We start from the raw sequence: 57,671 nt of genomic DNA, 5'->3' as shown, positions 1-57,671 counted from the left end.
AAGCCAAGCGGGACCGCACGCACTATCTCTACATCGCGGTGATCATCGCGGTCGTCCTCGGTATCACCGTCGGTCTGGCCGCCCCCGACTTCGCGACCGAGCTGAAGCCGCTGGGCACCGGCTTCGTGAACCTGATCAAGATGATGATCTCGCCGATCATCTTCTGCACGATCGTGTTGGGTATCGGTTCGGTGCGCAAGGCCGCCAAGGTCGGCGCGGTCGGCGGTATCGCCCTGGTCTACTTCCTCGTGATGTCGCTGGTGGCCCTCGCCATCGGCCTGGTCGTCGGCAACATCCTGGACCCGGGCACGGGCCTCGCGGTCACCGACGCCGTCAAGGAGACCGGTCAGGCGCAGGTCGACGCGGAGGCCAAGGGCACCGTCGAGTTCCTGATGGGCATCATCCCGACCACGATCGTCTCCGCGTTCACCGCGGGCGAGGTCCTGCAGACCCTGCTGGTCGCCCTGCTCTGCGGCTTCGCCCTGCAGGCCATGGGCTCCGCCGGGCAGCCCGTCCTGCGCGGTATCGAGCACATCCAGCGGCTGGTCTTCCGCGTCCTGGCGATGATCATGTGGGTCGCTCCGATCGGTGCGTTCGGCGCCATCGCCGCGGTCACCGGCTCGGCCGGCGTGGACGCGCTCAAGAGCCTGGCCGTGCTGATGCTCGGCTTCTACGTCACCTGCTTCCTGTTCGTCTTCCTGGTGCTGGGCGCGATGCTGCGCCTCGTCGCCGGCGTCAACGCCTTCTCGCTCTTCAAGTACCTGGGCCGCGAGTTCCTGCTGATCCTGTCCACCTCCTCGTCGGAGTCGGCGCTGCCGCGCCTCATCGCGAAGATGGAGCACCTGGGCGTCAGCAAGCCGGTGGTCGGCATCACCGTCCCGACCGGCTACTCGTTCAACCTCGACGGCACCATGATCTACATGACCATGGCCTCGCTGTTCATCGCCGACTCCATGGGTACGCCGATGGCGATCGGCGAGCAGATCACGCTGCTGCTCTTCCTGCTGGTGGCCTCGAAGGGCGCGGCCGGTGTCTCCGGTGCCGGACTCGCCACGCTGGCCGGCGGTCTGCAGTCGCACAAGCCCGCCCTGGTGGACGGCATCGGCCTCATCGTCGGCATCGACCGCTTCATGAGCGAGGCCCGCGCCCTCACCAACTTCGCGGGCAACGCCGTCGCCACCGTCCTGATCGGTACCTGGACCAAGGAGATCGACAAGGGCCGGGTGGACGAGGTGCTCGCCGGGCGGGCCCCGTTCGACGAGAAGACGCTCCTGGACGACCACGTCGGTGACGGCACCCCGGAGGTCCCCGAGCAGGGCGGCGAGAAGGAGCTCGCCAGGGCCTGAGGCCCGCGCGACGCCCCCGCACACTCCGGGCGGCCGAGGTGCTCCCCCCGTTGCTCGGCCGCCCGGCCCCGAGAACCCCGCGCTCTTCGCGCGGGGTTCTTGCCGTTCTCCTTGTTCTCCTTGCCTTGACGTCCGGGTCAAGGCTTACGTTCGTTCCCATGCGAATCGGCGAGCTGGCCGCGCGGGCCGGTACCACGACGCGGACGCTGCGGTACTACGAGTCGCGGGGGCTGTTGTCCGCGCGGCGCACCGGCAACGGATACCGGACGTACGACGAGGACGACCTGAAGCTCCTGCGGCAGATCAGGACGCTCCAGGACTTCGGGTTCGACCTGGAGGAGACCCGTCCGTTCGTGGAGTGCCTGCGTGCCGGGCATCCCGAGGGTGACGCGTGCCCGGCCTCCCTCATGGTCTACCGGAGCAAGCTGGCGGAGCTGGACGCGCTGATCGAGGAGCTCACGTCGGTGCGGGCGCAGGTCGGTGCGCAGCTGGCGCGGGCCGAGGCGGCGGTTCCGGGGGGTCCGGAGCCCAAGTGCGAACTGGGAGGACACGCATGAGGAGCAGTGGGGTGGCCGAGGTGACGGACGCGGAGTTCGCCGCTCAGGTGCTGGGCAGTGAGCTGCCGGTGCTGGTGGAGTTCACCGCGGACTGGTGCCCGCCGTGCCGGCAGATGGCTCCGGTACTCAGCGCCCTCGCCGAGGAGGAGGGGGACCGGCTCCGGGTGGTGCAGCTGAACGTCGACCAGAACCCGGCGACCACCAACGCGTACAAGGTGCTGTCCATGCCGACCTTCGTGGTGTTCCGCGGAGGTGAGCCGGTGAAGTCCATGGTGGGCTCCCGGCCCAAGCGGCGGCTGCTGGAGGAGCTGTCGGACGTGCTGTAGCCGGCCGGTGGGCAACGGGTGACAGCAAGAAATCCCCCGAGCAATTGCGCTCGGGGGATTTCTTTGCGTATATTCGTTGATTCGTGACTTCAGCAGGGTGAAGGCACGAAGAAGTTCATGGGCACAGTATATTCGGGCGGGAGTGGAATTGTCAAACACCGAATTTCCGGACGATGAATTGCGGCACGAGCAGCAATTCATCGACGGACTCTACGCACGCGTGGACGCGCTGCGCGGTGACACCGAGGTCTCGGTCACCCAGGCGCTCGCGCAGGGCAACACGCCCCAGCAGGCCCGGCTGGAGCGGGACATCCTGGTCTCCGAGCGCTCCGGGCTGCTCGCCGCGCTCAACGCGGTGGACGGCTCCCTCTGCTTCGGCCGGATCGACCTCACCTCCGGCGTCGGCCACCACATCGGCCGCATCGGTCTCCGTGCCGACGACGCCGAACGCACCCCGGTCCTGATCGACTGGCGGGCCGACGTCGCCCGCCCCTTCTACCTGGCCACCGGCCACACCCCGATGGGTCTGCGCCGCCGCCGGCACATCGCGAGCGAGGGCCGCACGGTCACCGCGCTGCACGACGAGATCCTCGACCTCGGCGACGAGACGCGGACCGGCCACGAGGACCCGTCCGGCGACGCCGTGCTGCTCGCCGCGCTGAACTCCGCGCGTACCGGCCGCATGGGCGACATCGTGCAGACCATCCAGGCCGACCAGGACCGCATCATCCGCGCCCCGCACCGCGGCGTCCTGGTCGTCGAGGGCGGCCCCGGCACCGGCAAGACCGCCGTCGCCCTGCACCGCGCCGCCTACCTGCTCTACGAGCACCGCGAGTTGCTCGCCAAGCGCGCCGTCCTCATCGTCGGCCCCAACCCGGCCTTCCTCGGCTACATCGGCGAGGTACTGCCCTCCCTGGGCGAGACCGGCGTGCTCCTGTCCACCGTCGGCGAGCTGTTCCCCGGCGTGAGGGCCACGGCGGCGGACACGCCCGAGGCGGCCGCGGTGAAGGGCCGCGCCGACATGGCCGACGTCCTCGCCGAGGCGGTACGCGACCGGCAGGCACTGCCCGACCCGGTCATCGCCATCGAGCACGACCGCGAGATCCTCATGCTGGACGACGACCTGGTGAGCGTCGCCCGCGAGCGCACCCGCGGCGCGAAGCTGCCGCACAACGCGGCCCGCGAGCACTTCGAGGGCCACATCCTCAACACCCTCACCGACATGGTCGCCGAACGCATCGGCACCGACCCCTACGACGGCTCCAACCTCCTCGACCCCAGCGACATCACCCAGATCCGCGACGAACTGGCCGAGAACCCCGAGGTCTGGTCGGCCATCGACCGGCTCTGGCCCCGGGTGACTCCCCAGCGCCTGGTCGCCGACCTCCTCGCCGCACCCGAGGCCTTCCTGGCCGCCGAGGACGCCGCCGCCGTCCGCCGCCCGGTCACCCGGCACTGGACCGTCGCCGACGTACCCCTGCTGGACGAGGCGGCCGAGCTGCTCGGCGAGGACGACCGGATCGCCCGCACCCGCGCCGAACGCGAGCGGGAGGCGCAGATCGCCTACGCGCAGGGCGTGCTGGACGTGTCGTACGCGTCCCGGACCTACGAGTTCGAGGACAAGGACGAGGAGGAGGCGGAGGTGCTGTCGGCGCACGACATCATCGACGCCGAGCGGTTCGCCGAGCGCCAGGAGGAGGACGACCACCGCAGCGCCGCCGAGCGCGCCGCGGCCGACCGTACCTGGGCCTTCGGGCACATCATCGTGGACGAGGCGCAGGAGCTGTCCCCGATGGCGTGGCGGCTGCTGATGCGCCGCTGCCCGACCCGCTCGATGACCCTGGTCGGCGACCCGGCGCAGACCGCGGAGGCGGCGGGCGTCGGCTCCTGGTCGAAGATCCTCGCCCCCTACGTGGAGGACCGCTGGGAGCACACCCGGCTGGGCGTCAACTACCGCACCCCGGCCGAGATCATGGACGTCGCGGCGGCCGTGGTCCGCGCCGGCGACCCGGAGTTCGATCCGCCGAGCTCGGTGCGGTCCACGGGCGTACGGCCCTGGATCCGCGCCACCGGCGACCTCCCGGCCGCCGTCGCCGAGGCCGCCCGGGAGCTGACCCCCGAGGAGGGCCGCCTCGCCGTCATCGCCCCGCGCGAGCTGCACCGGGACCTCGCGGCCCGGCTGGACGGCGTGACGGCCGGCGCCGAGCCGGACCTGACGCGCAACGTCGTCCTCCTCGACCCGCGCCAGTCCAAGGGCCTGGAGTTCGACTCCGTCCTGGTCGTCGAGCCCGGCCGCTACGGCACCAGCGACCTGTACGTGGCTCTCACCCGGGCCACCCAGCGGCTCGGCGTCCTGCACACCGAGCCGCTGCCGAAGGGACTCGTGGACGTGTCCTGAGCGCCGGTTCTCAGGCCGGACGCAGCCACACCGTCGCCAGGGGCGGCAGGGTCAGCCGGACGCTCGCCGGCCGGCCGTGCCACCCCTGCGGCTCCGGCTTGACCGGGTCCGGGTTGCCCACGTCGCCGCCGCCGTACCGCGCGGCGTCGGTGTTGAGCACCTCGTGCCAGGCGGGTACGTCGTCGGGGACGCCGAGGCGGTAGTCGGCGCGGACGACCGGGGCGAAGTTGGACACCGCGAGCAGCGGGGTGCCGTCGGCGTCCAGCCGCAGGAAGGCGAGGACGTTGTCCTCGGCCGCGTCCCCGACCACCCAGGCGAAACCGGAGGGGTGGGTGTCGCGCTGCCACAGCGCCGGCGTGGCCCGGTAGACGGTGTTCAGGTCGCGGACCAGGTCCAGCACCCCCCGGTGGTCCGCCGCCGCCCCGTACCGCGGGTCGAGCAGCCACCAGTCGGGGCCGTGCGCCTCGGACCACTCCGCGCCCTGCGCGAACTCCTGCCCCATGAAGAGCAGCTGCTTGCCGGGGTGGGCCCACATGAAGCCCAGGTACGCCCGCTCGCCCGCACGCTGCTGCCACCAGTCGCCCGGCATCTTCGAGACCAGCGACTTCTTGCCGTGCACCACCTCGTCGTGGGATATCGGCAGCACGTAGTTCTCGCTGTACGCGTACACCATGGAGAAGGTCATCTCGCCGTGGTGGTACTTGCGGTGCACCGGCTCGTGGCTCATGTACGTCAGCGAGTCGTGCATCCAGCCCATGTTCCACTTCAGGCCGAAACCGAGCCCGCCGAAGCCGCTGGGGCCCTTGTGGTGGGTGGCGCGGGTGACGCCGTCCCAGGCCGTCGACTCCTCGGCCACGGTCACGACACCGGGCACCCGCCGGTACACCGTCGCGTTCATCTCCTGGAGGAACGCCACCGCGTCCGGGTTCTCCCGGCCGCCGTGCTCGTTCGGCGTCCACTGGCCCGGCTCGCGCGAGTAGTCCAGGTAGAGCATCGAGGCGACCGCGTCGACGCGCAGCCCGTCGATGTGGAACTCCTCGCACCAGTACACGGCGTTCGCCACCAGGAAGTTGCGCACCTCCCGCCGCCCGAAGTCGAACTCCAGCGTGCCCCAGTCCGGGTGCGCGGCCCGCAGCGGGTCGGAGTGCTCGTACAGCGGGCGGCCGTCGAACTCGGCCAGCGCCCAGTCGTCGCGCGGGAAGTGCGCCGGCACCCAGTCCATCAGGACACCGATGCCGGCCTGGTGCAGCCGGTCGACCAGGTACCTGAAGTCGTCGGGGTCGCCGAGGCGGGCCGTGGGCGCGTAGAAGCCGGTGACCTGGTAGCCCCAGGAGCCGCCGAAGGGGTGCTCGGCGACCGGCATGAGTTCGACGTGCGTGAAGCCGAGGTCCGCCACGTACGCCGGGAGCTGGTCGGCCAGCTCACGGTAGGTCAGCCCCGGCCGCCAGGAGGCCAGGTGGACCTCGTACACCGACAGCGGCGCCTCGTGCGCGGGCGCTTCGGCGCGGCGGGCCAGCCAGTCCTCGTCGCCCCAGGTGTACTCCGAGGCGTGCACGACGGAGGAGGTGGCGGGCGGCACCTCCGTACGGCGGGCCATCGGGTCCGCGCGGAACGTGCGCGAGCCGTCGGGCCGGGTGATCTCGAACTTGTACAGCTCGCCCGCGCCGATGCCGGGCAGGAACAGCTCCCACACCCCGGTGCCGCCCAGTGACCGCATCGGGTGGCCGGTGCCGTCCCAGAAGTTGAAGCCGCCGGCGACCCGGACCCCGCGCGCGTTCGGCGCCCACACCGTGAAGCGGGTGCCCGCGACGCCCTCGTGGGTGACCGGGTGCGCGCCGAGCGCCTGCCACAGCTGCTCGTGCCGGCCCTCGCCGATCAGGTGCAGGTCCAGGTCGCCCAGGGTGGGCAGGAAGCGGTACGGGTCCTCGACCTCCTGGGCCGCCCCCTCGTACGTCACGCGGAGCCGGTAGGAGGGGACGTCGCCCAGCGGCAGCAGGCCCGAGAAGAACCCGTCGCCGTCGTCGTGCAGCTCGGCCCTCGGCTCCCCGCACAGGACGGTCACCGCCAGGGCGTACGGCCGGAAGATCCGGAAGGCGACGCCGCCGGGCACCGGGTGGGCGCCGAGTACGGAGTGCGGGTCGTGGTGGGTGCCGGCGAGCAGCCGTTCCCGGTCGCCGGTGTCCAGACGGGGGGAGACGACGGCGACCTCGGCCGGCGCCGCCCTCTTCACCGCCTTCCTGGCGGCCGGTTTCCCGGCGGCCGGCTTCTTGTCGGGTGTCTTCTCGCCGGGCGGCTTCTTCGCGACCGCCTTCTTCCCGACCGTCTTCCTGGCCGCGGCCTTCTTCGCGGCCGGCTTCTTCGCGGCCGGTTTCTTGGCGCCCGTCTTCTTCGGGTCGGGACCGCTGGACGAGGGGCGGGGGGTCACGGGCGGAGCCTCCTGGGCGACGTGGGATCGAGAGGGGGTGTCGAGGGGTGTCCGGGACCCGGCGTCATGCCGGTTCGGGCGTGGACAGGCGGCGTACCGCGGACAGCGGCACCGGCAGCCAGTCGGGACGGTGCCGGGCCTCGTACAGGACCTCGTAGACCGCCTTGTCCGTCTCGTGGGCGCGGAGCATCACCGGGTCGGTGCGCGGGTCGCTGCCGGCGACCTCCGCGTACCCGGTGCAGTACGCGGCCCGGCAGGAAGCGGCCCAGCCCGGCACCGGGGCGCCCACCGAGTGCGCGGCGTAGTCGAAGGAGCGCAGCATCCCGGCGACGTCCCGCACCGGCGGCTGTGGCATCCGCCGCTCGGCGAGCTGTTTCGCGGGCTCTCCCTCGAAGTCGATCAGCGACCACTGGCCGGACGGTGAGCGCAGGCACTGGCCGAGGTGCAGGTCGCCGTGGACCCTCTGGGCGGTCCAGGTACGGCCCTCGGCGGCCAGGTCGCCCAGCGCGGTGAACGCCGTGCGCAGTGCGGGCGCGTACGGCCTCAGCAGGGGCACCGCGTGGGCGGCCTCCTCCAGCCGCCCGATCATGCCGTCGGCGAGGTGCCGCAGCTGGCCCTGGCCGAGGGTGACGGTCGGCAGCGCGCGGGCCAGCGCGGTGTGCACCTCGGCGGTGGCCCGCCCGAGCGCCCGCGCCTCGGCGACGAAGTCCTCTCCCTTGGCCAGTTCGCGCAGGGCCAGCTCCCAGCCGTCGCCGGCGCCCTGCACGTAGGGCTGGAGCACGCCCAGCACCCAGGACCGGCCGGCCAGGTCCGCCACCATCCAGCCCGCCGGTGCCGGGACCCTGGGGCAGCCCTCGCGGGCCAGCGCCAGCGGCAGCTCCAGATCGGGGTTGACGCCGGGAACGATCCGGCGCAGCACCTTGAGAATGAACGTATTTCCATACACGACCGACGAGTTCGACTGCTCGGCGGTCATCAGCCGGGGCACCAGACCGGTGCGTATCTCCCGGTCCCTCTCCCGCTCGAAACGGAGCCCGCCGATGCGGGCCCCGGTGCGTAACGCCTCCAGGAGCACCTCGGCGGGCCGGGTGTCGTACAGGGCGTCGTAGGCGGTACGGCCGGCCAGCGGGCCCTCGGTCACATGCCCGATGAGCGCGGGCGCCAGCCGGGGCGGCAGCGCCTCGCGCGCGCCTATGAGGAGCTGGTAGCAGTCGCCGGGCTCCTCGGGCGGGCCGGCGGCCGGCGTGTGCTGCTGATGGGCGCGCACCAGCACGTGGTGGAGACCGACGCGGGCGTCGGCCGGGAGCAGTTCGGTGGCCGCGACCAGCGAGAATCCGGTGATCGGACGCCCCTTGCCCGCGAACCAGCGTTGCCGCGGCAGCCAGTCCCGCAGCAGTGGATCAAGTGACGCAAGAAGGCCTGGCGGACTCGTGACGGTGCGTGTGACGGCTTCCGACATGGCGTCGCGTCCTTTCCCCGGGTAGTCGGGGTGTTACTGATGCGTGCCCCGGGCGGGGCGGCGGAAACCGCCCCGCCCGGGGATCGGGGCCGGTGCGGCCTAAACGGCGTCCTTGCGGAGCCTGAACCAGAAGAAGCCGTGCCCCCCGAGAGTCAGCAGGTACGGGAGGTCCCCGACCGCCGGGAAGCGGACTCCGCCGAACAGCTCGACGGGGTGGCGTCCCCCGAAGGCGCTCAGATCGAGTTCGGTGGGCTGGGCGAACCGGGAGAAGTTGTGGACGCACAGCACCAGGTCGTCCTCGTTCTCCCCGTTCGAGGGGGTCTCCCGCAGGAAGGCCAGGACGGCGGGGTTGGAGGAGGGCAGTTCGGTGTAGGTGCCGAGGCCGAAGGCGGGGTTCTGCTTGCGGATCTCGATCATCCGGCGGGTCCAGTGCAGCAGGGACGAGGGCGAGGCCATGGACGCCTCGACGTTCGTCACCTGGTAGCCGTGGACCGGGTCCATGATGGTCGGCAGGAACAGCCGCCCCGGGTCGGACGACGAGAAGCCCGCGTTGCGGTCCGGGGTCCACTGCATGGGCGTGCGGACCGCGTCGCGGTCGCCGAGCCAGATGTTGTCGCCCATGCCGATCTCGTCGCCGTAGTACAGGATCGGCGAGCCGGGCAGGGAGAGCAGCAGGGCGGTGAACAGCTCGATCTGGTTGCGGTCGTTGTCGAGGAGCGGGGCCAGACGCCGGCGGATGCCGATGTTGGCGCGCATGCGCGGGTCCTTGGCGTACTCCGCGTACATGTAGTCGCGTTCCTCGTCGGTGACCATCTCCAGGGTCAGCTCGTCGTGGTTGCGCAGGAAGATGCCCCACTGGCAGCCGGACGGGATGGCCGGGGTCTTGGCGAGGATCTCGGAGACCGGGTAGCGGGACTCGCGGCGCACGGCCATGAAGATCCGCGGCATGACCGGGAAGTGGAACGCCATGTGGCACTCGTCGCCGCCCGCGGCGTAGTCGCCGAAGTAGTCGACGACGTCCTCCGGCCACTGGTTGGCCTCGGCCAGCACCACCGTGTCCGGATACTGGGCGTCGATCTCCTTGCGCACCCGCTTCAGGAAGGCGTGCGTGGCCGGGAGGTTCTCGCAGTTGGTGCCCTCCTCCTGGTAGAGGTACGGCACAGCGTCCAGCCGGAACCCGTCGATGCCCAGGTCCAGCCAGAACTTCAGGGCGGAGATCATCTCCTCCTGTACGGCCGGGTTCTCGTAGTTGAGGTCCGGCTGGTGGGAGAAGAAGCGGTGCCAGTAGTACTGCTTGCGCACCGGGTCGTAGGTCCAGTTGGACGCCTCGGTGTCGACGAAGATGATCCGCGCGTCCTGGAACTGCTTGTCGTCGTCGGCCCAGACGTAGTAGTCGCCGTAGGGGCCGTCCGGGTTCTTGCGGGACTCCTGGAACCACGGGTGCTGGTCACTGGTGTGGTTCATGACGAAGTCGATGATCACGCGCATGCCGCGCTGGTGGGCGGCGTCCACGAACTCGACGAAGTCGGCCAGGTCGCCGAACTCGGGGAGCACGGCGGTGTAGTCGGAGACGTCGTAGCCGCCGTCGCGCAGCGGCGACTTGAAGAAGGGCGGGAGCCACAGGCAGTCCACGCCCAGCCATTGCAGGTAGTCCAGCTTGGCGGTGAGGCCCTTGAGGTCGCCGACGCCGTCGCCGTTGCTGTCCTGGAAGGAGCGGACGAGGACCTCGTAGAAGACGGCTCGTTTGAACCAGTCCGGGTCACGGTCCTTGGCCGGTGTGTCCTCGAAGGTGTCCGGCACGGGCTCGTTGACGATCATGTGGTGGGTGACCCTCCGATCTGCGGGTGGGACGGTCGCAGAACCGTGCAGACGTGCGCGGGCGTACGGCCCGGCTCCAGGCGCACATAGTTGGCCCTGCCCCAGTGGTAGGTCTCGCCGGTCAGCTCGTCGCGCACCGGCACCGACTCGTGCCAGTCCAGGCCGAGTTGCGGCATGTCCAACGAGACCGTCGCCTCCTGGGTGTGGTGGGGGTCGAGGTTGGCGACCACCACAACCGTGTTCGACCCGTGCCGCTTCGAGTAGGCGATCACCTCCTCCTTGTCCGTGGGATGGAAGTGCAGATCGCGCAGTTGGCGCAGCGCCGGGCTTTCGCGCCGGATGGTGTTGAGGCGGGTGATGAGGGGGGCGATGGTGCGGCCCTCGCGTGCGGCGGTGGCCCAGTCGCGGGGTTTGAGCTGGTATTTCTCGGAGTCGAGGTATTCCTCGCCGCCTTCGCGCAGGGGGGTGTTCTCGCAGAGTTCGTAGCCGCTGTAGATGCCCCAGGCGGGGGAGAGGGTGGCGGCGAGGACGGCGCGGACCTCGAAGGCGGGGCGGCCGCCGTGCTGGAGGTGGGCGTGCAGGATGTCGGGGGTGTTGGGGAAGAGGTTGGGCCGCATGTAGGAGGCGGCGTCGCCGGTGAGTTCGGTGAGGTACTCGGTGAGTTCCTGTTTGGTGTTGCGCCAGGTGAAGTAGGTGTAGGACTGCTGGAAGCCGATCTGGGCGAGGGTGTGCATCATCGCGGGGCGGGTGAAGGCCTCGGCGAGGAAGATGACGTCGGGGTCGGTGTGGTTGATCTCGCCGATGACCCTTTCCCAGAAGGCGACGGGTTTGGTGTGGGGGTTGTCGACGCGGAAGACGCGTACCCCGTGGTCCATCCAGTGGCGCAGGACGCGGACGGTTTCGGCGGTGATGCCGTCGGGGTCGGCGTCGAAGGCGATGGGGTAGATGTCCTGGTACTTCTTGGGCGGGTTCTCGGCGTGGGCGATGGTGCCGTCGGGGCGGTGGTGGAACCACTCGGGGTGTTTGTGGACCCAGGGGTGGTCGGGGGAGCACTGGAGGGCGAAGTCGAGGGCGACTTCGAGGCCCAGGCGGGTGGCCTCGGTGACGAAGTGGTCGAAGTCGTCGAGGGTGCCGAGCTGGGGGTGGATGGTGTCGTGTCCGCCTTCGGGGGAGCCGATGGCCCAGGGGACGCCGACGTCGTCGGGGGTGGCGGAGAGGGTGTTGTTGCGGCCCTTGCGGTGGGTGGTGCCGATGGGGTGGATCGGGGGGAGGTAGACGACGTCGAAGCCCATCGCGGCGATGGCGGGCAGCCGGCGGGCGGCGGTGCGGAAGGTGCCGTGGGGCTGGGTGGGGGTGCCCTCGGAGCGGGGGAAGAACTCGTACCAGGCGCCGTACAGGGCGCGTTCGCGTTCCACGAGCAGGGGCAGCGGGTCGGAGGTGGTGACCAGCTCCCGCAGCGGATGCCGGGCCAGCACCGCGTCCACCTCGGGCGTCAACGCCGCCGCCAGCCGCGACGCGGCCGGTCGGGTCTCGTCCCGCAGCGCGTCGACGGCGGTGAGCAGCACCCGCCGGTCCGCGCCGCCCGGCACGTCCGCGGCGGCGCGCTCGTACAGCCGGGCGCCCTCCTCCAGGACCAGGTCGGTGTCCAGGCCGGCCGGGATCTTGATCCGCGCGTGGCGCCGCCAGGTGGTGACCGGATCGCCCCACGCCTCCACCGTGTACGACCACAGCCCGGGCTCACCGGCGGTGACGGTGGCGCCCCAGCGGTCGGTGCCCGGGGCCAGTTCGCGCATCGGCGTCCGCGGGGCCGGCCGGCCCCGCGGGTCTCTGAGGACGGCGTGGGCGGCGACCGCGTCGTGCCCCTCGCGGAAGACGGTGGCCGAGATCTCGAAGGACTCGCCGGTGACGGCCTTGGCGGGCCTGCGTCCCTGCCGGACCATCGGGCGGACGTCCAGGACGGGGATGCGTCCGACGACGGTGGTGCCGTCGGCGAGAGGGGACGCGAGGGGAGCCGCGGCGGGCGCGGCGGAGGGTACCGAGGGGGGTGCTGACGAGTGGTGCGTGGCGGGCATGACCGCTCCTGTCCGCGTCAACGTGGGTGGGCGGATGACTCTGGGGAGGTGGGTCCTGCGGGGTGCGTGCGGGGTGTACCGCAGGAGCCTTCCCACACTCTTCGGGTGGGCAATCCGGCGCTTTGTTACCTACTCACGCGTATGTCGACACACGCGAGGACCTGACCGGACACCTTCCCCGCCGGAAGATCGACACGCCGGTCGTTATTAGCCCGTCCGGCGAACGCGAACGACGCCGTTCAGGCCGAATCGGAGGTCTGAGGGCGAAGGCCCCGGCGAGGGACACATCACGCCGGTAACGTCGTCGGGGTGAAGGCGATTCGTCGACTGACCGTCCGTCCCGTTCTCCCCGACCCCCTCCGGCCCCTCAGCGATCTGGCCCGGAACCTGCGCTGGTCCTGGCATCCGGACACCCGCGACCTCTTCCAGTCCGTCGACCCCGAGTGCTGGACCGCCTCCGGCTGCGACCCGGTACGGCTGCTCGGCACCGTCCGGCCCGCACGCCTCGCGGAGCTGGCCGAGGACCGGCGCTTCCTGCGCCGGCTGACCGCGGTGGCCGACGACCTCGACCACTACATGACCGGCGACCGCTGGTACCAGGCACGGTCCGGCCGACTCCCCGCCGCCGTGGCCTACTTCTCGCCCGAGTTCGGCATCACCGCCGCCCTGCCCCAGTACTCCGGCGGCCTCGGCATCCTGGCCGGCGACCATCTGAAGGCGGCCAGCGACCTGGGCGTGCCGCTCATCGGCGTCGGCCTGCTCTACCGCCACGGCTACTTCCGCCAGTCCCTCTCCCGGGACGGCTGGCAACAGGAGCACTACCCCGTCCTCGACCCCCACGAGCTGCCCCTCGTCCTCCTCAAGGAGACCGACGGCACCCCCGCCCACGTCGCGCTCGCGCTGCCCGGCGGCCGCGAACTGCGGGCCCGCGTCTGGCTGGCCCAGGTCGGCCGGGTGCCACTGCTGATGCTGGACTCGGACGTCGAGGAGAACGACCTCGGCGAACGCGGCGTCACCGACCGGCTCTACGGCGGCGGCAGCGAACACCGGCTCCTCCAGGAGATGCTCCTCGGTATAGGAGGTGTCCGGGCGGTACGGACGTACTGCCGGCTCACCGGTCACGCCGCGCCGGAGGTCTTCCACACCAACGAGGGCCACGCCGGCTTCCTCGGGCTGGAACGCATCGCCGAACTCTGCGACAAGGGACTGGAGTTCGGTGCCGCGCTGGAGGCGGTCCGGGCCGGCACCGTCTTCACCACCCACACCCCCGTCCCGGCCGGCATCGACCGCTTCGACCGCGAGCTGGTCGCCCGCCACTTCGGCCCCGACTCCGAGCTGCCGCGCATCGACGTCGAGCGCGTTCTCAGGCTCGGCATGGAGACCTACCCGGGCGGCGAGCCCAACCTCTTCAACATGGCCGTGATGGGCCTGCGCCTGGCCCAGCGCGCCAACGGCGTCTCCCTGCTGCACGGCGGGGTCAGCCGGGAGATGTTCTCCGGACTGTGGCCCGGCTTCGACGCCGACGAGGTGCCGATCACCTCCGTCACCAACGGGGTGCACGCCCCGACCTGGGTCGCCCCCGAGGTGTTCCGGCTCGGCGCCCGGCAGATCGGCGTCCAGCGGGCCGAGGACGCGCTGTCCGTCGGCGACTCGGACCGCTGGGACTCGGTCGCGGACATCGCCGACCAGGACATCTGGGAGCTGCGCCGCACCCTGCGCGAGCAGCTCGTCACCGAGGTACGGCAACGGCTGCGCGCCTCCTGGCGGCAGCGTGGCGCCGGGGCCGCCGAGCTGGGCTGGATCGACGACGTCCTCGACCCGGACGTGCTCACCATCGGGTTCGCCCGGCGGGTCCCCTCGTACAAGCGGCTGACGCTGATGCTGCGGGACCGCGACCGTCTGACGGCCCTGCTCCTGCACCCCGAGCGGCCCGTCCAGATCGTCGTCGCGGGCAAGGCGCACCCGGCGGACGACGGCGGCAAGCGGCTGGTGCAGGAGCTGGTGCGGTTCGCGGACGACCCGCGGGTGCGGCACCGGATCGTGTTCCTGCCGGACTACGGCATGGGGATGGCGCAGAAGCTCTACCCGGGCTGCGACATCTGGCTGAACAACCCCCTTCGCCCGCTGGAGGCGTGCGGCACCAGCGGCATGAAGGCGGCGCTCAACGGCTGCCTCAACCTTTCGGTGCTGGACGGCTGGTGGGACGAGTGGTTCCAGCCGGACTTCGGCTGGGCGATCCCCACCGCCGACGGCGCGGGAACCGACCCGGACCGGCGCGACGCCATAGAGTCCGCCGCCCTCTACGACCTGCTGGAGCAGCGGATCACCCCCCGCTTCTACGAGCGGGGCGCGAGCGGCCTGCCCGACCGGTGGATCGAGATGGTCCGCCGGACCCTGAGCCTGCTCGGCCCGAAGGTGCTGGCCGGCCGCATGGTCCGCGAGTACGTCGAGCGGCTCTACACCCCGGCGGCCGAGGCGCACCGCGCGATGGACCCGGACTCCGCCCGTGCGCTGGCCGAGTGGAAGGCCCGGGTGCGGGCCGCCTGGACCGGGGTGAGCGTCGACCATGTGGAGACGTCCGCCGCGAGCGCCACGGCGGAGCTGGGCTCGACGCTCGGGCTGCGGGTGCGGGTGAACCTCGGCGATCTCGCCCCGGACGACGTCGAGGTACAGGCGGTCTCCGGCCGGGTGGACTCCGAGGACCGGATCACCGACGCGACGGCCGTGCCGCTGAAACCGGCGGGCGGTCCCGACCTGGAGGGCCGCTGGCTCTACGAGGGCCCGCTGGCCCTGGACCGCACCGGCCCCTTCGGCTACACGGTCCGCGTCCTGCCCGCGCACCGGCTGCTGGCGTCCGGCGCGGAGGCGGGGCTGGTCGCGGTGCCCTCCGACGAGCTGGCCCAGGCGGCCGGGCTGCTGATGAGGTGAGCACGCCGGTGAGGTGAGCGCCCGGGCGGCGAGGACGGGCTCAGTCCTCCTCGTCGCCGCCGCTCAGCCGTCGCAGGACGGTGCCGCAGCGGCGGGCGTAGGCGTGCTGGAAGGCACGGGCGGCCGGTCCGCCGGCCTTGGCGTACCACTTGGCGGGCCGGCTGAAGGCGGTCACCGTCAGCCAGACGGTGCCGTCGCCGGTCCGGTCGACGACGAAGGCCTCCTCGCCGGACTCCGGGTGGCCGGGCAGCGTGCCGTAGGCCCAGCCGGCCCGGCGGGGTTCGTCCAGGGTCCAGACCACCCGGCAGGGCGCCTTGATCATCCCGGCGAGGGTGACGGTGACGTCGACGCCGGGCGCGGCACGCTCCGCGCCCGCGTCGATGCCGACGCCCATCTCGCGGTGCATCTGCCAGGTCAGCACGGCCTCGACCGCGCGCTGGAACACCGGTTCGCCCTCCCCGAGGCGTGTGCGTACGTGCATGGGGCGGAAGCCGGGCGGGCAGTGGCCCTGCTCGCGGGTGGCGCCGACGTCGTCGTACGTGAAGGACATGGGTCCCAAGAGTAGGGCGACACCCTGGAACCTGGGGTTCCGGGTGTCGCCCTCGGGCCGTGTCGGATCACGGCCCGTGTCGGATCACGGGTCGACCCGCGTACCGTCGATCCGGGTACGGGCTTACGGGAAGGTGAGCCGCCAGGCGTCGATGTAGCCGGTGTCCTGCCGGCCGAGGTCCTGGACGCGCAGCTTCCAGGTGCCGTTGGCCGCCTCGGAGGAGGCGTTGACCGTGTAGGTCTCGTGCACGTCCTCGGCCGGGTCGTAGCCGCTGTTCTTCAGGCGGTACGCCGTCCCGTCGGGCGCGACCAGGTCGATCCGCAGGTCACCGCGCCAGCTGTGCACGATGTCCACGCCCACCTTCAGGTCGCTCGGCGCGTTCCCGGCGCGGCCGGAGACGGTGAGCGAGGAGGTCACCGCCGACCCGTAGTCGGGGATGTTCACGTTCGTGCCGCTCTCGAAGGTCGTGCCGTCGCCGCCACCGCCGCCGTCACCGGGGCGCGCGCCGACGTTGATGCCCGCCCACGCGTGCTGCACCGCCGTGTACTCGGCGCTGTCGGTGCCGTACAGCTCACCGGCCGCCGCGAGGGTGCCGGTGCGGGCGCCCGCGTAGTTGGTGGTCGACGTGAACTTCGTGGTCAGCGCGCGGAACCAGATCTTCGCCGCCTTGTCGCGGCCGATGCCGGTGACCGGGAGGCCGTCCGAGGTGGGCGAGTCGTAGCTGACACCGTTGATGGTCTTGGTGCCGCTGCCCTCGCTCAGCAGGTAGAAGAAGTGGTTGGCCGGGCCCGACGAGTAGTGGACGTCGACGTTGCCGATCCCCGAGTACCAGTAGTCCTTGGACGCGCCGTCCTTGCTGGGCTCGTCCATGTAGCGCAGCGGGGTGCCGTCGCCGTTGATGTCGATCTCCTCGCCGATGAGGTAGTCACCGACGTCGGAGGAGTTGTTGGCGTGGAACTCGACGGACGCGCCGAAGATGTCGGAGGTGGCCTCGTTCAGCCCGCCGGACTCACCGCTGTAGTTGAGCCCCGCGGTGTTGGAGGTGAGGCCGTGCGTCATCTCGTGCGCGGCCACGTCGATGGAGGTGAGCGGGTTGGCGTTGCCGGAGCCGTCGCCGTACGTCATGCAGAAGCAGCCGTCCGACCAGAAGGCGTTGACGTAGTTGTTGCCGTAGTGGACCCGGGAGTAGGCGCCCACACCGTCGCCGCGGATACCGGACCGGCCCTGGACGTTCTTGTAGTAGTCCCAGGTCAGCGCGGCCCCGTAGTGGGCGTCGGCGGCGGCGGTCTCCGCGTTGCTCGCGCTGCCGTTGCCCCAGGTGTCGTCGGGGCCGGAGAAGAGCGTGCCGGTGCCGGAGGTGCCCCGGTTGAGGTTGTACGTCTTGTGGTTGCCGCGCGTGGTGTCGGTCAGCGTGTACGACGACCCGGACTGGGCGGTGCCCAGCGTCACTGTGCCGCTGTACAGGGTGTTGCCGGTGCCGTTGTGGATCGCCTGGTACTCGTAGAGCTTGGCACCGGTGGCGGCGTCGGTGACCACGTGCAGCTCGTTGGGGGTGCCGTCCTCCTGGAGGCCGCCCACGACCGTCTCGTAGGCCAGTACCGGGGTGCCGCTCGCCGCCCAGATCACCTTGCGCGGTGCGCGGTCCGCGGCCGGCTTCTCGGCGCCGGCGGCCTGCGCGGCGGACACGGCCTGCCGCTCGGCCTTCCCGGCGGCGATCCTCGGCGTCACGGTGGCCGGTGCGATCGCCTTGGCGGTGGCCTTCACGACCCGCTCGGTCTTCCCGGAGTCGGTGCTGACGACCAGGTCACCGCCGAGGACGGGCAGCCCGTCGTAGGTGCGCTCGTAGCGGGTGTGCACGGTGCCGTCGCGGTCCTTGACCACGTCGCGGACGACCAGCTTCTCCTTGGCGCCCAGGCCGAGGCCGTCGGCGGTCTTCGCCTTGGCGGCGTCGGCGTCGCGTATCAGCCCGGCGCGCTGGGACGGGGTGAGCTCGACGGACTCGGCACCCGGAGCCGGGGCCGGGGCGGGTGCCGCGGTGGCGGCGCCGGACTGGACCGCGGTGGCGATCAGCGCGGCGACACCGGCCAGGGCGACGGCGGCGGCACGACGGTGCGTGGCGCGGTGCCCGGTGGTGCGGGGGGACGCGGTGTGGGAGGTGCGTCTGTGGGGAGTACTGCTGCTCAACACTGACTCCTTCTGCGTGGCCACGGGTCGCGCGGCCAGGGGAGACCGGTCGGCGGGTGAGCCGGCCGGGCGGTACTGGGCGGTACGCAGAAACGACGTGCCAGGAGCTGGCCGCGGCACAGCGCTCGTGGGCGAAGCTGTGGGGGCGCTGTGGAGCGGCCGTGGGAAGAGTGGCAGGAGAACCCGGCGTCTGTCAGGAGCGCGTCAGAAAGTTCCGCGAAGTTGGCCGGAAATCGTTCGTTGTCCGGGCGTTCATGTTCGATATACGGAGGAGACGCCTCGGTGCGGCGGCGACCGCGTGGTACTGACTGTTCGCTCAGTCGGTACCGGGCTCGGACGACGGCTCCCCGTGCCAGGAACCCCACAGCGCCGCGTACGCCCCGCCCGCCGCCACCAGCTCGTCGTGCGTGCCGAGTTCGGTCAGCAGGCCGTCCTCCATCACCGCCACACGGTCGGCGTCGTGCGCGGTGTGCAGGCGGTGCGCGATGGCGATGACCGTACGGCCCTCCAGTACGGCGGCCAGGGCCCGCTCGGTGTGCCGGGCCGTCGCCGGGTCCAGCAGGGCGGTGGCCTCGTCCAGGATCAGGGTGTGGGGGTCGGCCAGCACCACGCGGGCCAGAGCGAGCTGCTGCGCCTGCGAGCCGTCCGCCCGGTGACCGCCCCTGCCCAGCTCGGTGCCGAGCCCCTCGGGCAGCTCCCGCACCCACTCCTTCGCGCCCACCGCGCCGAGCGCGGACCACAACTCCTCGTCCGTGGCCTGCGGTTCGGCGATGACGAGGTTGTCGCGGACCGTGCCGAGGAAGACATGGTGCTCCTGGGTGACCAGCACGACCTGACGGCGCAGCCGCTGGGGCCCGAGGCCGGCCACGGGCACCCCGCCCACCGTCACCGACCCCTCCGTCGGCGCGTCCACGCCCGCCAGCAGCCGGCTCAGCGTGGTCTTGCCGGCCCCGGACGGCCCGACGACCGCCAGCCGCTCACCCGGCCGCACCGTCAGATCCACCCCGCGCAGCACCTCACCGCCCCGGTCGTAGGCGTACCGCACCCCGGACACGTCGATACGGTCGTCCGCCGGGACCGGCGAGTCGTCCGTCGCCGCCCGCGGGGCGCGCGCCAGCCCCTCCACCCGGGCGAAGGAGGCACCACCCGCCTGGAGCTGCTCGATCCGCATCAGCACCTCGTCGAGCGGCCCGGCCAGCTGCTGGAGATACACCGCGGACGCCACCACCGCCCCCAGGCTCACCGACCCGTGCGCGTGCAGGACCCCGCCGCACAGCAGCACGCCCGCCACGGGAACGACGTAGGAGATCTCCACCGCCGGGAAGAACACACTGCGCAGGTACAGCGTGTGGAACCGCGTGCGCCGCGCGGCCTCCAGCGCACGCCGGTTCGTCGTGACGCACCGGCCGGCCAGCCCGAACGCCTCGACGGTGCGGGCCCCGGCCACCGTGGCGGCGAGACTCTCGGCGACCTCCGAGGTGGCCGCCCCCTCGGCGAGATAACCGGCCCGCGCCCGGCGCAGGTACCAGCGCAGCGCGAACCAGACCGGCGTCAGCCCCAGCACCCCCACGGCACCGAGCAGCGGGTCGAGCACGAACACCGCGGCGGTGAGGAACAGCGCCTGCACGGAGTTGACCAGCAGGTCGGGTCCGGCGTCGCGCAGCGTCGTGCCCACGGCGGACACGTCGGCGGTGCCGCGCGTCGTCAGGTCCCCGGTGCCGGCCCGCTCCACCACGGACGCCGGCAGGGCCAGCGCCCGGTCCACGAACCGCTCCCGCACCCGGGCGAGGGTCCGCTCCCCGAAACGGTGCCCCACGTAGCGCGCCCAACGGGCCAGCAGCAGCTGCGCCAGCGAGCACAGCAGGATGGCGAGCGCCATCCGGTCCACGGCGCCGACCCCGCCCCCGGCACGCACCTCGTCGACGATCCGGCCCAGCAGCCACGGGCCCGCGAGCCCGGCGAGGGCGGCCAGCGCGTTGAGACCGAGGACGAGGGCGAAGGCCCGCCGGTCGGCGCGTACGAGGTGGGCCGCCGCCCGGCGGACATCGGCGCGCCCGGCGACGGGGAGCTGTCCCGAGGACGTCATCGGACCACCTCGTCGTCCCGTGCGACCAGTGACCGGTAACCCGGCTCGGTGTCGAGGAGTTCGCGATGACCGCCGGTGGCGACGACCTTGCCGTCGACCACGTAGTGCACGACGTCCGCCCGGTCGAGCAGCAGCGGGGAAGTGGCGGCCACCACGGTCGTACGGCCCCGGCGGGCGTCCCGCAGCCGGTCCGCGACCGTGGCCTCGGTGTGCGCGTCGAGCGCGGAGGTCGGCTCGACGGCGAGCAGGACCTCGGGGTCGGCCAGCAGGGCCCGGGCCAGCCGGATCCGCTGGCGCTGGCCGCCGGAGAGGGTGCGGCCCTGGGCCGCGACGGGGGTGTCCAGGCCGCCGGGGAGACCGCGGACGATGTCGTCCGCGGCGGCGGCGTGGACGGCGTGGGCCAGGTGCGCGGGCGCCCCGGCGGGCGGCCGGGAGGCGTCCGCGGGTCCGTCGCGTCCGGCAGCGGTCACGCGAGGGAGCCCCACGCCGGTCCTGTCCACGCCCGCGCTGCGGTGTCCCGGGTCGGTGCCGTCCATGCCCGCGCTGCGGTGTTGCGGGTCGGTCCCGTCCGCGCCCGTGCGACGGAGCACCGTGTCGGTCCCGTCCGCGCTGCGGTGTCCCGGGTCGGTGTTGCCCATGCCCGCGCTGCGGTGTTGCGGGTCGGTCCCGTCCGCGCCCGTGCGACGGAGCACCGTGTCGGTCCCGTCCGCGCTGCGGTGTTCCGGGTCGGTGTTGCCCATGCCCGCGCTGCGGTGTTGCGGGTCGGTCCCGTCCGCGCCCGTGCGACGGAGCACCGCGTCGGTCCCGCCCGCGCCCGCGCGGCGGTGCCGCACGTCGGTGCCGCCCCTGCCCCCCGGGCCGGCCCCGTCGGCTTCCGGCGCGCCGAGCACCTCGCGCAGGACGCCCGCGAACAGGTCGGCCTCCGCTTCCGCGACCAGGATGCGATCCCGTACCTGTCCGAGCGGCACCCCGGTCAGCGGCACCCCGCCCCACGTGACGTCGGAGGGCGTGTAGCGGCCGAGGCGGTCGATCACCGCGGCGGCGTCGGCCGGCCGGGCGCCGGCCAGCGCGGTCAGGCGGCCCGGCAGTACGCGGACCCCGGAGGCCGGGTCGTGCAGGACCGCGGGCTCCGCGGGGGCGTCGAGGGTGCCGTCGTCCGGTTCGGGCTCCAGCCGCAGGAACGCGACGACACGGCGGGAGGCCACCACCCCCTGGTTGAGCTGCTGGGCCATCTCGATGAGGAACGCCACCGGCCACCCCAGCGCCACCACGTACCCGTACACCGCCACCAGCTCACCCACGCTGATCCGCCCCTGCACGGCCAGCCGGGCGCCCAGCCAGGTCACCAGCCCCAGGAACAGCGTCGGCAGGCCCAGACCGAGGGCCTGGATCCAGCTGGTCACCGCCCCGACCCGGTAACCCTGCTCGCGCAGCCGCCCCGAGTCCCGGCGGAACGCGTCCGCGACCAGACCCTTGCCGCCCAGCCCGTTCAGCACCCGCAGCCCGCCCGCGAGGTCGCCGATCCGGGCGGTCAGTACGGCCTGCCGCTCCCGGTACTCGGTCTCCGTGCCCTGCAACCGCCCCATGAGCGGTCCCATCAGTACGCCGATCACCGGCACCCCGAGCAGCACCACCAGGGCGAGCCGGGGTGACACCGACAGCATCAGCCCGCCGACCGCGGCGTAGGCGACGACCGCGCCGACACCCGGCCCCACGGCGGTCAGGGCCCTGCTGATCGTCTGCACGTCCCCGACCCCGATGGTGACGACCTCACCGGCGCCCACCTGCCGGCGCAGCGCCGCACCGAGCCGCGTGGCGTGCCCGACGACCACCTTGACCGTGCGGAAGTTGGCGTCCATCCGCACCCGTGTCATGGTCCGGTGCCGCATGACGCCCAGCCAGGCGTTGAACGCCCCGACGGCGACCAGCGCACCCGTCCAGCCCGCCAGCGCGCCCAGGTCACCGGGGACCAGGCCGTGGTCGACCGCCCGGGCCATCAGGTACGGCGTCGCCGCCAGCAGCACCATCCAGACGCTGGCGAACACCGCCCCCGCCAGGCACCGCGGCCACTGCCGCGTCACCAGCCACCCCAGGTAGCGCCAGCCGCCCCGGCGGTCGGGCGTGCCGGGATCCTCGTACGCGTCGATCATCGCTGCCTCCCCCGGCGGCGTCCCGCACGGACCTCTCGGACCGCCGCCCTCACGCCAGACTGTCCCGCCAGGCCCGGTGCAGGTCCGCGAAGCGCCCCGTACCGGCGATCAGCCCGGCCGGTGCGCCGTCCTCCACGATCCGGCCGTGCTCCATCACCAGCACCCGGTCGGCGATCTCCACGGTGGACAGCCGGTGCGCGATCACGACCGCCGTACGGCCCTTCAGCACCGTCGCCATCGCCCGCTGCACCGCCCGCTCGCCGGGGACGTCCAGCGAGCTGGTCGCCTCGTCCAGGATCAGCACCGCCGGGTCGGCGAGCAGCGCCCGCGCGAACGCCACGAGTTGCCGTTGCCCGGCGGAGATCCGGCCGCCCCGCTTGCGGACGTCGGTGTCGTAGCCGTCAGGCAGCGCGGCGACGAAGTCGTGGGCGCCGATCGCCTTCGCGGCCCGCTCGATCTCCTCCCGCGTGGCCTCCGTACGGCCGATGGCGATGTTCTCGGCGACCGTCCCGGAGAACAGGAACGCCTCCTGCGTCACCATCACCACCCCGCGCCGCAGTTCGGGCACGGCCAGGTCGCGCAGGTCCGTGCCGTCCAGCAGGACCCGCCCGTCGGAGGGGTCGTAGAACCGGGCGAGCAGCTTGGCCAGCGTCGACTTGCCCGCGCCCGTCGAGCCCACGACGGCGACCGTCTGCCCGGCCGGGATCGTCAGGTCGAAGCGGGGCAGCACCTCACCGCCGGTGCGGTAGCCGAAGCGGACCGCGTCGAAGACGACCTCGCGCCCGGGGTGTTCGGACTTCAGCGGCGGCAGTTCCTTCGGCGCGGCCGGCTCGGGCACGGACGGCGTCTGGGCCAGCAGTCCGGCGATCTTCTCCAGCGAGGCCGCCGCCGACTGGTAGGAGTTCAGGAACATGCCGAGCCGGTCGATCGGGTCGTACAGCCGGCGCAGATACAGCACCGCCGCCGCCAGCACGCCGAGGGCCAGCGTGCCGTCCGCGACCCGGTAGGCGCCCCACAGCACGATCCCCGCGACGGCCGTGTTGGCGACCAGCCGGGAACCGACGACGTAACGGGCCATCTCCAGCAGCGCGTTGCCGTTCGTCCGCTCGTGGTGCCGGTTCAGTACGGCGAAGTCGGCGTCGTTGGCGGCCTCGCGACGGAAGGCGCGCACCGGCCGGATGCCGTTCATCGTCTCCACGAACTTCACGATCACCGCCGCGATCGCCGTGGACCGCTGCCGGTACACCCGCCCCGCCCGCCGCTGGTACAGCCGCACCAGCCCGTACAGCGGCACGAACGACACCACCGCGACCGCGCCGAGCCCCAGGTCCAGCCAGAGCAGCAGCGCCGCGATGCAGACGAAGGAGAGGATGACCGTCACCAGCTCCTGGAGGCCCTCGTCGAGCAGCTCGCGCAGGGACTCCACGTCGGTGGTGGAGCGGGAGATGAGCCGGCCGGAGGTGTAGCGCTCGTGGAAGTCGACGCTCAGCGCCTGGGCGTGGCGGAAGATCCGGTCGCGCAGGTCCAGCAGCACGTCCTGGCCGACGCGGGTCGCGGTGGCGATGAACGCGTACTGCAGCCCGCCCGCGGCCAGTGAGCACAGCAGGTAGCCGGCGCCCACCGCGATCAGTGGACCGTGGTCGTCGTCGCCGAGGGCCGGCACGGCGCGGTCGATGGCGTACGCCACCAGCAACGGGCCCGCCTGCACCGCCGCCTGCTGGAGCAGCAGGAGGAAGGCGGTGAGGGCGACCCGGGTCCTCCTGGGCGCCAGCAGGGAGCGCAGCAGGGCGCCGGTCGCGCCCGGCGGGCTGGGCAGGACGTCCCGGTCGAAGAGGTCGTCGGCCGCGCGGGTCTCCGCATCGGCCGCCGGGTCCCCGTCCTCCGGTCGCTCCCTGTCCGGCGCGGTGGCCGTGGGCGCGGTCATCGGCCGTCCCCCTCCTCTGGCTCCTCGTGCCCTTCGTGCCCGTCGTGCCCGGACATCAGATGGGCGTACTCGGCGTTGGTGCGCAGCAGTTCCTGGTGGGTGCCGACGGCGGTGACGCGGCCGCCCGAGAGCAGCGCCACGCGGTCGGCCAGCAGCACCGTGGACGGACGGTGCGCCACGATCAGGGCGGTGGTGTCCGCGAGGACCTGCCGCAGGGCGGCCTCCACGGCGGCCTCGGTGTGCACGTCCAGCGCGGACAGCGGGTCGTCCAGGACGAGGAACCTCGGTGTGCCGACCACCGCCCGGGCGAGCGCGAGGCGCTGCCGCTGGCCGCCGGACAGGGTGAGGCCCTGCTCGCCGACCTGGGTGCCGGTGCCCTGGGGGAGGGCGTGCGCGAAGCCGGCCTGCGCGACGGCGAGCGCGCGCCCCAGCTCCTCGTCGCCGGCGCCTTCACCCGCGCCCATCAGCACGTTCTCGCCGACGGTCGCCGAGAAGAGCGTGGGCTCCTCGAAGGCCACGGCGACCATGGAGCGCAGCTCCTCGCGGGGCAGGGCGGTGATGTCCCGGCCGTCCAGCGTGATCCGTCCGGAGGTCACCTCGTGCAGGCGGGGGACGAGCGCGGTGAGCGTCGTCTTCCCGCTGCCGGTGGCCCCGACCAGGGCCATCGACTCGCCGGGGCGGATGTGCAGGTCGACCCGGTCGAGGAGGGGCGGGGAGTCGGGGGGCGCGTCGGGGTACCGGAAGCGGACGCCCTCGAACCGCAGGCCGCCGCCGTCCCCGTCACCGCCGCAGCCGTTACTGCCGTCACCGCCGCAGCCGTCACTGCCGCCGCCGTCCCCGTCACCGCCGTCACGGCCGGCCCGGGAGCGGGCCGCCGCAGCGGCCGCACCGGTCTCGACCTCCGCGTCCATCACCTCGAAGTACCGGTCCGTGGCCGTGGCCGCCTCCTGACTCATCGCCAGCAGGAAGCCGATCGACTCCACGGGCCACCGCAGCGCCAGCGCCGTGGACAGGAACGCGACCAGCGTCCCCGCCGACAGCGACCCGTCCGCCACCCGCACCGTGCCCACCACCAGCGCGGCGGCGATCGCCAGCTCCGGCAGCGTCACGATGACCGCCCAGATGGCCGCCAGCAGCCGCGCCTTGCGCAGCTCCGTACCGCGCAGCGTGTGGGACAGCTCGTGGAAGGCCCTCGCCTGGCTGCGGTGCCGGCCGAACCCCTTGATGATCCGGACGCCGAGCACGCTCTCCTCGACCACGGTCGTCAGATCACCGACCTGGTCCTGCGCCAGCCGCGCCACCGCGGAGTACTTCTTCTCGAAGATCGCGCAGGTGATCATCACGGGGATGGCAGGCCCCAGGACGACCAGCCCCAGCGTCCAGTCCTGCACCAGCATGATGCCCACGCCGACGAGGATCGTCACTCCGTTGACCAGCAGGAACGTCAGCGGAAAGGCCAGGAACATGCGCAGCAGCATCAGGTCCGTCGTCCCGCGCGACAGCAGCTGCCCCGAGGCCCACCGGTCGTGGAAGGCCACCGGCAGCCGCTGGAGATGCCGGTACAGGTCCGCCCGCATCCCCGCCTCGACCCCGGCCAGCGGCCGCGCCACCAGCCACCGCCGCAGCCCGAACAGCAGCGCCTCCACCAGCCCGAGCAGCAGCAGGTACAGCGCCCCGAGCCACACGCCGGCCGGGTCGCGGTCGGCGACCGGCCCGTCCACCATCCACTTGAGGACGAGCGGGATCACCAGCCCCACGCAGGAGGCGAGGATCCCCACGCACGCGGCGGCCCCCAAGCGCGCCCGCACGGGCCGCACATAGGGCCACAGCCGCAGCAGGGAGCGTACGGCGGACCGTTCCCCGGCGGGATCCGGCGAGCTGTCCGGCCCGGGCCGCGGAGCGGTTTCCTTGGTGGGCACAGGTGTCGTGGGCATCAGCAGCGAGCTTACGGTTCACCTGCTTCTTGCGAGGAGGCCTCGGCGTTCACGCCGGGGAGGAATCGCATCCGGGTGTCGCGACGTGGAGCGTTGCCGTACCCGGGCTCAGGGCGAGGAGCGCCCGTACCACTGCCGGTATCGCTGAAATGATGTGAATGTGTGTGCCTGTAGTCGCTGGTTGGGGTGGTGGCTGTGGGTTCGGGGCGTGTTTGTGCGGCTGTCGTACGTATGGTCCTTCGCAGGGTTCGGGACGGCACGGTCCTGGTTGGGGCTGTGAGGGGGCGAGATGGCGCGGGTGGGGGCGGGTGCTGGGGTCGGGCATGCGCGGTACACGTATCGGTTGCGGGTGTCGTCCGCTGCCCGCACCGTCCTGGGGGCGGAGTGGGGCCGGTGCCGGTGGGTGTGGAACGAGTGCGTCGCCAAGTCCCGGGCCGTGCACCTGCACAACGGGGCGACCGGCGAGAAGGCCACGTGCGGCCCGGCCCAGCTCGACAGGATGCTGACCGAGGCCCGTGCCCGTACGCCGTGGCTGCGTGCGGGTTCGTCGGTTCCCCAGCAGCAGGTCATCCGCGACTTCGGCCGCTCCCGCGCCAAGGCGCACCAGGACATCACAGCGCGCCTGTCCATGGCGCGCCGGGCCGGGATGCCCACATGGAAGACCAGACGCGAGTCGCTGCCGACCCTGAACTACACGAAGCGCGGGTTTCGGTTGAGGGACGGCCGGCTGTACCTGGCGGGCGGCATCGTCCTGTCGGTGGTGTGGTCGCGGGAGCTGCCGGGTGAGCCGTCCTCGGTGCGCGTGTACCAGGACAGTCTCGGGCACTGGTACTGCTCGTTCGTCGTCCCCGCTCAGCTCCAGCCGCTGCCGGAGACCGGCCGGGTCCTCGGCGTCGACTGGGGGGTGCGGGAGACGGCGACGACCACGTCCGACGCGCACGATCTGCCGCACCCCGGGCACGGCGGGAAGGCCCGGGTGCGGCTGGCCCGGTACGACCGGATGACGGCCCGCCGCAGGCCGAAGAAGGGCAAGGCCGTGTCGAAGGGCTACCGGACGGCGCGGAGACTGCGGGCGAAGGCCCACAAGAAGGTCGCGAGGCAGCGTGCGGACACCGGCCGCAAGTGGGCCAAGAAGGTGGTCCGTGACCACGACGTCATCGCGGTCGAGGACTTCCGCCCCAAGTTCCTGGCCAAGTCGACCATGGCCCGCAAGGCCGCTGACGCCGCCATCGGCGCCACCAAGGCCGCCCTGACCGAGATGGGCCGCAAACACGGGCGGGACATCCGCCTCGTCCACCCGGCGTACACCACGATGGACTGCGCGCAGTGCGGAGCGAGAGCCAAGCACGCCCTGCCGCTGGGTGAGCGCACCTACACCTGCACCGCCTGCGGAACCACGTCCCCACGGGACAAGAACTCCGCACGCGTCATGCTCGTCCGGGCTGGTCTCAAACCGGCTGGCGTCGAGGGCGGAAGACCTCCTGGAGCGCTGCTCCAGGAGGCGGCCTGAGCCAGGAATCCCCTCCCACCAGGGAGGGGAGGATTCAACACTGACACTGCCCACCGGGTTTTCGAGCTCACCGGGGTCGTACGGAGGCATCAACCGATCGGCTGATGCGCCTTCGAGCGCGTCGGCCGATGTGCCGCACGCCCGTGTCCCGGGACCCTGACGTCATGCCCGTCATCGAAGTCACCGATCTGCGCAAGTCCTACGGCGACCACCCCGCCGTCGACGGTGTGTCGTTCGCCGTCGAGGAGGGCGAGATCTTCGGCATCCTCGGCCCGAACGGCGCCGGCAAGACCACCACCGTCGAGTGCGTCGAGGGCCTGCGCGTCCCCGACGCGGGCCGCGTCCGCGTCACCGGCCTCGACCCCGTCGCCGACCACAGGGAGGTCACCCACGTCCTCGGTGCCCAGCTCCAGAAGAGCGAGCTGCAGCCCAAACTCACCGTCCGCGAGGCCCTGGAGCTGTACGCCGCCTTCTACCCGGAGCCCGCCGACTGGCGCCCGCTCGCCGAACGCCTCGGCCTCACCCCGAAGCTGGACTCCCGGTTCGGCAAGCTCTCCGGTGGCCAGAAGCAGCGCCTGTCCATCGCGCTCGCCCTGATCGGCGACCCGCGGATCGTCGTGCTGGACGAGCTGACCACCGGCCTCGACCCGCGCGCCCGGCGCGAAACCTGGCAGCTCATCGAGGACATCCGCGCGGACGGCGTCACCGTCCTGCTGGTCACGCACTTCATGGAGGAGGCGCAGCGCCTCTGCGACCGGATCGCCGTGATCGACAAGGGGCGGGTGGCCGCCCTGGACACGCCGGTCGGGCTGATCCGCCGGTCGGCGGGCGCCACCGTCATCAGCTTCACGCCGTCGGCGCCGCTGGACGACGACGACCTGAACGCGCTGCCGGAGCTCGCCTCGGTGGATCACAAGGACGGCCGCGTCACCCTGTCCGGGACCGACGAGACGGTCAACGCCGTCATCACCCTCCTCGCCCGCACCCGCGTCACCGCCCACCAGCTGCGTGTCACCGACGCCACGCTGGACGACGCCTTCCTGGACCTCACGGAGGCCACGGCATGAAGACCGACGTCCTCAACACCGCCGTACTGAAGACGGAGATCCGCCTCTTCGGGCGCGAACCGGGCGGCGTCTTCTGGATCCTGCTCTTCCCCACCCTGCTCCTGGCCATCCTGGGCTCCATACCGTCCTTCCGCGAGGCCGACCCCAACCTCGGCGGTCTGCGGCCGGTCGACGCCTACGTGCCGGTGGCCGTCCTCCTCGGGCTGATCGTCGGCGGGCTCCAGGGCATGCCGCCGACGATCGCCGGCTACCGGGAGAACGGCATCCTGCGCCGGATGTCGACCACGCCGGTCCGGCCCGCCGCCCTGCTCACCGCGCAGATGCTGGTGCTCGGCGCCGGCGCGCTGCTCTCGGCCCTGGCCGCCCTCGCGGTCGGCCGGCTCGCCTTCGACGTGACGCTGCCGCGGCAGCCGCTCGGCTACCTCCTGGCGCTGCTGCTCGCCCTGGGCGCGTCCCTCGCCCTGGGGGCCCTGCTCTCCGCCCTGTCCCGCACGACGAAGATCGCCACCGCGCTCGGGTCGACCGCGCTCTTCCCGGCGATGTTCTGCGCGGGTGTGTGGCTGCCGGTGGAGGCGATGCCGGACATGCTGGGCGACATCGTCGGCTGGACCCCGTTCGGCGCCGCCGCGCAGGCCCTGAACGACGCCGCGGCGGGCGACTGGCCGGGCTGGATCCACCTCGGCGTCCTGGCGGCCTGGACGGTGCTGCTCACGGCGGCGGCCTCGCGCTGGTTCCGCTGGGAATGAGCACATGGGGTGGTGCGCGGGCGTGGCCGACAATGACGTCATGACGGAGACCACGCTCGACGAACGGTGGGCGTTGTTCGAACGCTGGGGCCCGTACGGCCTGTTGCTCCTGAGCGGCCTGATCGCCTGGGCGACCGCCGACGCACTAGGCATGACCACGGCCGAGCGCTGGGCGTGCGGCGCACTGATCGGCGCGGCCGTCGTCCTGCACCTGTGCTGGAGCGGGATGGCCCGCACCCGTCCCGGGCCGTCCACCGCGGGTACCTGGTACTACGCGATCCGCTGGGCGGTCGGGTTCGCGCTCACCTGGGCGAACCCGCTGTTCGCCTTCTACGCCGCCATCGGCTACTTCAGCGTCGAACACCTGCTTCCCCGCCGTCTGCGCAAGGTCGGTCTCTTCGCCACGGCCGTGACCGCGGCGGGCTCCCAGTCGGGCGGGCTGCCGCCGACCGGGCAGCTGGAGTGGATGCTCTTCGGCGCAGTCCTCGCGGCCAACGCCTTGCTCGTCTTCCTCTTCGGTCACTTCGCCGAGCTGGAAGAGGTCCGCGGCGCGGCCCGGCTGGAGACCATCGCCGAACTGGAGCGCACCAACACCGCCCTGCAACAGGCCCTCGACGAGAACGCCGCGCTGCACGCCCAGCTCCTCGTCCAGGCCCGGGAGGCCGGGGTCGCCGACGAGCGCCGGCGGCTGGCCGCCGAGATCCACGACACCCTCGCCCAGGGACTGACCGGCATCATCGCCCAGCTCCAGGTCGTGGCGGCCACCCCCGACCAGGACCTCGGCCGCGCGCACATGGACCGCGCCCTGGCCCTGGCCCGCCACAGCCTCGGCGAGGCCCGCCGCTCCGTGCACAACCTCTCCCCGGTCGCCCTGGCCGACGACGGACTGCCGGACGCACTGAAGAAGACGGTGACGGAGTGGGGCGAACGTACGGGCATACAAGCGGGGTTGACCGTCACCGGCACCGCCGAGCCGCTCCACGACGAGGTGGCGGCCACCCTCCTGCGCGTCGCCCAGGAGGCCCTGTCCAACACCGCCCGGCACGCCGCCGCCGGCCGGGTCGGCGTCACCCTCTCCTACATGGGCGACGAGGTCACCCTGGACATCCGCGACGACGGCCGGGGCTTCGACGGCGGCGCCGTCCGGCAGCGCACCCCCACCGGGGGCTTCGGCCTCGACGGCATGCGGGCCCGCGCCGAACGCATCGCCGGCACGCTGACCGTCGAGGCCGAGCCCGGCCAGGGAACGGCCGTCTCGGCTCGCGTACCGTTGGTCCGCCATGACTGACGAAGCCGTGATCTCCCTCCTCATCGTCGACGACCATCCCGTGGTCCGCGACGGCCTGCGCGGCATGTTCGAGTCCGCGCCCGGCTTCCGCGTCCTCGGCGAGGCCGCGAACGGCGTCGAGGCGCTGGAGCGGGCCGCCGCACTCGACCCGGACGTCGTCCTCATGGACCTGCGGATGCCGGGCGGCTCCGGCGTGGACGCCATCCGGGAACTGACCCGGCGCGGCGCCCGCGCCAAGGTCCTCGTCCTCACCACGTACGACACCGACTCCGACACGCTGCCCGCGATCGAGGCCGGCGCGACCGGCTACCTCCTCAAGGACGCGCCCCGCGACGAGCTGTTCACCGCGGTCCGCGCGGCGGCCGAGGGGCGCACCGTCCTCTCCCCGGCCGTCGCCACCCGCCTGGTCTCCGCCGTCCGCGCGCCCAGGACGCCCGGCGGCGAACCGCTCTCCGCCCGCGAGCGCGAGGTGCTGGCCCTGGTCGCGCGGGGCACCTCCAACAAGGAGATCGCCCGTGAACTGTTCATCAGCGAGGCGACCGTGAAGACCCACCTCACCCACCTCTACGCCAAACTCGGCGTCAACGACCGCGCGGCGGCGGTGGCGGTGGGCTACGACCGGGGCATCCTCGGCTGAGCCGCGGCCGGGCTCAGGAGACCGGACAGGGCAGCAGCCCGTCGTCCACCCGCTCCCAGGCCGCCCGCAGTTCGGCCAGCAGCTCCGGCCGGACGGCGGCCAGGTCGGCCTGCTCACGGGCGTCGGTGCCGAGGTCGTACAGGTGGTCCCCGCCGTCCGCGTCCCGGTAGTACTTCCAGTCGCCGCGTCGCAGTGCTCGGTTGCCCCGCACCCGCCAGAACAGGTCGCGCCCGGGCACGTCCTCGCCCCGCAGGAGGTAGCCGGCCAGACTGTGGCCGTCCAGCGGGTACGCCGGGTCCGGCCGGGCGCCGCCCAGCTCCAGCAGGGTCGCCGTCCAGTCCGGTGAGTACACCGGCTCGTGGCTGACCTGCCGGGCGTCGACACGGGCGGGCCAGCGCAGGATGGTCGGCACCCGGATGCCGCCCTCCAGCAGCTCGGACTTCCCGCCGCTGAGCGGCCACTGGTACGAGAAACGCTCACCGCCGTTGTCGCTGGCGAAGACGACGACGGTGTTCTCCTCCTGTCCGAAGCGGCGCAGCGCGCCGAGTACCTCGCCGACCGACGCGTCCAGGCTCCGCACCATCTGCCGGTACTTCTCCACCGATCCGCCGTCGTCGTGCCGCAGCCCGCCCAGCACCTTCCCGGCGCGCACCCTCGCGGCGATCTCGGCGCCGGTCTCCTCGTCGTCCTCGGTGAGCCACGGCCGGTGCGGGGTGGTGAAGTTCAGGTTGAGCAGCCAGGGCCGGTCGTGGTCGCGGCCGACGTACTCGACGGCCCGCTCGGTGAGGACGGTGGTGTAGTAGCGCAGGTCCTGGTAGGTGGCGTCGCCCTCGTACAGGTCGTAGTCGCCGAGCTGGCCGAGCTTGGAGAAGTACTCCAGCGCCCCGCCGAAGTTGCCGAAGAACTCGTCCCAGCCGGACTTGGTGGGGCTGTGGTCCGGCAGCCACCCGCAGTGCCACTTGCCGATGAGCGCGGTCGCGTAGCCCGCCCCCTTCAGCAGGGAGGCCAGCGTGGGGTGGTCCGGGTCCAGGCCCTGGGAGCGGTTGCCGAGAGGCTCCGCCAGACCTCCCTTCGCGCGCCCCGGGAAGCGGCCCGTGTAGAGGCTGAACCGCGTCGGGGAGCAGGTGGCCGAGCCGGAGTAGCCCTGGGTGAACCGGACGCCCTGGGCGGCGAGCCGGTCCAGGTGGGGCGTGCGGATGTGCGGGGCGCCGTAGGACGACAGGTCGGCCCAGCCGAGGTCGTCGCCGAGGATGAACAGGATGTTGGGACGTCTGCGGGGGCGGGCCGCGCCGGGGCGGGCCCGGAAGGGGCGTTCGGCGGGGGCGGCCGCGGCGGTTCCGGAGGTGCCGGCCACGGCGCCCGCCGCGCCGCCGCCCAGCAGTCCGCCGAAGACACGACGGGATATCTCAGGCATGCGTCATCCCTGGGGAAGAGGAGAAGAGACGTGAAGCGAGGAGAGGTGAAGCGAGGAGAGGCCAGGAAGCAGGCGTGCGCGGGTCAGCGACAGACGGCGCTGGACTGCCGGCACAGGTCGACGTGGCGTCGCACCACGAGCGCGACGCCCACGCACCGGCGGGCAGCGGAGGACCTCATGCCCCGGGACGCTGCCAGCCGGCCGGTACGCCGGTCAAGAAGACCGCCGCCGAGTTCACGGAGCCGAAACGAGACCTCAGCCGACGACCCGCAGCAGCAGCACCGACCGCGCCGGCACCGTGGCCTTCGCCCCCGCCGGGAGCGTCCCGCCCGGCGCGTCGGCCTGCCGCTCCCGGCTGGTGTCGACGACCACCTCGTACCGCTGTGCCCACGGCGGGCCCGGCAGCACGAAGCCGGCCGGCCGGTCACCCGCGTGCAGGACGGTCAGGAAGCTGTCGTCGACGATCGCGGCGCCGCGCTCGTCGCGGCCCGGGATGTCCCGGCCGGACAGGTACATGCCGAGGGTGGCGGCGGGGGCGTACCAGTCCCGCTCCGTCATCTCCGTGCCCCGGGCCGTGAACCAGGCCAGGTCGCGCAGGCCGTCCGCGGAGTGCGCGCGGCCGGAGAAGAAGGCCCGGCGGCGCAGTACCGGGTGTTCGTGCCGTAGCGCGATCAGCCGGGAGGTCAGCTCGAACAGGGGCCGCCACTCCGGGTCGTCCAGCAGGCTCCAGTCCACCCAGCTGATCTCGTTGTCCTGGCAGTAGGCGTTGTTGCTGCCGCCCTGGGTGCGGCCCAGCTCGTCGCCCGCGACCAGCATCGGCACCCCGGTCGACAGCAGCAGCGTGGTCAGCAGGTTGCGCAGCTGGCGCCGCCTGAGCGCCCGTACGTCCTCGTCGTCCGTCTCTCCCTCCGCGCCGCAGTTCCAGGACCGGTTGTCGTCGGTGCCGTCCCGGTTGCCCTCGCCGTTCGCCTCGTTGTGCTTGCGCTCGTAGGACACCAGGTCCCGGAGCGTGAAGCCGTCGTGCGCGGTGACGAAGTTGACCGACGCGTACGGCCGCCGCCCGCCCCACGCGTACAGGTCGCTGGAGCCCGACAGGCGGTAGCCCATCTCCCGCACGTCCGGCAGCGCGTGCCGCCAGAAGTCCCGGACCGAGTCGCGGTACCGGTCGTTCCACTCCGTCCACAGCGGCGGGAACGCGCCCACCTGGTAGCCGCCCGAGCCGACGTCCCACGGCTCGGCGATCAGCTTCACCCGCCGCAGCACCGGGTCCTGCGCGATCACCGCGAGGAACGGGGACAGCATGTCGACGTCGTGCATGGAGCGGGCCAGCGCCGCCGCGAGGTCGAAGCGGAAACCGTCCACACCCATCTCCGTCACCCAGTAGCGCAGGGAGTCGGTGATCAGGCGCAGGACGTGCGGCTGGACGACGTGCAGCGTGTTGCCGCAGCCCGTGTAGTCGGCGTACCTGCGTGCGTCCGGCTGGAGGCGGTAGTAGCCGCGGTTGTCGATGCCCTTCAGGGAGAGCGTCGGGCCCAGCTCGCCCGCCTCCGCCGTGTGGTTGTAGACCACGTCGAGGATGACCTCGATGCCCGCCGCGTGCAGCGCGCGCACCATCCGTTTGAACTCGCCGACCTGCTCACCCGTGGTGCCGGAGGCGGCGTAGGCGGCGTGCGGGGCGAAGTAGCCGATCGAGTTGTAGCCCCAGTAGTTCTTCAGGCCGCGCTCCAGCAGATGACTCTCGTGCGCGAACTGGTGCACCGGCAGCAGCTCCACCGCCGTCACGCCCAGCCGGGTCAGGTGCTCGATCGCCGCCGGATGCGCCAGACCGGCGTACGTGCCGCGCAGCTCCTCGGGGATGCCGGGGTGCAGTTTGGTGAAGCCGCGCACGTGCAGTTCGTAGATGACGGAGTCCGCCCACGGCGTCTTCGGGCGCCGGTCGTCCGCCCAGTCGTCGTCATCGTGGACGACGACGCCCTTCGGGACGTACGGCGCCGAGTCCCGGTCGTCGCGCACGGTGTCGGCCACGTGCTGCTCGGGCCAGTCCCGCACATGCCCGTACACCTCGGGCGGCAGGGAGAAGTCGCCGTCGACCGCACGCGCGTACGGGTCGAGCAGCAGCTTCGCCGGGTTCCAGCGGGCGCCGGTCCACGGGTCCCAGCGGCCCCGCACCCGGAAGCCGTACCGCTGCCCGGGACCCACGTCCGGCACGAAGCCGTGCCAGATCTCGTGCGTCAGCTCGGTCAGCCGCACCCGGCGCTCCCCGCCGCCGGGACCCGGGCCGTCGAACAGACAGAGCTCCACCGACTCCGCCCCGCCCGCCCACAGCGCGAAATTCGTCCCCGCCACCTGGTCCGGACCGGTCCGGAACCGGGCGCCCAGCGGCACCGGGGTGCCCGGCCAGGCCGGCACGGCGGGCGGCGGCGCGGCACGCCGCGCGCCGTTGACCACGACGGCGGGGCGCCCGTCCTCGGCGGCCTGGTCGCCGGCCACCGCCTCCTGCTCGGCTGCGCTGGACACCTGTCAGCCTCCTGCGGCTCGTGGAACGAAGTGCCTCAGACAGGAAGACGGGAGGAGGGCGTGCGGCGTCCCGACCGCCGCTCCCCGTCGCGTCGTCCTCCCCACAGTTCTGCCCACCGCATGGCTCGCACTCACGTTTCCCCAGGGCCGACCGGTCGTTACGGGTGGATGTGAGGCACGTACATGGACGCGCACGGCGCGCGGGGGCCGCTCTGGCCGCCGTACTGACATGGGCAGGACTGCTGGCCGGAGCCGCCGGATGCACCTCGGACGGCGGGGGATCCGGTGGTGGCATCGGTGGCATCGGCGGGGTGTTCGGCAAACCCCCCGCCGCCGAGGAGGTCATCCGCATCACCCCGGACGACGGCAGCAAGGCCGTCCGGCCGGAGAAGAAGCTGTCGGTCCGGGTGCCCGACGGGCGGCTGGAGTCGGTGAAGGTGGTCAAGTCGCAGGACGCGCAGGAGACCCCGGTGCCCGGCCGGATCTCCGACGACGGCCTGCGCTGGGAACCCGACGACGACCGGCTGGCACTGGCCGCGAGGTACACCGTCGACGCCGTCGCCCTGAGCGGCGAGGGGCGCCGTTCCGCCCGGCACACCACCTTCACCACCCTCGTCCCCGACGAGCGCTTCATCGGGTACGTCGCCCCCGAGAACCGCTCGGTCGTCGGCACCGGCATGATCGTCTCGCTCGAGTTCAGCCGGGAGATCACCGACCGCGCCGCCGTCGAACGCGCCGTCTCGGTGACCTCGGAACCCGCCGTCGAGATCCGCCCCCACTGGTTCGGCAAGGACCGCCTCGACTTCCGCCCGAAGGAGTACTGGAAGCCCGGCACCGAGGTCACCGTCGGCCTGCGCCTGCGCGACGTCGAGGGCGCGCCCGGGATCTACGGGCTCCAGCACAAGACGTTCTCCTTCAGCGTCGGCCGCAGCCAGGTCTCGCTGGTCGACGCGGCCGAGCGCACCATGGAGGTGCGCCGGGACGGCACCCTGCTGACCACCGTGCCGATCACCGCGGGGGCGCCGAAGACCCCCACCTACAACGGCAAGATGGTGATCACCGAGATGCTCGACGTCACCCGTATGAACAGCCGCACGGTCGGCTTCGGCGGCGAGTACGACATCCCCGACGTGCCGCACGCCATCCGTCTGACCAGCTCCGGAACCTTCCTGCACGGCAACTACTGGGCGCCCGAGGACACCTTCGGCCGGGCCAACGTCAGTCACGGCTGCGTCGGACTGCGCGACGTCAAGGGCGGCGGTTCCGACACCCCGGCGGGCTGGTTCTTCGACCGCAGCCTGATCGGCGACGTCGTCGAGGTGGTCCACAGCAAGGACAAGAAGGTCGCCCCCGACAACGGTCTCGGTGGCTGGAACATGAACTGGGAGAAGTGGAAGGCGGGCAGCGCGGTGAAGTGACGCCGGCGTCTTCCCGGCCCCCGATCGCCAACTCGGTACGGAACAGTGACAATTCCGCTGCCCCTCACGCCCCTGGCCTGCGGTTACGATGCGCCCGTGCGCGCGCCGGCGCACTGGGGCGCGGGCCCGACCAGGCCCGGCGAGGGGAGACAAGTTGAACGTGCGTCCGATATCGGGGACGTCGTCGGCCGGCATCCGGGGGCGGGGCGGCAAGGGACGCGGCAGGGCGCTGTCGGCACTGGCACTGGGCGTGCTGCTGACGGTCACCGCGTGCGGCGGGGGAGGGTCCGGCTCGGGAGCCGGGGCGGGGGAGGGCGGCGGGGAGAACGTGAAGGACTCCACCGCGGCACAGAGCAAGCAGTCCGAGGCCGTCGTCACCATCGCCCCGAAGGACGGGGCCGAGGCCGTCGACACCAGCGGAGCCCTGAAGATAGCCGCCGCGAAGGGCAAGCTCACCGAGGTCGTGGTCAAGGACGGCGAGGGCGCGAAGGTCGACGGCGAGATATCCGGGGACGGCGCCACCTGGACGCCGTCCACCCATCTGGCCGCCGCCACGAAGTACACCGTGCACGCGGTCGCCAAGGACTCCGAGGGCCGTACGGCGGCCGAGGACTCCCGCTTCACCACCCTGACGCCGAAGAACACCTTCATCGGCACCTTCACACCGGAGGACGGCTCGAAGGTCGGCGTGGGCATGCCGTTCTCGATCCGCTTCACCCGGGGCATCACCAACCCCGAGGAGGTCGAGAGGGCCATCCGCGTCAAGACCGAGCCGGCCGTCGAGGTCGCGGGCCACTGGTTCGGCAACGACCGCCTGGACTTCCGCCCGGAGAAGTACTGGAAGGCCGGCACCAAGGTCACCGTCGACCTCAACCTCGACGGCGTCGAGGGCCGCGACGGCGTCTACGGCGAGCAGGCCAAGACCGTCTCCTTCACCGTCGGCCGCAGCCAGGTCTCCGTCGTCGACGCCAAGAAGCTCACGATGCAGGTCGTCCGGGACGGCAAGACCGTCAAGACGATCCCCATCACCACCGGCGCGCCCGGCTACGAGACCTGGAACGGCCAGATGGTCATCACCGAGCGGCTCCCCGTGACCCGGATGAACGGCGAGACGGTCGGCTACGGCGGCGAGTACGACATCAAGGACGTCCCGCACGCCATGCGCCTGTCCACCTCCGGCACCTTCATCCACGGCAACTACTGGGGCGGTGACGCCTTCGGCAACCGCAACTCCAGCCACGGCTGCATCGGCCTGCGCGACGTGCGCGGCGGCTGGGACGAGAAGGCGCCGGGCGCCTGGTTCTTCGAGAACTCCCTCATCGGCGACGTGGTCGTGGTGAAGAACTCCAACGACGCGACCATCGCCCCGGACAACGGCCTCAACGGCTGGAACATGTCCTGGGAGAAGTGGAAGGCCTGAGCCCTCCGGCGAGAGTCCGGCGTACGGCCCCGGTGCCCGTCCTCGATATGAGGTGCGGCACCGGGGCCGATGCCGTTGACAGTCGTGCTGTGCCTGCCCGGGGGCGACCCCCGGACCCCGGCCGAGTGTGAGCGACGGCACCGACCGAGTTTCCGTTAGGCGCCGTTAACCTGCTGGGCATGACCGTACATCTCGAAGTCGCGGACGGCGTCGGCACGCTGCGCCTGGACCGCCCGCCCATGAACGCGCTGGACGTCGCCACGCAGGACCGCCTGAAAGAACTCGCCGAGGAGGCCACCCGCCGCGAGGACGTACGCGCCGTGGTGATCTACGGCGGCGAGAAGGTGTTCGCGGCCGGCGCGGACATCAAGGAGATGCAGGTGATGGACCACGCGGCGATGATCGCGCGCTCCCGTGGCCTGCAGGACTCCTTCACGGCGGTGGCCCGCATCCCCAAGCCGGTGGTCGCGGCGGTCACCGGATACGCCCTCGGCGGCGGCTGCGAACTCGCGCTCTGCGCCGACTTCCGCATCGCCGGCGAGAACGCCAAGCTGGGCCAGCCCGAGATCCTGCTCGGCCTGATCCCCGGCGCGGGCGGCACCCAGCGGCTGTCCCGGCTGGTCGGCCCCTCCAAGGCCAAGGACCTCATCTTCACGGGCCGCCAGGTGAAGGCCGACGAGGCGCTCGCGCTCGGCCTGGTGGACCGCGTGGTGCCGGCCGCCGAGGTCTACGAGCAGGCGCACGTTTGGGCCGCGCGGCTCGCGAAGGGGCCCGCCATCGCCCTGCGCGCGGCGAAGGAGGCCATCGACACGGGTCTGGAGACGGACATCGAGACCGGCCTCGCCGTCGAGCGGAACTGGTTCGCGGGTCTGTTCGCCACCGAGGACCGCGAACGGGGGATGCGCAGCTTCGTGGAGGAGGGCCCCGGGAAAGCCAAGTTCCTCTGAAGTTCGCCCGTAGCACGCGCAGTTGACGCGGTGTCTGATTCGGGGTCCCTCGATGGGGCGGTTTATGGCAGCCTTGACGCACCATTGAGCGCGTCGTGTCGAGGGAGCCCGCCGTTCGTCTCCGGCAAGGTCGTCCGCGCAGGTCAGTGGGGCTGTCCACGGCTCCGAACTGCCTGTGGCATATGCCGATCGACCGTCGCCGGACCGTGGCCCGGCAGGGGCGTATTCCCCGGGAACGGCCCCGGGGCCCTGCGGGTACGGCCATGATGGGGGTATGGCGGGGCTGGAGGGTACGGAACAGCCGCGGGGAGCCGGACGGGCGACCGCGGCGCGCTGGTCGCCGGCGGTCGAGGACGAACACGCGCTCAAAGCGCTGGAGTTGTTCGGCAATCCGACGGAGCGCGAGATTCCGCTACCCTCCCGCCCCGAGTCCGCCGCCACCGCCCGCAGACTGGCCCAGGTCGTGGCCCTGCGCCAGTGGAACCTCGGCCCCAAGGCCACCGAGGACACCGTCCTGCTCGTCTCCGAGCTGGTCGGCAACGCCGTACGCCACACCGGCGCCCGTATCTTCGGCCTCCACATGCGCCGCCGCCCCGGCTGGATCCGCGTCGAGGTCCGCGACCCCTCCCGGGGGCTGCCGTGTCTGATGCCGGTGCAGGAGACGGACATCAGCGGACGAGGCCTCTTCCTCGTCGACAAGCTGTCCGACCGGTGGGGCGTCGACCTGCTGCCGCGTGGCAAGACGACCTGGTTCGAGATGCGGGTGGTGGACCGTTGAGGGCCCATCTGCCGCTGAAATCAACCCCGTTCGACGGACACGCCACCTACGGGTGAAGGTCCGCGGCCCGGCGTCCCGCGGGCGGGATCGTACCGGCATGATCACCACTCGTCTGCGGCGCCGAGCCGCCGCCGCCGTCCTCTCCCTCTCCGCCGTCCTCGCCACCTCGGCCGCCACGGTCCCCCAGACGGCGACCCCGGCGGCGGCTCCGGCCAAGGCCGCCCCCGCCTGCCCCCAGTTCGACGACAAGCTCGAGGCCGCCGCCGACCCCGGCGTCGACATCGACCGCATCACCCCCGAGCCGGTCTGGCGCACCACGTGCGGCACCCTCTACCGCAGCGACAGCCGGGGACCGCAGGTCGTCTTCGAAGAGGGCTTCCACGCCAGGGACGTCCAGAACGGCCAGTACGACGTCGAGAAGTACGTCCTGGTCAACCAGCCGTCGCCGTACGTCTCCACGACCTACGACCACGACCTGTACAAGACTTGGTACAAGTCCGGCTACAACTACTACATCGACGCCCCCGGCGGCGTGGACGTCAACAAGACCATCGGCGACACCCACAAGTGGGCCGACCAGGTCGAGGTCGCCTTCCCCGGAGGCATCAAGCGGCAGTACATCATCGGCGTCTGCCCGGTCGACCGGCAGACCAAGACCGAGATCATGAGCGAGTGCGAGGGCAACCCGCACTACAAGCCCTGGCACTGACGGCCCCGGCCCGCAACAGGCCGTGACCCGGGGCCGGAGGAACAGCGCCTCCGGCCCGACCGTCCGGTGACCCGCCGCCCGGCACGCCCGCAGACCGCGGGCGTTCCGGGCGGCATCCGGGGCCCGGCCGCCCCGGCCGGCTGCCGCGCCGCCGCACCGGGCCCCGCCCCGGCCCCCGGTGCCGTACCCCCTCCGCCGTCTCCACCGCGGCTTCCAGCCGCCCAAAGACCCCGCCGCCGGGCACGAGCACCCCGTCGTCCGCCGCGGGGAAGACACTCCGAGCCACCGCGTCCGGGACGTCCCGCGGGCTCTGGGTCACACCGCGCTCCTTGAGTCTCCACCCGCTGGAAGGCCCAGACTCACCCACGTGATCGACGACAGCACCGGACTCATGACCATCGGCGAACTGGCGCGGACCACCGGGCTCACGGTGCGCACCATCCGCTACTGGTCCGACGAGGGCGCCCTGCCCCCGGCAACCCGCTCCGCGGGCGGCTACCGGCTCTACGACGCCGCGTCCGTCGCCCGCCTGGAGCTCATCCGCACCCTGCGCGAACTCGGCCTCGGCCTGGACGCCGTACGCCGTGTCCTGGCCGGCGAGACGACGGTCGCGCAGGTCGCGGCGGCGCACGTGAGCGCGCTGGACGCGCAGATCCGCTCACTGCGGGTGACCCGTGCGGTGCTGTCGACCGTGGCGCGACGCGGCTCGACCGCTGAGGAGATGACACTGATGAACAAACTGGCGCGACTGTCCGCCGCCGAACGACGGCGCGTCATCGAGGACTTCATGGCCGAGGTCTTCGAGGGCATCGACACCGCGGACCCCGACATCCGCACCCGCCTGCGCTTCGCGGCGGCCGACCTGCCCGACGACCCCACCCCCGAGCAGGTGGACGCCTGGGTGGAGCTGGCCGAGCTGATCCAGGACCCGGAGTTCCGCGCGACGATGCGCCGGATGATCGAGTTCAACGCGGCGGACCGGGGGCCGGACGTCCCCCCGGGCTCCTCCCTGTGGTTCGTGAGCCGCATGGTGCGGCTCGCGGGCGAGGCGCTGAGCGAGGGCGTCGCGCCCCACTCGCCGCGGGCCGCCGACATCCTGCGCGAGCTCATCGGCGACGCCGACCCGGCCGTCGTGCGGGAGCGCCTCACCGCGGTGACCAACGTCCGCCTCGCCCGCTACCGGGAGCTCTCCGCGATCGTGAACGGTCTCGAGCCCCCTTCCGCCTACGCGGAGCGGTTCGGGTGGGTGGTCGCCGCACTGGACGCCCGAACGGGCAGCTAATCTGACCTGCGTCAGAAGGACCCGAGTATGAGATGAGGGGCGGACCGGTGGCCGACATCGAGGAAGCACGCAAGCAGTTCGAGCGGATCGACACGGACAAGGACGGCTTCGTCACCGCGGCCGAGTTCAAGACCGCGCTGGCCCAGGGCGGCGACTGGAACGTCACCGAGTCGGTGGCCGAGGCGATCATCGCCGGCCGCGACCTCGACGGGGACAAAGTGCTGTCGTTCGACGAGTTCTGGGCGCACCTGAACAAGTGACGACGCGGTGAGGGGCGCCCGACCGGTCACCCGGGGCGCCCCTCGGGCGGAATACCCCGTCCCCGCCGGAGGTTGGGCCCGTCACCGGCGCGAGCCGCCGGGCCAGGCACCACACGACCTCCGAAAGGCCAGGCGAGTCGGCACCATGAAGATCGGCATCATCGGCGCGGGCCACATCGGCGGTAACCTCACCCGGCGGCTGACCGCCCTCGGACACGACGTCTCGGTCGCCAACTCCCGCGGCCCGTACACACTCGCCGCACTGGCCGAGGAGACCGGAGCCACGCCGGTACCGGTCGGGGAGGCGGCGCGCGGCGCCGACATCGTGGTCGTCACCATCCCGCTCAAGGCGGTCCCGGACCTGCCGTCCGGCGTCCTCGACGGGGCGGCCGACGGTGTGACGGTCATCGACACGAACAACTACTACCCGCGGGAGCGCGACGGGCGGATCGCGGCCATCGAGGACGAGGGCCTCACCGAGAGCCGCTGGATCGAACGCCACCTCGGCCACCCGGTGGTCAAGGCCTTCAACGGCACCTACGCCCAGGACATCCTGGACCGTCCGCGCCCGGCCGGCGACCCCGAGCGCATGGCCCTGCCGGTCGCCGGCGACGACCAGGCGGCCAAGACCAGGGTGCGGGTCCTGATCGACGAGCTCGGCTTCGACACCGTGGACACCGGCGGCATCGACGACTCCTGGCGCCAGCAGCCCGACACCCCCGTGTACGGCCTGCGTGCGGGCGTGGAGGGTGTCACCAAGGCCCTGGCGGAGGCGTCGCCGGAGCGTCCGGCGGGGTTCAGGGGGTAGGGGTCAGGCGCCCTCGGCCCACTTCTTCAGCGCGGCCTTGCTCTCGAAGTCCGCGACGTTGGTGTCGACCGGGTCGTCGGTGTACTGGTGGAAGCGCCACTTGGCCTTGATGCGGGGCTCGCCGGCGGACACGTAGTCGGCGATCCACAGGCCGTCGCCCGCGTAGGACGTGGTGTCCTCGTTCAGCCAGTAGTTCCTGTTCGCGTAGAGGATCACCCGGTTGTCCGGCCGGAGCTTCTTCACCTTCCGGATGAAGCTGTCCTTCTCCGCGTTGCTGGCGTGGGTGCCCTCGCCGGTCGTCTCCCAGTCGACGGCGAGGATGTCCCCCTTCTTGTCGGGTGCCTTGGAGACGAAGTACTCGGCCTGGGCCGTGAGATTGCCCGGCCACAGGAAGTGGTAGAAGCCGACGACGAGTCCGGCGTCGCGGGCCCGCTCCGTCTGGTCCTTGAGCTTCGGATTGACGTACGAACGGCCCTCCGTCGCCTTCATGAAGACGAAGGAGAGACCGTCGGTGTCGTAGGTGGAGGACTGGTACGCGCTGACGTCGATGCCGCGCAGCATGACGACTCCCTCGGTTGCCGGTGGGGCGGAAGTGCCCCGGGGGCGTAGGTAGTTGTTATGCCCGGCAGCGGATGCCGTACGCCGGGCGTGTGGACGCTCGGCGTACGGCGGTGGTGAACGCCGGTGGGATCAGGGGGCGGAGGAGGAGACGGGGGTGGCGGTGGCGCGGGAGCCGCCGTCGGGCGTCTGCCCGGAGGCGGCCTCGTCCTCGCCCTCGTCCAGGGAGACGTCCTTGGTCTCCTTGCCGAGCAGCAGGGCGGTCAGCGTCAGCACCGCCATCGCCGAGAGGTAGACGCCGACCAGCCAGGGTGAGCCGTCACCGGCCTCCCACAGCGCCACCGCTATGAACGGGGCGACGGCCGCTCCGAGGATCGAGCTGACGTTGTACGAGATCCCGGAGCCGGTGTAGCGCACGCTCGTCGGGAACAGCTCCGGCAGCAGCGCGCCCATCGGTCCGAAGGTCATGCCCATCAGCGTGAAGCCCAGCACCAGCCACAGCACCACGCCGAGCGTGCCCAGCTCGATCAGCGGCACCCAGACCAGGCCGAAAACCACGATCGCGGCGGTGACGCAGATCAGGGTGGCGCGGCGGCCGTACTTGTCGGCGAGCGGTCCGGAGACCAGGGTGAACACGGCGAAGAAGAGCACACCGAAGATCATCATCAGGACGAACGTGGTGTAGCTGTACCCCAGCCCCGGCACGTCGGCGTCCTTCGCGGTACGCCCGTAGCTCAGCGAGAAGGTGGTCATCAGGTAGAAGAGCACGTACGTCGCCAGCATGATGAACGTGCCCAGGACCAGCTGCTTCCAGTGGCCCTGGACCACCGTGGCCAGCGGCAGCTTCCGGACCTTCCCGGCCTCGCGGGTCTTGGCGAACACCGCCGACTCGACGAGCCGCGAGCGCACCCACAGGCCGATCGCGACCATCACCGCGGAGAACAGGAACGGGATGCGCCAGCCCCAGCTCGTGAAGGCCTCGGAGGGCTGGGTGGGGTCGGCGCCGGCCGCGGACGGCAGCAGCGCCCCGATGATCAGGAACAGGCCGTTGCCGATGATGAAGCCGAGCGGCGCGCCCAGCTGCGGGAAGGTGCCGTACAGGGCGCGCTTGCCGCGGGGCGCGTTCTCGGTCGCGACCAGCGCGGCCCCGCTCCACTCGCCGCCGAGCGCGAAGCCCTGTGCGAGCCGCATCAGCACGAGCAGCGCGGTGGCGACCCAGCCGGCCTGTGCGTAGGTGGGCAGCACACCGATCAGGAACGTGGCGATGCCCATGGTGAGGAGTGAGATCACCAGCGTCTTCTTGCGGCCGAGCCGGTCACCGAGGTGCCCGAAGAAGACGGCGCCGATCGGCCGGGCGACCATCGCGGCGCCGAAGACCGCGAAGGACGACAGCAGTGCCGTGGTGGGGTCGCTGTCCGGGAAGAAGAGCGCGGGGAAGACCAGCACGGCGGCGGTCGCGTAGATGTAGAAGTCGTAGAACTCGATCGTCGTGCCGATGAGGCTGGCGATGAGGACGCGGGACCGCGAATTGACGGGTGCCTGAGCGGGAGCGGGGTGGGGGGACGGTGCGGGCATCTCTCGGTCTTTCACGTGCGGTACATGGGTAGCGCAACGATCTCAGGCGTCTTATTTTTCGGAAAGCCGGTATCGCGATGTGAGACGCCGGACATCGCGAGGTCGCGCGACCGGGGATGCTAGAAGCTACGTTTTCGCATTAAGGTGGAACGCATGAGCCCCAAGCCCATGACGCGCCCCGGCGGGCGCAGCGCCCGTGTGCAGGAGTCCGTTCACGCCGCGGTCCGCGAACTCGTCGAAGAGACGGGCCGCGAAGCGCTGACGGTCCCCCTGGTGGCGGCCCGGGCCGGCGTGACACCGTCCACGATCTACCGCCGCTGGGGCGACCTGCAGGAACTCCTGTCCGACGTCGCGGTCGAACGGCTGCGCCCGGAGACCGACCCCCTCGATCTCGGCAGCCTGCGGACCGACCTCGACGCATGGGCGGAGCAGTTCCTCGACGAGATGGCCTCCCCGCCCGGGCGCGCCTACATCAGGGACGCGCTCCTCGGTGATCCGGACGGCACCAATGCCGGCCAGTGTTCCGCCTACGCCGCGGAGCAGATCGACGCCATCCTGAGCCGGGCCACGCGGCGCGGAGAGGCGGTGCCCGAGACGGAACGGGTGATCGACCGGGTGGTGGCGCCGATGATGTACCGCATCCTCTTCCGCCCCGGCCGGCTGGACGCCGCGTACGCGCGCGAACTCGTGACGAACGCCCTCGAAGGGCCCTGACGGCGCGAAACCCGCACACCGCCGCTCACGTGCTGGTGGGGGCTTGCCCCTCAGCACTCGATGATGTTCACCGCGAGTCCGCCGCGCGCGGTCTCCTTGTACTTGACCGACATGTCCGCGCCGGTGTCCTTCATGGTCTTGATGACCTTGTCGAGGGACACCTTGTGGGAGCCGTCGCCGCGCATCGCCATCCGGGCCGCCGTGACCGCCTTGACCGCCGCCATGCCGTTGCGCTCGATGCACGGGATCTGGACGAGGCCGCCGACCGGGTCGCAGGTCAGACCGAGGTTGTGCTCCATGCCGATCTCGGCGGCGTTCTCCACCTGCTCCGGCGTGCCGCCGAGCACCTCGGCCAGCGCGCCGGCCGCCATGGAGCAGGCGGAGCCGACCTCGCCCTGGCAGCCCACCTCGGCGCCGGAGATGGAGGCGTTCTCCTTGAAGAGCATGCCGATCGCGCCGGCGGCCAGCAGGAAGCGGACCACGCCGTCCTCGTCGGCGCCGGGCACGAAGTTCATGTAGTAGTGCAGGACCGCCGGGATGATGCCCGCCGCGCCGTTCGTCGGGGCGGTGACGACCCGGCCGCCGGCCGCGTTCTCCTCGTTCACGGCCATGGCGTAGAGAGTGATCCACTCCATGGACAGGGCCTGCGGGTCGCCCTCCGAGCGCAGCTTGCGCGCGGTGTTGGCGGCGCGGCGGCGGACCTTCAGGCCGCCCGGCAGGATGCCCTCGCGGGACATGCCGCGGTCGACGCACGCCCGCATCGCGCCCCAGATCTCCAGCAGGCCCTCGCGGATCTCGTCCTCGTCGCGCCAGGCCCGCTCGTTCTCCAGCATCAGGGCGGAGATGGACAGACCCGTCTCCCGGGCCAGGCGCAGCAGCTCGTCGCCGGTGCGGAAGGGGTACTTGAGCACCGTGTCGTCGAGCACGATGCGGTCCGCGCCCACCGCGTCCTCGTCGACGACGAAGCCGCCGCCGACCGAGTAGTACGTCTTCGAGAGGACTTCCTCGCCGGCCGCGTCGTACGCCCACAGCGTCATGCCGTTGGCGTGGTAGGGGAGGGCCTTGCGGCGGTGCAGGACCATGTCGTCGTCGTAGGCGAAGGCGATCTCGCGCTCGCCGAGGAGGCGGAGGCGGCCCGAGGACCTGATCGTCTCGACGCGTTCGTCGGCCGTCTCCACGTCCACGGTGCGCGGTGTGTCGCCCTCCAGGCCCAGCAGCACCGCCTTGGGAGTGCCGTGGCCGTGGCCGGTGGCGCCGAGCGAGCCGTACAGCTCGGCGCGGACGCCGGCGACGGTGCCCAGCAGCTCCTCGCCCCGCAGCCGGCGGGCGAAGATACGGGCCGCGCGCATCGGGCCGACCGTGTGGGAGCTCGACGGGCCGATGCCGATCGAGAACAGGTCGAAGACCGAGATGGCCACGGGGACTCCTCAGAACGGGGGTGGTGCGGAGGCGGTGCTTCGGGTGGGGCGCCGGGCTCGCTTGTGGCGGGCACGGCGCCCCGGACACACGGGGTCTACTTGTTCAGACCCGGGTACAGCGGGTGCTTGCCGGCCAGGGTCTTCACCCGGGCCTTGAGGGCCTCGGCGTCGTAGGACGGCTTCAGCGCCTCGGCGATCACGTCCGCGACCTCGGCGAAGTCCTCGGCCGTGAAGCCTCGGGTCGCCAGGGCCGGCGTACCGATGCGCAGACCGGAGGTCACCATCGGCGGACGCGGGTCGTTCGGGACGGCGTTGCGGTTGACCGTGATGCCGACCTCGTGGAGACGGTCCTCGGCCTGCTGACCGTCCAGCTCGGAGTCGCGCAGGTCGACCAGGACCAGGTGGACGTCCGTGCCGCCGGTCAGGACGGAGACGCCCGCCGCCTTCGCGTCGTCCCGCACCAGGCGCTCGGCCAGGATGCGGGCACCCTCCAGCGTACGGCCCTGGCGCTCCTTGAAGTCCTCGCTCGCGGCGACCTTGAAGGCGACGGCCTTGGCGGCCACCACGTGCTCCAGCGGGCCACCCTGCTGACCGGGGAAGACGGCGGAGTTGATCTTCTTGGCCAGCTCGGCCGTGGAGAGGATCACACCACCGCGCGGGCCGCCCAGCGTCTTGTGCGTGGTGGTGGTCACCACGTGCGCGTGCGGGACCGGGTTCGGGTGCAGGCCCGCCGCGACCAGACCGGCGAAGTGCGCCATGTCGACCATCAGGTACGCGCCGACCTCGTCCGCGACCTCGCGGAACGCGGCGAAGTCCAGCTGCCTCGGGTACGCCGACCAGCCGGCCACGATCAGCTTCGGCTTGGTCTCCTTGGCCAGGCGCTCCACCTCGGCCATGTCGACCTGGCCGTCGTCACCGACGTGGTACGGCACGACGTTGTAGAGCTTGCCGGAGAAGTTGATCTTCATGCCGTGGGTGAGGTGCCCGCCGTGGGCGAGGTTCAGGCCCATGATGGTGTCGCCGGGCTTGAGCAGCGCGAACATCGCGGCCGCGTTGGCCTGGGCGCCCGAGTGCGGCTGCACGTTGGCGTGCTCGGCGCCGAAGAGCGCCTTCACCCGGTCGATGGCGATCTGCTCGACCACGTCGACGTGCTCGCAGCCACCGTAGTAGCGGCGGCCGGGGTAGCCCTCGGCGTACTTGTTGGTGAGGACCGAGCCCTGGGCCTCCATGACCGCGACGGGCGCGAAGTTCTCGGAGGCGATCATTTCCAGGGTGGACTGCTGGCGGTCCAGCTCGGCGTCGACGGCGGCGGCGACGTCGGGGTCGAGCTCGTGCAGGGGTGTGTTCAGAAGCGACATGCGGTCGTGACTCCTCAGCCGGCGGTGAAGGCGGTGTACTCGTCGGCGGAGAGCAGGTCGGCCGGCTCGTCCGTGATCCGCACCTTGAACAGCCAGCCGCCCTCGAAGGGCGCGGAGTTCACCAGCGACGGGTCGTTGACGACGTCCTCGTTGATCTCGCTGATCTCGCCGGAGACGGGGGAGTACAGGTCGGAGACCGACTTGGTCGACTCCAGTTCGCCGCAGGTCTCGCCCGCGGTCACGCTGTCACCGACATCGGGGAGCTGGACGAAGACCACGTCACCGAGCGCGTTGGCCGCGTGCTCCGTGATGCCGACCGTCGAGGCGCCGTCCTCGGCGCCCGACAGCCACTCGTGCTCCTTGCTGTAGCGCAGCTGCTGGGGGTTGCTCATGGCCTGAATTCTCCTGTACGCGGGAAAGTGCTGATGAACGGGGGACCGCTGACACCACGGGTGAGCAGCGGAAACATGCGCGCGGCCAGGGACGGCCGCGACCGGTGTCCCTCTACTGTCTACTTCTGCCGCTTGTAGAACGGCAGCGCCACGACCTCGTACGGCTCGTGGCTGCCCCGGATGTCCACGCCGACACCCGCGGTACCCGGCGCGGCGTGCGCGGGGTCGACGTACGCCATGGCGATCGGCTTGCCCAGCGTCGGGGACGGCGCGCCGGAGGTGACCTCGCCGACGACCTCGCCGCCCGCGACGACCTGGTACCCGGCGCGCGGCACCCGGCGGCCCTCGGCGACCAGGCCGACCAGGACACGGGGAGGCGTGGCGGCGGCGCGCTCGGCGGCCTCGGCCAGCGCGGCGCGCCCGACGAAGTCGCCCTCCTTCTCGAACTTCACCACCCGGCCGAAGCCGGCGTCGAAGGGCGTCAGCGCGGTCGACAGCTCGTGCCCGTACAGCGGCATGCCCGCCTCCAGGCGGAGCGTGTCCCGGCAGGACAGACCGCAGGGGACCAGCCCGGCGCCCTCGCCCGCCACGGTCAGCGCCTGCCACAGCTCCACGGCGTGCTCCGGCTTCACGAACAGCTCGAAGCCGTCCTCGCCGGTGTAGCCGGTGCGCGCGATGAGCGCCGGGACACCGGCGACCGTGCCGGGCAGGCCGGCGTAGTACTTCAGGCCGTCCAGGCCGGCGTCGGTCAGCGACGCGAGGATCGCCGGGGACGCGGGGCCCTGCACGGCGAGCAGCGCGTACGCGTCGCGGTCGTCGCGGACCTCGGCGTCGAAGCCGGCGGCCCGCTCGGTCAGCGCGTCCAGGACCACCTGGGCGTTGGAGGCGTTGGCGACCACCATGTAGTGGGGAGTGCCGGCGCCGGTCTCGTCCAGGCGGTAGACGATCAGGTCGTCCAGGATGCCGCCGTCCTCGCGGCAGATCATGGTGTAGCGGGCGCGGCCCGGCTTCACGGTGCCGATGTTGCCGACCAGCGCGAAGTTCAGCAGTTCGGTCGCCTGCGGACCGGTGACGGTGATCTCGCCCATGTGCGAGAGGTCGAAGAGACCGGCCCGGGAGCGCACGGCGAGGTGCTCGTCCCGCTCGGAGCCGTAGCGCAGGGGCATGTCCCAGCCCGCGAAGTCGGTCATCGTCGCGCCCAGCGCGCGATGGGTGGCATCGAGCGCGGTACGGCGGGGTTCGGTACTGCTCATCGGTCGTTCGTCTCCCAGGACAGGACGTGGCGAGGTCGATCCTCCCCATCTGTCATCGGAACCTGAGAGGTTCGCCACGACCACCGGAGCACGGCGGTCAGGACTTGCACCTTGGGTGGGGCAGCCGTCGAGCGGCGGCCCGCTTTTCAGATGTGCCTCGCCCGCGCGGTAACGGGGCCTGAGAGATTCAAGGGAGGGACTTGCTCCTTCGGCGCCCCGGCGACGGCCGGGGACTCTCCCGCGCGGATTCAAACGGCCGGTATGCAGTTGGCGCCGCCATCATTGCACGCCCCGCCCGTTCGTGGGCAGACAGCTATCTGTAACCGGCTTGTGGCAGTAAGCGCACGAAAACGCGAGACCTGCGCATTACCTTCTCTTTACACTCGACGGGGATGGTGACTCGTGAACCGCCCCAGGGGAGGACGACCACGGTGAACAGGACCACGGCGTACGCCACGACCTCGGGTCTCGCGCTGCCCAAGCAGCCCGTCGCCCCGGCACCGGAGGCGTGCGCCGAACTGCCCGCACCCGTCGTCCGCGACCTGCGGGACCGGAAGGGCCGCAGCCCGCACGCCCTGCTCTTCGGACCCCGGGACCTGGTGGTGATCACCGGCCTGCCCGGCAGCGGCAAGTCCACACTGATGAAGCGCACCGTGCGCGGGGCGCGCATCGACTCCCAGGACACCCGGGACCGCTGGGACCAGCGCATGCCGCGCTTACTGCCGTACGGGCTCTACCGCCCCCTCGTCCGCCTCGCCCACTACGCCGGCCTGCGCCGCGCGCTGCGCTCCGGCGAGGGCGTCGTCGTGCACGACTGCGGCACCCAGGCCTGGGTGCGCGGCTGGCTGGCCCGCGAGGCCCGCCGCCGCGACGGCACCCTGCACCTGCTGCTGCTCGACGTGGACGCCGACGACGCCCTGGCCGGCCAGCGCGAGCGCGGCCGGGGCGTGTCGCGGTACGCGTTCCTGCGCCACCGCTCGGCCAACACCCGCCTGCTGCGGGCGGTGGCCGAGGGCACCCTGCCCGCCGGCTGCGCCTCGGCGGTGCTCCTGGACCGGGCGGCGGCGGACACGCTCCACCGGATCGCCTTCACGGGGTGACGCGCCCAAGGGGCCGTTCCCGGGGGCCCGCCCCAGGGGCCCTCCCAAGGACGGGTCCCAAGGGTTCAGCCCGAGCACCGAGCACCGAGCACCGGTCCGCGCTTCGACGTCCGGGACGGGCCCTGGGGCAGCCGGGCCGGACGGGTTAGCCTTTTCAGCCACAGCAGCGGTACCAGGCAGGCGGTAGGTAGGCAGATGGACTTCCCGGCACAGGCGCACCCCCACCCGCACGGCGGGTGGCCCGGCAACGAGCTGGAGGAGGTGCTGTCCGCCTCCCTCGGCGTGCCGGGCGCCGGCGGCCGGATCGTGGAGGTGCTCGGCCGCAGCTTCGTGTGGATCCCCCTGCCGAACGGCGGCGGCCCGCACAGCGGCCCCCTCGACCTGCCCTCCCTGGAGGTCGACGGCCAGGCCTACGTACCGGTGTTCAGCTCCGAGGAGCAGTTCCGCCAGGTCGCCGGCGCGCAGATGGCGTACACCGTCGCCCCCGCCGCGGAGTTCGCCCGCGGCCTTCCCCCGCAGATCGGCATCGCCGTGAACCCGGAGGGTGTGGTGGGCGTCCCGCTGCCGCCGCAGGCCGTGGCCGAGCTGAGCCGGGCCGGCCGCACCCCGCTGGACGGGCCCGCGTCAGGTGGCAGGGTCCGCCTCTTCGAGCCGGACTGGCAGGACGACCCGGTGGAGTTCCTGGCCGCGGCCTCCGCCGAGTTCGCCGCCGTCGGCGTCGTGCGCACCGCTCGCCGCTGCCTCGCCACCATCGAGACCGCCGACCCCGTCATGTTCGTCGGCGTCGAACTCGCCCACTGGGAGGGCGACGCCCGCGCCCTCCCTCTGGACGCCCTCGGCCGGGCCCTGGCCAAGGCACCCCTGAAGACGCAGGTCAACCTCGTCCTCCTGGAGGCGGCCCAGGACCCGGTCTGCGACTGGATGCGGGCCAACGTCCGCCCGTTCTACGACCAGGACTTGTAGGCGGTCGAGGGAACTCGTGGGCGCCGGCCAGGGGCGCGGGGCTGTATCGGCGTGCGGCTCCGCCGCGTGGGCGCGACAAGCCACAGCGGCGCCGCAGACGCAAGACAACCGCACCCCCCGAGCTCGTAGGCGCCCCCGGTCCGCGGAGCCTTAAGCTGGTTTCACAACCGGGGAACTTCTCGAAGGGGCGATACGCGTGAGCGCCAGCGGCACCACGACCGGACAGGTCGAGCACATGCTGCGCCAGGTGACGCCCGGGCGCTACGACGCCTACGAGGCCCTGCTGCGCGCGCTCGCCACCCCCACTTCCGGCCAGGTCTGGATGCTGCTCTGGCACGGCCAGGCCGGCTCCCCGGACGCCCAGTACGGGAACATGGAGGTCGACGGCTACGGCTACGCGCCCTGCGTCACCTCCGCCCAGGAGCTGTCCGCCAGTGGCTGGAACCGGTCGTACGAGGTGGTCGACGGCCTGGAGGTCGCCCGCGCCCTCTATCCGGACCACTTCGGCCTGTGGCTCAACCCGCACGCCCCCGGCGGCGGTGTCGGCATCCCCTGGCTGGACCTGCGCCGCATCGCCTCCGGCCTGGACCGCCAGCCGGCGGGCCCGCTGCGCCTGTCCGAACCGGCCATCGAGATCCCCCAGTTCTACGCCCTGCTCGCGCAGAACGCCCACCGCACCGCGGCGGTCCGCGCGCTGCGCCGCGCCTGGGTGCAGCCGGCGCTGGGAGCGCCGTATCTGGCCATCGGTCTCGACGTGTACGACACGTCGCCGCCCGCCGTCGACGCGGTGCGCGGGATGATGCAGCAGTCCGTCGGCGCGGTGCCGGACGGGCTGCCGGTGTCGACGGTGGCGATGACCGACACCCATGACCCGGTCGCCATGTGGCTGCGGGCCCACGCCCGCCCCTTCTACGACCGTGAGGCCCACGCGGCCGCCCCCGCCCAGGCACCGGCGGGCGGATACGGATACCCTCCGGCCCAGGGACGGTACTGACCCGTCGCGGACTCGTCCCGTCGGTGTCGGGGGACAGCCCGGGGGACATCTTCGCGCGTAGACAACGGTGCAAGATCCCGATCCGTCCTCGATGTCCCAACTCGTCCACGTCCGGCCCCCGTTACCCAGTGTCCGGATAACGGAACACCTCAAACAGCATCACGGTTACGCATCCATTCCCCTTCAAGTCTGGCTACAGATCGCCAAAGCGTTGAAGACTCCCGAAACGAGGGGTGGTTGCTCGCTCCTGTGTACGACGGACTGATCACGCCGCTACAGCGGCAAGTGCGGGCCGGCTACCGCCGGTTGAGAGGGGTCCCTGCCAGATGACGGCACCATTGCACGAGCCGACCGCGGAAGCGGCCCCAAGTGCTGCCGAGGAAGCGGCGGTTGCCGGCGCCGACGCCAAGGCGGTACAGGGGCGTTCCCTGGGCCGGATCGCCTGGGAGCGCCTGAAACGGGACAAGCTTGCCCTGACGGGCGGAATCGTGGTGCTCGTCCTCATCGTGATCGCGGTGTTCGCGCCCATGATCACGTCCCTCTACGGGCAGGATCCCAACGCCTTCAACGAGGACAAGATCGACCCGCTGTTCGGCACCCCCGTGGGGTCCCTGGGCGGGATCAGCGGCGAGCACTGGCTGGGCGTCGAACCGGTCAACGGCCGCGACGTCTTCGCCCGCATCGTCCACGGCGCCCGGATCTCGCTGCTCGTCGGCTTCCTGTCCGCGTTGGTCGCCGTGGTCATCGGCACCGTCCTGGGTGTCCTGGCCGGCTTCTTCGGCGGCTGGGTCGACGCCCTCATCAGCCGCGTCATGGACGGCCTGCTGGCCTTCCCGCAGCTGCTGTTCATCATCGCGCTGGTCTCCGTCATGCCCGACAACATGCTCGGTCTGAGCGGCACGGGCGTGCGACTGCTCATGATGATCCTGGTCATCGGCTTCTTCGGCTGGCCCTACATCGGTCGCGTGGTCCGCGGCCAGACACTCTCGATGCGTGAACGGGAGTACGTCGAGGCGGCCCGGTCCCTGGGGGCCGGACGGTTCTACATCCTGTTCAAGGAACTGCTGCCCAACCTGGTGGCGCCGATCATCGTCTACACCACGATGATGATCCCCACCAACATCCTCACCGAGGCGGCACTCAGCTTCCTGGGCGTGGGCGTCAAGCCGCCCACCTCGTCCTGGGGGCAGATGCTCTCGAGCGCGATCGACTACTACAAGTCGGACCCCATGTACATGGTGGTCCCCGGTGTGGCGATCTTCATCACCGTTCTTGCCTTCAACCTCTTCGGCGACGGCGTGCGCGACGCGCTGGACCCGAAGGGCTCCCGCTGACCTGCCGTACCGGCAAGCGACCCGTGGTTCCCGCACGGGGTCTCTCATCTAATCCGGAGGATCCGAGATCGTGACTACCCAACGCACCTCAGGGCGGCGCAAGCAGGCTTTGGCCGCTGCCGCAGTGGTCGCCGCGCTGCTGACCACGGCGGCGTGCGGCGGCGGCGGCGACGACGGCGGCAACGGCGGCGGCTCGAAGAACGGCGCGGCCACCTTCGACGCGGCCAACAACAAGGTCCTTCAGGCCTCCGAGGCCAAGAAGGGCGGCGAGCTGAAGTTCGCCAGCACGCAGGACGCCGACTCGTGGGACACCACGCGCGGCTACTACGGCTTCATGTGGAACTTCTCCCGCTACTACAGCCGCCAGCTCGTCACGAACAAGACGGAGCCGGGCAAGACCGGCGCCGAGGTCACCCCCGACCTCGCCACCGACGTCGCCAAGGTCTCGGAAGACGGCAAGACCTACACGTACACCCTGCGTGACGGCGTCACCTGGGAGGACGGCAAGCCGATCACCTCCAAGGACGTCAAGTACGGCATCGAGCGCGTCTGGGCGCAGGACGTGCTGTCCGGCGGTCCGACGTACCTGAAGGAGGTGCTCGACCCGAAGGACGAGTACCAGGGTCCGTACAAGGACAAGTCCAAGGACAAGCTGGGTCTGAAGGCGATCGAGACGCCGGACGACAAGACCATCGTCTTCAAGCTGCCGCAGGCCAACTCGGACTTCGAGGAGATGCTCGCGCTGACCTCGGCGTCCCCGGTCCGCCAGGACAAGGACACCAAGTCCAAGTACGGCCTGCGTCCGTTCTCCTCGGGCCCGTACAAGTTCGAGTCCTACAGCCCGAACAAGGACCTGATCCTGGTCCGCAACCCGGAGTGGAAGCAGGAGTCGGACCCGGTCCGCAAGGCGTACCCGGACAAGATCTCGATCAAGTTCTTCTCCAACGCCAACGACCTGGACGCCCGCCTGATCGCCGGCGACTACGACCTGGACCTGGCCCAGACCGGTCTGTCCCCGCAGGGCCGCACCACCGCCCTGAAGGAGCACAAGGGCAACCTGGACAACCCGGTCTCGGGTTACATCCGGTACGCCTCGTTCCCGCAGAACGTGGAGCCGTTCAACGACATCCACTGCCGCAAGGCCGTGCTCTACGGGGCCGACCACGTCTCGCTGCAGACCGCGCGCGGCGGCCCGGTCGCCGGTGGCGACATCGGCACCAACATGCTGCCGCCGGCCGTCCCGGGCTCCGAGGGCCAGAAGTACGACCCGTACAAGATGGCCACCGACAACAAGAACGGCAACGTCGAGAAGGCCAAGGAAGAGCTGAAGGCCTGCGGCAAGCCGAACGGCTTCAAGACCACCATCGCGGTCCGCAACAACAAGCCGGTCGAGGTGGCCACCGCCGAGTCCCTCCAGGCGTCGCTGAAGAAGGTCGGCATCGACGTCGAGATCGACCAGTACGACGGTTCGCAGTACGCCAGCGTCATCGGTAGCCCCACGAACGTGAAGAAGAAGGGCTACGGCATCATCATCATGGGCTGGGGCCCGGACTTCCCGTCCGTGCAGGGCTACGGTCTGCCGCTGTGGCACAGCGACTACATCCTCGACAGCGCGAACAACAACTTCGCGATGATCGACGACCCGAAGATCGACGGTCTCTTCGCCGACTACCTGACGCAGAAGGACAGCGCGGGCAAGGAGAAGATCGCCACGGAGATCAACCACAAGATCATGGAGGGCGCGTACTACCTGCCCTTCGTCTTCGAGAAGTTCATCAACTGGCGCTCCCCCCGGCTGGCGAACGTGTACACGACCGACGCTTACAGCGGTATGTACGACTTCGTCAACCTCGGCCTGAAGAACCCGCAGAAGTAACCGGTACACCCGCCGTACGGCACGAAAGGCAGGTGAAGGCCGGCGCGGCGTGACCGCGGGCCGCCGGACGATCTCCGGCGGCCCTGGTCCGCAGCGGGCCGCAACCCGTGCTCGCTTACCTCATCAGGCGGCTGTTCGCCGCCGCTGTGATGCTCGTCGTCATCATTCTGGTGGTCTTCGGCATCTTCTTCCTCGTCCCCAAGTGGGCGGGCGTCGACATCGCCCTGAGCTTCGTCGGCAAGCAGGCGGACCCCGCCGCCGTCGAAGGGGTGCGGGAGAAGCTGGGCCTGGCCGAGCCGGTCTACGTCCAGGCCTGGGAGTTCTTCAAGGGCATCTTCGCGGGTCGCACCTACGCGGCCGGCGGTGACGTCACCAACTGCTCCGCGCCGTGCTTCGGCTACTCCTTCCGTACCGAGCAGTCCGTCTGGCCGGTGCTCACCGAGCGTTTCCCGGTGACCCTGGCTCTCGCGCTCGGCGCGGCCGTGCTGTGGCTGATCTTCGGTCTCGCCGCCGGTGTGCTCTCCGCCCTCAAGCGGGGCACCCTGTGGGACCGCGGCGCGATGGTCGTCGCGCTGGCGGGCGTCTCCCTCCCCATCTACTTCACCGGTCTGGTCAGCCTCGCGGTCTTCTCCTACGGGCTGGGCTGGATCAACGGTGAGTTCGTACCCCTGGAGGAGAGCTTCACCGGCTGGGTCGGCGGCATGATCCTTCCCTGGGTCACCCTGGCCTTCCTGTACGCCGCGATGTACGCCCGGATCACCCGGGCCACCATGATGGAGATCCTCGGCGAGGACTACATCCGCACCGCGCGCGCCAAGGGCCTCAAGGAACAGGTCGTCATCCGCAAGCACGCCATGCGGTCGACCCTGACCCCCCTGCTCACCATGCTCGGCATGGACCTCGGCGCCCTCATGGGCGGCGCGATCCTGACCGAGACCACGTTCAGCCTCCCCGGCCTCGGCCAGAAGGTCCTGGACGCGATCCAGAACCAGGACCTGCCCTTTATCCTTGGCGTCGTCCTGATCACTTCTCTCGCGGTGCTGATCGCCAACCTCGTGGTGGACGTCCTGTACGCCGTGATCGACCCCCGAGTGAGGCTCGCATGACCGACCTCAGCAAGAGCGGAGCCGCCGTGGGCGAGCCCACCGGCACCTCGCCCGCGCCGAAGGCCTTCCTGG

At 71.7% G+C, this 57,671-nt stretch carries 45 protein-coding genes and 1 riboswitch (2 of these 46 cut by a window edge); of the genes, 26 read left to right on the top strand and 19 right to left on the bottom strand.

The window, feature by feature from the left end:
- The 4 genes from ACH4NX_RS33125 to ACH4NX_RS33110 all read left to right on the top strand — a co-directional run.
- On the top strand, positions 1–1,346 hold the 3' portion of the coding sequence (locus ACH4NX_RS33125; RefSeq protein ID WP_351390152.1) for a cation:dicarboxylate symporter family transporter. It extends 37 nt beyond the left edge of the window; 1,346 of the gene's 1,383 nt are visible here — the last part of the coding sequence; its start codon lies off the left edge, out of view; its stop codon occupies positions 1,344–1,346.
- Between the two features lie 158 nt (positions 1,347–1,504).
- Positions 1,505–1,903 (top strand): MerR family transcriptional regulator, encoded by a 399-nt coding sequence (locus ACH4NX_RS33120; RefSeq protein WP_351390149.1) that lies wholly within the window; start codon positions 1,505–1,507, stop codon positions 1,901–1,903.
- 11 nt (positions 1,904–1,914) lie between these two features.
- A complete protein-coding gene (locus tag ACH4NX_RS33115) occupies positions 1,915–2,229 on the top strand; it encodes a thioredoxin domain-containing protein (RefSeq protein ID WP_351390697.1) in 315 nt (104 codons plus the stop codon).
- 148 nt (positions 2,230–2,377) lie between these two features.
- The gene (locus tag ACH4NX_RS33110; RefSeq protein WP_398129746.1) at positions 2,378–4,627 is read left to right on the top strand and encodes a HelD family protein; all 2,250 of its coding nucleotides are present in this window, start codon (positions 2,378–2,380) and stop codon (positions 4,625–4,627) included.
- Positions 4,628–4,637: 10 nt separating this feature from the next.
- Here the strand turns inward: ACH4NX_RS33110 and glgB are convergent, their stop codons facing one another.
- The 4 genes from glgB to ACH4NX_RS33090 all read right to left on the bottom strand — a co-directional run bounded on the left by glgB (position 4,638) and on the right by ACH4NX_RS33090 (position 12,401).
- Positions 4,638–7,052: a 1,4-alpha-glucan branching enzyme gene (glgB, locus tag ACH4NX_RS33105; RefSeq protein ID WP_398129745.1), complete on the bottom strand. Its 2,415-nt coding sequence runs from the start codon at positions 7,050–7,052 to the stop codon at positions 4,638–4,640.
- A 64-nt stretch (positions 7,053–7,116) separates the two neighbouring features.
- Complete coding sequence (locus ACH4NX_RS33100; protein ID WP_398129744.1) at positions 7,117–8,511, bottom strand: phosphotransferase; 1,395 nt, start codon at positions 8,509–8,511, stop codon at positions 7,117–7,119.
- 99 nt (positions 8,512–8,610) lie between these two features.
- Positions 8,611–10,329: a maltose alpha-D-glucosyltransferase gene (treS, locus tag ACH4NX_RS33095; RefSeq protein ID WP_351390138.1), complete on the bottom strand. Its 1,719-nt coding sequence runs from the start codon at positions 10,327–10,329 to the stop codon at positions 8,611–8,613.
- Positions 10,326–12,401 carry an alpha-1,4-glucan--maltose-1-phosphate maltosyltransferase gene (locus ACH4NX_RS33090; RefSeq protein ID WP_398129743.1) on the bottom strand — a complete coding sequence of 692 codons (2,076 nt, stop codon included), beginning with the start codon at positions 12,399–12,401 and terminating at the stop codon, positions 10,326–10,328. Before ACH4NX_RS33090 ends, treS begins: the two co-directional genes overlap by 4 nt.
- A gap of 309 nt (positions 12,402–12,710) precedes the next feature.
- Between ACH4NX_RS33090 and ACH4NX_RS33085 the strand changes: the two genes are divergently transcribed.
- Entirely contained in the window at positions 12,711–15,329 is a 2,619-nt protein-coding gene (locus ACH4NX_RS33085) for a glycosyltransferase family 1 protein (protein ID WP_398129742.1), read from the top strand.
- A 40-nt stretch (positions 15,330–15,369) separates the two neighbouring features.
- Here ACH4NX_RS33085 and ACH4NX_RS33080 read toward each other — a convergent pair whose 3' ends face one another.
- The 6 genes from ACH4NX_RS33080 to ACH4NX_RS33055 form a co-directional block, all read right to left on the bottom strand.
- Positions 15,370–15,879, bottom strand: a complete 510-nt coding sequence (locus ACH4NX_RS33080; RefSeq protein WP_351400182.1) for a DUF1990 domain-containing protein — start codon at positions 15,877–15,879, stop codon at positions 15,370–15,372.
- 123 nt (positions 15,880–16,002) lie between these two features.
- Positions 16,003–18,063 (bottom strand): M4 family metallopeptidase, encoded by a 2,061-nt coding sequence (locus tag ACH4NX_RS33075; protein ID WP_398129741.1) that lies wholly within the window; start codon positions 18,061–18,063, stop codon positions 16,003–16,005.
- Between the two features lie 316 nt (positions 18,064–18,379).
- Complete coding sequence (locus ACH4NX_RS33070; RefSeq protein WP_351400184.1) at positions 18,380–20,149, bottom strand: ABC transporter ATP-binding protein; 1,770 nt, start codon at positions 20,147–20,149, stop codon at positions 18,380–18,382.
- Complete coding sequence (locus tag ACH4NX_RS33065; protein WP_398129740.1) at positions 20,146–22,299, bottom strand: ABC transporter transmembrane domain-containing protein; 2,154 nt, start codon at positions 22,297–22,299, stop codon at positions 20,146–20,148. Before ACH4NX_RS33065 ends, ACH4NX_RS33070 begins: the two co-directional genes overlap by 4 nt.
- 49 nt (positions 22,300–22,348) lie before the next feature.
- Positions 22,349–24,223, bottom strand: a complete 1,875-nt coding sequence (locus tag ACH4NX_RS33060) for an ABC transporter ATP-binding protein (protein ID WP_398129739.1) — start codon at positions 24,221–24,223, stop codon at positions 22,349–22,351.
- Positions 24,220–26,157, bottom strand: coding sequence for an ABC transporter ATP-binding protein (locus ACH4NX_RS33055; RefSeq protein WP_398129738.1), 1,938 nt, complete (start codon positions 26,155–26,157; stop codon positions 24,220–24,222). The genes ACH4NX_RS33060 and ACH4NX_RS33055 overlap by 4 nt, the downstream gene beginning before the upstream one ends.
- Before the next feature lie 289 nt (positions 26,158–26,446).
- Between ACH4NX_RS33055 and ACH4NX_RS33050 the strand changes: the two genes are divergently transcribed.
- The 5 genes from ACH4NX_RS33050 to ACH4NX_RS33030 all read left to right on the top strand — a co-directional run bounded on the left by ACH4NX_RS33050 (position 26,447) and on the right by ACH4NX_RS33030 (position 31,405).
- Complete coding sequence (locus tag ACH4NX_RS33050) at positions 26,447–27,667, top strand: RNA-guided endonuclease InsQ/TnpB family protein (protein ID WP_398129737.1); 1,221 nt, start codon at positions 26,447–26,449, stop codon at positions 27,665–27,667.
- Between the two features lie 164 nt (positions 27,668–27,831).
- Positions 27,832–28,734: an ABC transporter ATP-binding protein gene (locus ACH4NX_RS33045; protein WP_398129736.1), complete on the top strand. Its 903-nt coding sequence runs from the start codon at positions 27,832–27,834 to the stop codon at positions 28,732–28,734.
- Positions 28,731–29,480: an ABC transporter permease gene (locus tag ACH4NX_RS33040; protein ID WP_351400192.1), complete on the top strand. Its 750-nt coding sequence runs from the start codon at positions 28,731–28,733 to the stop codon at positions 29,478–29,480. Before ACH4NX_RS33045 ends, ACH4NX_RS33040 begins: the two co-directional genes overlap by 4 nt.
- Before the next feature lie 40 nt (positions 29,481–29,520).
- On the top strand, positions 29,521–30,768 hold the full coding sequence (locus ACH4NX_RS33035; protein ID WP_351400193.1) for a sensor histidine kinase: 1,248 nt from the start codon (positions 29,521–29,523) through the stop codon (positions 30,766–30,768).
- Positions 30,761–31,405 carry a response regulator gene (locus tag ACH4NX_RS33030; protein WP_398129735.1) on the top strand — a complete coding sequence of 215 codons (645 nt, stop codon included), beginning with the start codon at positions 30,761–30,763 and terminating at the stop codon, positions 31,403–31,405. Before ACH4NX_RS33035 ends, ACH4NX_RS33030 begins: the two co-directional genes overlap by 8 nt.
- Before the next feature lie 13 nt (positions 31,406–31,418).
- On the opposite strand, the gene ACH4NX_RS33025 is transcribed toward ACH4NX_RS33030, so the two are convergent.
- The 3 genes from ACH4NX_RS33025 to glgX all read right to left on the bottom strand — a co-directional run bounded on the left by ACH4NX_RS33025 (position 31,419) and on the right by glgX (position 35,336).
- Complete coding sequence (locus tag ACH4NX_RS33025) at positions 31,419–32,819, bottom strand: sulfatase (protein WP_398129734.1); 1,401 nt, start codon at positions 32,817–32,819, stop codon at positions 31,419–31,421.
- Positions 32,820–32,902: 83 nt separating this feature from the next.
- A complete protein-coding gene (locus ACH4NX_RS33020) occupies positions 32,903–32,998 on the bottom strand; it encodes a putative leader peptide (RefSeq protein ID WP_351400195.1) in 96 nt (31 codons plus the stop codon).
- Between the two features lie 76 nt (positions 32,999–33,074).
- The gene (glgX, locus tag ACH4NX_RS33015) at positions 33,075–35,336 is read right to left on the bottom strand and encodes a glycogen debranching protein GlgX (protein ID WP_351400196.1); all 2,262 of its coding nucleotides are present in this window, start codon (positions 35,334–35,336) and stop codon (positions 33,075–33,077) included.
- A 170-nt stretch (positions 35,337–35,506) separates the two neighbouring features.
- On the opposite strand from glgX, the gene ACH4NX_RS33010 reads away from it, so the two are divergent.
- The 8 genes from ACH4NX_RS33010 (at position 35,507) to ACH4NX_RS32975 (ending at position 42,958) form a co-directional block, all read left to right on the top strand.
- Entirely contained in the window at positions 35,507–36,754 is a 1,248-nt protein-coding gene (locus ACH4NX_RS33010; protein ID WP_398129733.1) for an Ig-like domain-containing protein, read from the top strand.
- Positions 36,755–36,908: 154 nt separating this feature from the next.
- Positions 36,909–38,174: an Ig-like domain-containing protein gene (locus tag ACH4NX_RS33005; protein ID WP_398129732.1), complete on the top strand. Its 1,266-nt coding sequence runs from the start codon at positions 36,909–36,911 to the stop codon at positions 38,172–38,174.
- A gap of 179 nt (positions 38,175–38,353) precedes the next feature.
- On the top strand, positions 38,354–39,121 hold the full coding sequence (locus ACH4NX_RS33000; RefSeq protein WP_351400198.1) for an enoyl-CoA hydratase-related protein: 768 nt from the start codon (positions 38,354–38,356) through the stop codon (positions 39,119–39,121).
- Between the two features lie 274 nt (positions 39,122–39,395).
- The gene (locus tag ACH4NX_RS32995; protein WP_351400199.1) at positions 39,396–39,899 is read left to right on the top strand and encodes an ATP-binding protein; all 504 of its coding nucleotides are present in this window, start codon (positions 39,396–39,398) and stop codon (positions 39,897–39,899) included.
- A gap of 97 nt (positions 39,900–39,996) precedes the next feature.
- On the top strand, positions 39,997–40,608 hold the full coding sequence (locus ACH4NX_RS32990; protein WP_351400200.1) for an ADP-ribosyltransferase: 612 nt from the start codon (positions 39,997–39,999) through the stop codon (positions 40,606–40,608).
- A gap of 367 nt (positions 40,609–40,975) precedes the next feature.
- Positions 40,976–41,890, top strand: coding sequence for a MerR family transcriptional regulator (locus tag ACH4NX_RS32985; protein WP_398129731.1), 915 nt, complete (start codon positions 40,976–40,978; stop codon positions 41,888–41,890).
- A gap of 47 nt (positions 41,891–41,937) precedes the next feature.
- Positions 41,938–42,150: an EF-hand domain-containing protein gene (locus tag ACH4NX_RS32980; protein WP_351400245.1), complete on the top strand. Its 213-nt coding sequence runs from the start codon at positions 41,938–41,940 to the stop codon at positions 42,148–42,150.
- A 7-nt stretch (positions 42,151–42,157) separates the two neighbouring features.
- A complete protein-coding gene (locus tag ACH4NX_RS32975) occupies positions 42,158–42,958 on the top strand; it encodes an NADPH-dependent F420 reductase (protein WP_398129730.1) in 801 nt (266 codons plus the stop codon).
- Positions 42,959–42,961: 3 nt separating this feature from the next.
- Here ACH4NX_RS32975 and ACH4NX_RS32970 read toward each other — a convergent pair whose 3' ends face one another.
- Positions 42,962–43,519 (bottom strand): glycoside hydrolase family 25 protein, encoded by a 558-nt coding sequence (locus ACH4NX_RS32970; protein ID WP_351400204.1) that lies wholly within the window; start codon positions 43,517–43,519, stop codon positions 42,962–42,964.
- Positions 43,520–43,648: 129 nt separating this feature from the next.
- Complete coding sequence (locus ACH4NX_RS32965) at positions 43,649–45,091, bottom strand: MFS transporter (protein ID WP_351400205.1); 1,443 nt, start codon at positions 45,089–45,091, stop codon at positions 43,649–43,651.
- A gap of 153 nt (positions 45,092–45,244) precedes the next feature.
- Between ACH4NX_RS32965 and ACH4NX_RS32960 the strand changes: the two genes are divergently transcribed.
- Entirely contained in the window at positions 45,245–45,805 is a 561-nt protein-coding gene (locus ACH4NX_RS32960; protein ID WP_351400206.1) for a TetR/AcrR family transcriptional regulator, read from the top strand.
- 50 nt (positions 45,806–45,855) lie between these two features.
- Here the strand turns inward: ACH4NX_RS32960 and ACH4NX_RS32955 are convergent, their stop codons facing one another.
- The 4 genes from ACH4NX_RS32955 to gcvT all read right to left on the bottom strand — a co-directional run bounded on the left by ACH4NX_RS32955 (position 45,856) and on the right by gcvT (position 50,226).
- Positions 45,856–47,223: an L-serine ammonia-lyase gene (locus tag ACH4NX_RS32955; RefSeq protein WP_398129729.1), complete on the bottom strand. Its 1,368-nt coding sequence runs from the start codon at positions 47,221–47,223 to the stop codon at positions 45,856–45,858.
- A gap of 95 nt (positions 47,224–47,318) precedes the next feature.
- Positions 47,319–48,581, bottom strand: coding sequence for a serine hydroxymethyltransferase (gene glyA, locus ACH4NX_RS32950; protein ID WP_398129728.1), 1,263 nt, complete (start codon positions 48,579–48,581; stop codon positions 47,319–47,321).
- Positions 48,582–48,595: 14 nt separating this feature from the next.
- The gene (gcvH, locus tag ACH4NX_RS32945) at positions 48,596–48,973 is read right to left on the bottom strand and encodes a glycine cleavage system protein GcvH (protein ID WP_351400209.1); all 378 of its coding nucleotides are present in this window, start codon (positions 48,971–48,973) and stop codon (positions 48,596–48,598) included.
- Positions 48,974–49,092: 119 nt separating this feature from the next.
- Positions 49,093–50,226 (bottom strand): glycine cleavage system aminomethyltransferase GcvT, encoded by a 1,134-nt coding sequence (gene gcvT, locus ACH4NX_RS32940; protein WP_398129727.1) that lies wholly within the window; start codon positions 50,224–50,226, stop codon positions 49,093–49,095.
- 156 nt (positions 50,227–50,382) lie between these two features.
- A riboswitch (glycine riboswitch) is annotated at positions 50,383–50,477 on the bottom strand.
- 180 nt (positions 50,478–50,657) lie between these two features.
- On the opposite strand from gcvT, the gene ACH4NX_RS32935 reads away from it, so the two are divergent.
- The 7 genes from ACH4NX_RS32935 to ACH4NX_RS32905 all read left to right on the top strand — a co-directional run.
- Positions 50,658–51,326, top strand: a complete 669-nt coding sequence (locus ACH4NX_RS32935; protein ID WP_398129726.1) for an AAA family ATPase — start codon at positions 50,658–50,660, stop codon at positions 51,324–51,326.
- Positions 51,327–51,521: 195 nt separating this feature from the next.
- Positions 51,522–52,289, top strand: coding sequence for an enhanced serine sensitivity protein SseB (locus ACH4NX_RS32930; protein WP_351400213.1), 768 nt, complete (start codon positions 51,522–51,524; stop codon positions 52,287–52,289).
- Positions 52,290–52,485: 196 nt separating this feature from the next.
- Positions 52,486–53,283: an enhanced serine sensitivity protein SseB C-terminal domain-containing protein gene (locus ACH4NX_RS32925; RefSeq protein ID WP_351400215.1), complete on the top strand. Its 798-nt coding sequence runs from the start codon at positions 52,486–52,488 to the stop codon at positions 53,281–53,283.
- A 326-nt stretch (positions 53,284–53,609) separates the two neighbouring features.
- Positions 53,610–54,617 carry an ABC transporter permease gene (locus ACH4NX_RS32920; protein WP_279561853.1) on the top strand — a complete coding sequence of 336 codons (1,008 nt, stop codon included), beginning with the start codon at positions 53,610–53,612 and terminating at the stop codon, positions 54,615–54,617.
- Between the two features lie 70 nt (positions 54,618–54,687).
- Positions 54,688–56,493, top strand: coding sequence for an ABC transporter substrate-binding protein (locus tag ACH4NX_RS32915; protein WP_398129725.1), 1,806 nt, complete (start codon positions 54,688–54,690; stop codon positions 56,491–56,493).
- 107 nt (positions 56,494–56,600) lie between these two features.
- The gene (locus tag ACH4NX_RS32910) at positions 56,601–57,599 is read left to right on the top strand and encodes an ABC transporter permease (RefSeq protein ID WP_398129724.1); all 999 of its coding nucleotides are present in this window, start codon (positions 56,601–56,603) and stop codon (positions 57,597–57,599) included.
- Positions 57,596–57,671, top strand: partial view of an ABC transporter ATP-binding protein gene (locus ACH4NX_RS32905; protein ID WP_279561856.1) — the 5' portion only. 1,022 nt of this gene lie beyond the right edge of the window; 76 of the gene's 1,098 nt are visible here — the first part of the coding sequence; it begins with the start codon at positions 57,596–57,598; the stop codon falls past the right edge of the window. Before ACH4NX_RS32910 ends, ACH4NX_RS32905 begins: the two co-directional genes overlap by 4 nt.

It is taken from the genome of Streptomyces sp. NPDC017225 (genome assembly GCF_044331465.1).
In the GTDB taxonomy this organism is placed as follows: Bacteria; Actinomycetota; Actinomycetes; order Streptomycetales; family Streptomycetaceae; genus Streptomyces.
This window is presented reverse-complemented; position numbering and strand designations above follow the sequence as displayed.

Coding starts and splice junctions, on each gene's coding strand:
- gcvT (WP_398129727.1), bottom strand. CDS start 50,226: ATGAGCAGTACCGAACCCCGCCGTACCGCGCTCGATGCCACCCATCGC.
- ACH4NX_RS32970 (WP_351400204.1), bottom strand. CDS start 43,519: ATGCTGCGCGGCATCGACGTCAGCGCGTACCAGTCCTCCACCTACGAC.
- ACH4NX_RS33055 (WP_398129738.1), bottom strand. CDS start 26,157: ATGCCCACGACACCTGTGCCCACCAAGGAAACCGCTCCGCGGCCCGGG.
- ACH4NX_RS33040 (WP_351400192.1), top strand. CDS start 28,731: ATGAAGACCGACGTCCTCAACACCGCCGTACTGAAGACGGAGATCCGC.
- ACH4NX_RS32960 (WP_351400206.1), top strand. CDS start 45,245: ATGAGCCCCAAGCCCATGACGCGCCCCGGCGGGCGCAGCGCCCGTGTG.
- ACH4NX_RS33080 (WP_351400182.1), bottom strand. CDS start 15,879: ATGTCCTTCACGTACGACGACGTCGGCGCCACCCGCGAGCAGGGCCAC.
- ACH4NX_RS32965 (WP_351400205.1), bottom strand. CDS start 45,091: ATGCCCGCACCGTCCCCCCACCCCGCTCCCGCTCAGGCACCCGTCAAT.
- ACH4NX_RS32920 (WP_279561853.1), top strand. CDS start 53,610: ATGACGGCACCATTGCACGAGCCGACCGCGGAAGCGGCCCCAAGTGCT.
- ACH4NX_RS33100 (WP_398129744.1), bottom strand. CDS start 8,511: ATGTCGGAAGCCGTCACACGCACCGTCACGAGTCCGCCAGGCCTTCTT.
- ACH4NX_RS33020 (WP_351400195.1), bottom strand. CDS start 32,998: ATGAGGTCCTCCGCTGCCCGCCGGTGCGTGGGCGTCGCGCTCGTGGTG.
- ACH4NX_RS32990 (WP_351400200.1), top strand. CDS start 39,997: ATGATCACCACTCGTCTGCGGCGCCGAGCCGCCGCCGCCGTCCTCTCC.
- ACH4NX_RS33025 (WP_398129734.1), bottom strand. CDS start 32,819: ATGCCTGAGATATCCCGTCGTGTCTTCGGCGGACTGCTGGGCGGCGGC.
- ACH4NX_RS33000 (WP_351400198.1), top strand. CDS start 38,354: ATGACCGTACATCTCGAAGTCGCGGACGGCGTCGGCACGCTGCGCCTG.
- ACH4NX_RS33090 (WP_398129743.1), bottom strand. CDS start 12,401: ATGCCCGCCACGCACCACTCGTCAGCACCCCCCTCGGTACCCTCCGCC.
- ACH4NX_RS33120 (WP_351390149.1), top strand. CDS start 1,505: ATGCGAATCGGCGAGCTGGCCGCGCGGGCCGGTACCACGACGCGGACG.
- ACH4NX_RS33050 (WP_398129737.1), top strand. CDS start 26,447: ATGGCGCGGGTGGGGGCGGGTGCTGGGGTCGGGCATGCGCGGTACACG.
- ACH4NX_RS33035 (WP_351400193.1), top strand. CDS start 29,521: ATGACGGAGACCACGCTCGACGAACGGTGGGCGTTGTTCGAACGCTGG.
- ACH4NX_RS32930 (WP_351400213.1), top strand. CDS start 51,522: ATGGACTTCCCGGCACAGGCGCACCCCCACCCGCACGGCGGGTGGCCC.
- ACH4NX_RS33045 (WP_398129736.1), top strand. CDS start 27,832: ATGCCCGTCATCGAAGTCACCGATCTGCGCAAGTCCTACGGCGACCAC.
- gcvH (WP_351400209.1), bottom strand. CDS start 48,973: ATGAGCAACCCCCAGCAGCTGCGCTACAGCAAGGAGCACGAGTGGCTG.
- ACH4NX_RS33030 (WP_398129735.1), top strand. CDS start 30,761: ATGACTGACGAAGCCGTGATCTCCCTCCTCATCGTCGACGACCATCCC.
- treS (WP_351390138.1), bottom strand. CDS start 10,329: ATGATCGTCAACGAGCCCGTGCCGGACACCTTCGAGGACACACCGGCC.
- ACH4NX_RS33065 (WP_398129740.1), bottom strand. CDS start 22,299: ATGATCGACGCGTACGAGGATCCCGGCACGCCCGACCGCCGGGGCGGC.
- ACH4NX_RS33060 (WP_398129739.1), bottom strand. CDS start 24,223: ATGACCGCGCCCACGGCCACCGCGCCGGACAGGGAGCGACCGGAGGAC.
- ACH4NX_RS33070 (WP_351400184.1), bottom strand. CDS start 20,149: ATGACGTCCTCGGGACAGCTCCCCGTCGCCGGGCGCGCCGATGTCCGC.
- glyA (WP_398129728.1), bottom strand. CDS start 48,581: ATGTCGCTTCTGAACACACCCCTGCACGAGCTCGACCCCGACGTCGCC.
- ACH4NX_RS32995 (WP_351400199.1), top strand. CDS start 39,396: ATGGCGGGGCTGGAGGGTACGGAACAGCCGCGGGGAGCCGGACGGGCG.